This is a genomic window from Sphingomonas qomolangmaensis (genome assembly GCF_024496245.1).
GTDB classification, from domain to species: domain Bacteria; phylum Pseudomonadota; class Alphaproteobacteria; order Sphingomonadales; family Sphingomonadaceae; genus Sphingomonas; species Sphingomonas qomolangmaensis.
Genome location: NZ_CP101740.1, coordinates 1,860,700 through 1,911,991, shown reverse-complemented (window position 1 = coordinate 1,911,991; position 51,292 = coordinate 1,860,700). Strand labels below are relative to the sequence as shown.

General features: G+C 67.8%; 64 protein-coding genes, 2 tRNA genes and 1 pseudogene (2 of these 67 running past the window's edge). 26 read left to right on the top strand and 41 right to left on the bottom strand.

All coding sequences use genetic code 11. The features are described from left to right. Window positions 1-694, top strand: the 3' portion of a protein-coding gene (locus NMP03_RS09055; protein WP_256505037.1) for an NAD(P)/FAD-dependent oxidoreductase. 233 nt of this gene lie to the left of the window's left edge; 694 of the gene's 927 nt are visible here — the last part of the coding sequence; the start codon falls outside the window, past its left edge; it ends in the stop codon at window positions 692-694. Window positions 695-697: 3 nt separating this feature from the next. Here the strand turns inward: NMP03_RS09055 and NMP03_RS09050 are convergent. After that, window positions 698-773 (bottom strand) — tRNA-Ala (locus NMP03_RS09050). 202 nt (window positions 774-975) lie between these two features. Here NMP03_RS09050 and NMP03_RS09045 point away from each other — a divergent pair. The 5 genes from NMP03_RS09045 to NMP03_RS09025 all read left to right on the top strand — a co-directional run bounded on the left by NMP03_RS09045 (window position 976) and on the right by NMP03_RS09025 (window position 5,241). Next, window positions 976-2,007, top strand: a complete 1,032-nt coding sequence (locus NMP03_RS09045; RefSeq protein WP_256505036.1) for a DUF2171 domain-containing protein — start codon at window positions 976-978, stop codon at window positions 2,005-2,007. Window positions 2,008-2,113: 106 nt separating this feature from the next. Next, window positions 2,114-3,103 carry an NADP-dependent oxidoreductase gene (locus NMP03_RS09040; protein ID WP_256505035.1) on the top strand — a complete coding sequence of 330 codons (990 nt, stop codon included), beginning with the start codon at window positions 2,114-2,116 and terminating at the stop codon, window positions 3,101-3,103. A gap of 100 nt (window positions 3,104-3,203) precedes the next feature. Then, window positions 3,204-3,722, top strand: a complete 519-nt coding sequence (locus NMP03_RS09035) for a CBS domain-containing protein (RefSeq protein WP_256505034.1) — start codon at window positions 3,204-3,206, stop codon at window positions 3,720-3,722. A gap of 41 nt (window positions 3,723-3,763) precedes the next feature. Next, the gene (locus tag NMP03_RS09030; protein WP_256505033.1) at window positions 3,764-4,519 is read left to right on the top strand and encodes an NUDIX domain-containing protein; all 756 of its coding nucleotides are present in this window, start codon (window positions 3,764-3,766) and stop codon (window positions 4,517-4,519) included. Then, entirely contained in the window at window positions 4,516-5,241 is a 726-nt protein-coding gene (locus tag NMP03_RS09025) for an extensin-like domain-containing protein (RefSeq protein ID WP_256505032.1), read from the top strand. Before NMP03_RS09030 ends, NMP03_RS09025 begins: the two co-directional genes overlap by 4 nt. Before the next feature lie 33 nt (window positions 5,242-5,274). On the opposite strand, the gene NMP03_RS09020 is transcribed toward NMP03_RS09025, so the two are convergent. Beyond that, the gene (locus NMP03_RS09020; protein WP_455153293.1) at window positions 5,275-5,814 is read right to left on the bottom strand and encodes a hypothetical protein; all 540 of its coding nucleotides are present in this window, start codon (window positions 5,812-5,814) and stop codon (window positions 5,275-5,277) included. A 202-nt stretch (window positions 5,815-6,016) separates the two neighbouring features. Continuing rightward, window positions 6,017-6,469, bottom strand: a complete 453-nt coding sequence (locus tag NMP03_RS09015; RefSeq protein ID WP_256505029.1) for a hypothetical protein — start codon at window positions 6,467-6,469, stop codon at window positions 6,017-6,019. Between the two features lie 168 nt (window positions 6,470-6,637). On the opposite strand from NMP03_RS09015, the gene NMP03_RS09010 reads away from it, so the two are divergent. After that, a complete protein-coding gene (locus NMP03_RS09010; protein ID WP_256505028.1) occupies window positions 6,638-7,183 on the top strand; it encodes a CHAP domain-containing protein in 546 nt (181 codons plus the stop codon). Between the two features lie 252 nt (window positions 7,184-7,435). Here the strand turns inward: NMP03_RS09010 and msrB are convergent, their stop codons facing one another. The 4 genes from msrB to NMP03_RS08990 form a co-directional block, all read right to left on the bottom strand. Then, window positions 7,436-7,921 carry a peptide-methionine (R)-S-oxide reductase MsrB gene (gene msrB / locus NMP03_RS09005; RefSeq protein WP_256505027.1) on the bottom strand — a complete coding sequence of 162 codons (486 nt, stop codon included), beginning with the start codon at window positions 7,919-7,921 and terminating at the stop codon, window positions 7,436-7,438. Window positions 7,922-7,985: 64 nt separating this feature from the next. Beyond that, complete coding sequence (locus NMP03_RS09000) at window positions 7,986-9,221, bottom strand: cytochrome P450 (protein ID WP_256505026.1); 1,236 nt, start codon at window positions 9,219-9,221, stop codon at window positions 7,986-7,988. Between the two features lie 122 nt (window positions 9,222-9,343). Then, complete coding sequence (locus tag NMP03_RS08995) at window positions 9,344-10,570, bottom strand: ABC transporter permease (protein WP_256505025.1); 1,227 nt, start codon at window positions 10,568-10,570, stop codon at window positions 9,344-9,346. Beyond that, window positions 10,567-11,487 carry an ABC transporter ATP-binding protein gene (locus NMP03_RS08990; RefSeq protein WP_256505024.1) on the bottom strand — a complete coding sequence of 307 codons (921 nt, stop codon included), beginning with the start codon at window positions 11,485-11,487 and terminating at the stop codon, window positions 10,567-10,569. Before NMP03_RS08990 ends, NMP03_RS08995 begins: the two co-directional genes overlap by 4 nt. Window positions 11,488-11,602: 115 nt before the next feature. Here NMP03_RS08990 and queG point away from each other — a divergent pair, with 115 nt between their 5' ends. Beyond that, complete coding sequence (queG, locus tag NMP03_RS08985) at window positions 11,603-12,655, top strand: tRNA epoxyqueuosine(34) reductase QueG (RefSeq protein ID WP_256505023.1); 1,053 nt, start codon at window positions 11,603-11,605, stop codon at window positions 12,653-12,655. A 118-nt stretch (window positions 12,656-12,773) separates the two neighbouring features. Here queG and NMP03_RS08980 read toward each other — a convergent pair whose 3' ends face one another. From NMP03_RS08980 to NMP03_RS08970, 3 genes are read right to left on the bottom strand one after another with little or no spacing between them, the layout of a single operon-like run. Continuing rightward, complete coding sequence (locus NMP03_RS08980; RefSeq protein ID WP_256505022.1) at window positions 12,774-13,100, bottom strand: PilZ domain-containing protein; 327 nt, start codon at window positions 13,098-13,100, stop codon at window positions 12,774-12,776. A 57-nt stretch (window positions 13,101-13,157) separates the two neighbouring features. Then, entirely contained in the window at window positions 13,158-13,532 is a 375-nt protein-coding gene (locus NMP03_RS08975; RefSeq protein ID WP_256505021.1) for a hypothetical protein, read from the bottom strand. Further along, window positions 13,529-14,209, bottom strand: coding sequence for an EI24 domain-containing protein (locus tag NMP03_RS08970; RefSeq protein WP_256505020.1), 681 nt, complete (start codon window positions 14,207-14,209; stop codon window positions 13,529-13,531). Before NMP03_RS08970 ends, NMP03_RS08975 begins: the two co-directional genes overlap by 4 nt. Before the next feature lie 108 nt (window positions 14,210-14,317). Here NMP03_RS08970 and NMP03_RS08965 point away from each other — a divergent pair, with 108 nt between their 5' ends. Beyond that, window positions 14,318-15,316 carry an adenosine kinase gene (locus tag NMP03_RS08965; protein WP_256505019.1) on the top strand — a complete coding sequence of 333 codons (999 nt, stop codon included), beginning with the start codon at window positions 14,318-14,320 and terminating at the stop codon, window positions 15,314-15,316. 218 nt (window positions 15,317-15,534) lie between these two features. Here NMP03_RS08965 and NMP03_RS08960 read toward each other — a convergent pair whose 3' ends face one another. The 9 genes and pseudogenes from NMP03_RS08960 to hisB form a co-directional block, all read right to left on the bottom strand. Beyond that, on the bottom strand, window positions 15,535-17,091 hold the full coding sequence (locus NMP03_RS08960) for an amino acid permease (RefSeq protein ID WP_256505018.1): 1,557 nt from the start codon (window positions 17,089-17,091) through the stop codon (window positions 15,535-15,537). Between the two features lie 319 nt (window positions 17,092-17,410). Then, window positions 17,411-17,788 (bottom strand): histidine triad nucleotide-binding protein, encoded by a 378-nt coding sequence (locus tag NMP03_RS08955; protein ID WP_256505017.1) that lies wholly within the window; start codon window positions 17,786-17,788, stop codon window positions 17,411-17,413. A gap of 200 nt (window positions 17,789-17,988) precedes the next feature. Beyond that, window positions 17,989-18,309: pseudogene (locus tag NMP03_RS08950) on the bottom strand (phosphoribosyl-ATP diphosphatase); the annotation flags it as partial. A 32-nt stretch (window positions 18,310-18,341) separates the two neighbouring features. Beyond that, complete coding sequence (locus NMP03_RS08945; protein ID WP_256505016.1) at window positions 18,342-18,536, bottom strand: hypothetical protein; 195 nt, start codon at window positions 18,534-18,536, stop codon at window positions 18,342-18,344. A 21-nt stretch (window positions 18,537-18,557) separates the two neighbouring features. Further along, the gene (hisF, locus tag NMP03_RS08940) at window positions 18,558-19,334 is read right to left on the bottom strand and encodes an imidazole glycerol phosphate synthase subunit HisF (protein WP_256505015.1); all 777 of its coding nucleotides are present in this window, start codon (window positions 19,332-19,334) and stop codon (window positions 18,558-18,560) included. Between the two features lie 67 nt (window positions 19,335-19,401). Next, on the bottom strand, window positions 19,402-20,178 hold the full coding sequence (gene hisA / locus NMP03_RS08935) for a 1-(5-phosphoribosyl)-5-[(5-phosphoribosylamino)methylideneamino]imidazole-4-carboxamide isomerase (RefSeq protein WP_256505014.1): 777 nt from the start codon (window positions 20,176-20,178) through the stop codon (window positions 19,402-19,404). Next, complete coding sequence (gene hisH / locus NMP03_RS08930) at window positions 20,166-20,768, bottom strand: imidazole glycerol phosphate synthase subunit HisH (protein WP_256505013.1); 603 nt, start codon at window positions 20,766-20,768, stop codon at window positions 20,166-20,168. Before hisH ends, hisA begins: the two co-directional genes overlap by 13 nt. 37 nt (window positions 20,769-20,805) lie before the next feature. Continuing rightward, window positions 20,806-21,123 carry a YciI family protein gene (locus NMP03_RS08925; protein WP_256505012.1) on the bottom strand — a complete coding sequence of 106 codons (318 nt, stop codon included), beginning with the start codon at window positions 21,121-21,123 and terminating at the stop codon, window positions 20,806-20,808. Then, the gene (gene hisB, locus NMP03_RS08920; RefSeq protein WP_256505010.1) at window positions 21,120-21,707 is read right to left on the bottom strand and encodes an imidazoleglycerol-phosphate dehydratase HisB; all 588 of its coding nucleotides are present in this window, start codon (window positions 21,705-21,707) and stop codon (window positions 21,120-21,122) included. Before hisB ends, NMP03_RS08925 begins: the two co-directional genes overlap by 4 nt. A 94-nt stretch (window positions 21,708-21,801) precedes the next feature. Between hisB and NMP03_RS08915 the strand changes: the two genes are divergently transcribed. The 6 genes from NMP03_RS08915 (at window position 21,802) to gmk (ending at window position 25,449) form a co-directional block, all read left to right on the top strand. Then, window positions 21,802-22,284 carry an SspB family protein gene (locus tag NMP03_RS08915; protein WP_256505009.1) on the top strand — a complete coding sequence of 161 codons (483 nt, stop codon included), beginning with the start codon at window positions 21,802-21,804 and terminating at the stop codon, window positions 22,282-22,284. Further along, a complete protein-coding gene (locus NMP03_RS08910; protein WP_256505008.1) occupies window positions 22,281-22,706 on the top strand; it encodes a GNAT family N-acetyltransferase in 426 nt (141 codons plus the stop codon). The genes NMP03_RS08915 and NMP03_RS08910 overlap by 4 nt, the downstream gene beginning before the upstream one ends. Before the next feature lie 36 nt (window positions 22,707-22,742). Beyond that, on the top strand, window positions 22,743-24,134 hold the full coding sequence (fumC, locus tag NMP03_RS08905; RefSeq protein ID WP_256505007.1) for a class II fumarate hydratase: 1,392 nt from the start codon (window positions 22,743-22,745) through the stop codon (window positions 24,132-24,134). A gap of 198 nt (window positions 24,135-24,332) precedes the next feature. Next, window positions 24,333-24,548 (top strand): hypothetical protein, encoded by a 216-nt coding sequence (locus NMP03_RS08900; RefSeq protein WP_256505006.1) that lies wholly within the window; start codon window positions 24,333-24,335, stop codon window positions 24,546-24,548. Continuing rightward, window positions 24,545-24,745, top strand: coding sequence for a hypothetical protein (locus NMP03_RS08895; protein ID WP_256505005.1), 201 nt, complete (start codon window positions 24,545-24,547; stop codon window positions 24,743-24,745). The genes NMP03_RS08900 and NMP03_RS08895 overlap by 4 nt, the downstream gene beginning before the upstream one ends. Window positions 24,746-24,792: 47 nt before the next feature. Then, window positions 24,793-25,449: a guanylate kinase gene (gmk, locus tag NMP03_RS08890; protein WP_256505004.1), complete on the top strand. Its 657-nt coding sequence runs from the start codon at window positions 24,793-24,795 to the stop codon at window positions 25,447-25,449. Window positions 25,450-25,488: 39 nt separating this feature from the next. On the opposite strand, the gene NMP03_RS08885 is transcribed toward gmk, so the two are convergent. From NMP03_RS08885 to NMP03_RS08850, 8 genes are all read right to left on the bottom strand, one after another. Next, window positions 25,489-25,743 carry a hypothetical protein gene (locus NMP03_RS08885; RefSeq protein WP_052134923.1) on the bottom strand — a complete coding sequence of 85 codons (255 nt, stop codon included), beginning with the start codon at window positions 25,741-25,743 and terminating at the stop codon, window positions 25,489-25,491. After that, entirely contained in the window at window positions 25,743-25,934 is a 192-nt protein-coding gene (locus NMP03_RS08880; RefSeq protein WP_256505003.1) for a hypothetical protein, read from the bottom strand. Before NMP03_RS08880 ends, NMP03_RS08885 begins: the two co-directional genes overlap by 1 nt. A gap of 117 nt (window positions 25,935-26,051) precedes the next feature. Next, on the bottom strand, window positions 26,052-26,747 hold the full coding sequence (locus NMP03_RS08875; RefSeq protein WP_256505002.1) for an ATP12 family chaperone protein: 696 nt from the start codon (window positions 26,745-26,747) through the stop codon (window positions 26,052-26,054). After that, window positions 26,744-26,977: a hypothetical protein gene (locus NMP03_RS08870; RefSeq protein ID WP_256505001.1), complete on the bottom strand. Its 234-nt coding sequence runs from the start codon at window positions 26,975-26,977 to the stop codon at window positions 26,744-26,746. Before NMP03_RS08870 ends, NMP03_RS08875 begins: the two co-directional genes overlap by 4 nt. A 6-nt stretch (window positions 26,978-26,983) precedes the next feature. Then, window positions 26,984-27,646, bottom strand: coding sequence for an HAD-IA family hydrolase (locus tag NMP03_RS08865; RefSeq protein WP_256505000.1), 663 nt, complete (start codon window positions 27,644-27,646; stop codon window positions 26,984-26,986). Then, window positions 27,643-28,776, bottom strand: coding sequence for an RluA family pseudouridine synthase (locus NMP03_RS08860; RefSeq protein WP_256504999.1), 1,134 nt, complete (start codon window positions 28,774-28,776; stop codon window positions 27,643-27,645). Before NMP03_RS08860 ends, NMP03_RS08865 begins: the two co-directional genes overlap by 4 nt. Beyond that, window positions 28,773-29,147, bottom strand: coding sequence for a fluoride efflux transporter CrcB (gene crcB / locus NMP03_RS08855; RefSeq protein WP_256504997.1), 375 nt, complete (start codon window positions 29,145-29,147; stop codon window positions 28,773-28,775). The genes NMP03_RS08860 and crcB overlap by 4 nt, the downstream gene beginning before the upstream one ends. Before the next feature lie 45 nt (window positions 29,148-29,192). Continuing rightward, window positions 29,193-29,900, bottom strand: a complete 708-nt coding sequence (locus NMP03_RS08850) for a hypothetical protein (protein WP_256504996.1) — start codon at window positions 29,898-29,900, stop codon at window positions 29,193-29,195. A 154-nt stretch (window positions 29,901-30,054) separates the two neighbouring features. On the opposite strand from NMP03_RS08850, the gene NMP03_RS08845 reads away from it, so the two are divergent. Further along, window positions 30,055-30,648 carry an SOUL family heme-binding protein gene (locus NMP03_RS08845; RefSeq protein ID WP_256504995.1) on the top strand — a complete coding sequence of 198 codons (594 nt, stop codon included), beginning with the start codon at window positions 30,055-30,057 and terminating at the stop codon, window positions 30,646-30,648. 34 nt (window positions 30,649-30,682) lie between these two features. Next, window positions 30,683-30,904 carry a hypothetical protein gene (locus NMP03_RS08840; protein WP_256504994.1) on the top strand — a complete coding sequence of 74 codons (222 nt, stop codon included), beginning with the start codon at window positions 30,683-30,685 and terminating at the stop codon, window positions 30,902-30,904. Window positions 30,905-30,967: 63 nt separating this feature from the next. On the opposite strand, the gene NMP03_RS08835 is transcribed toward NMP03_RS08840, so the two are convergent. Then, window positions 30,968-31,528: a glycine zipper 2TM domain-containing protein gene (locus tag NMP03_RS08835; protein ID WP_256504993.1), complete on the bottom strand. Its 561-nt coding sequence runs from the start codon at window positions 31,526-31,528 to the stop codon at window positions 30,968-30,970. A 96-nt stretch (window positions 31,529-31,624) separates the two neighbouring features. Continuing rightward, complete coding sequence (locus NMP03_RS08830; protein ID WP_256504992.1) at window positions 31,625-32,449, bottom strand: pirin family protein; 825 nt, start codon at window positions 32,447-32,449, stop codon at window positions 31,625-31,627. Between the two features lie 127 nt (window positions 32,450-32,576). Between NMP03_RS08830 and NMP03_RS08825 the strand changes: the two genes are divergently transcribed. Continuing rightward, a complete protein-coding gene (locus NMP03_RS08825; protein WP_256504991.1) occupies window positions 32,577-33,416 on the top strand; it encodes an outer membrane protein assembly factor BamD in 840 nt (279 codons plus the stop codon). Between the two features lie 57 nt (window positions 33,417-33,473). Beyond that, a complete protein-coding gene (recN, locus tag NMP03_RS08820; protein WP_256504989.1) occupies window positions 33,474-35,132 on the top strand; it encodes a DNA repair protein RecN in 1,659 nt (552 codons plus the stop codon). A gap of 220 nt (window positions 35,133-35,352) precedes the next feature. Here the strand turns inward: recN and NMP03_RS08815 are convergent, their stop codons facing one another. Genes NMP03_RS08815 through NMP03_RS08805 form a run of 3 tightly spaced genes read right to left on the bottom strand, consistent with a single transcriptional unit; the run spans window position 35,353 to window position 37,645 of the window. Further along, a complete protein-coding gene (locus NMP03_RS08815; protein WP_256504988.1) occupies window positions 35,353-35,916 on the bottom strand; it encodes a class I SAM-dependent methyltransferase in 564 nt (187 codons plus the stop codon). After that, complete coding sequence (locus NMP03_RS08810; RefSeq protein WP_256504987.1) at window positions 35,913-37,355, bottom strand: APC family permease; 1,443 nt, start codon at window positions 37,353-37,355, stop codon at window positions 35,913-35,915. The genes NMP03_RS08815 and NMP03_RS08810 overlap by 4 nt, the downstream gene beginning before the upstream one ends. Further along, complete coding sequence (locus tag NMP03_RS08805; protein WP_256504986.1) at window positions 37,352-37,645, bottom strand: GCN5-related N-acetyltransferase; 294 nt, start codon at window positions 37,643-37,645, stop codon at window positions 37,352-37,354. Before NMP03_RS08805 ends, NMP03_RS08810 begins: the two co-directional genes overlap by 4 nt. A gap of 137 nt (window positions 37,646-37,782) precedes the next feature. On the opposite strand from NMP03_RS08805, the gene NMP03_RS08800 reads away from it, so the two are divergent. Then, window positions 37,783-38,112 carry a hypothetical protein gene (locus tag NMP03_RS08800; RefSeq protein WP_256504985.1) on the top strand — a complete coding sequence of 110 codons (330 nt, stop codon included), beginning with the start codon at window positions 37,783-37,785 and terminating at the stop codon, window positions 38,110-38,112. 42 nt (window positions 38,113-38,154) lie between these two features. Here NMP03_RS08800 and NMP03_RS08795 read toward each other — a convergent pair whose 3' ends face one another. Next, window positions 38,155-39,141 (bottom strand): cell wall hydrolase, encoded by a 987-nt coding sequence (locus NMP03_RS08795; RefSeq protein WP_256504984.1) that lies wholly within the window; start codon window positions 39,139-39,141, stop codon window positions 38,155-38,157. A gap of 303 nt (window positions 39,142-39,444) precedes the next feature. On the opposite strand from NMP03_RS08795, the gene NMP03_RS08790 reads away from it, so the two are divergent. Together NMP03_RS08790 and NMP03_RS08785 are read left to right on the top strand one after the other, a co-directional pair. Further along, entirely contained in the window at window positions 39,445-40,539 is a 1,095-nt protein-coding gene (locus NMP03_RS08790) for a DUF475 domain-containing protein (RefSeq protein WP_256504983.1), read from the top strand. A gap of 88 nt (window positions 40,540-40,627) precedes the next feature. Beyond that, window positions 40,628-41,623, top strand: a complete 996-nt coding sequence (locus NMP03_RS08785) for an SDR family oxidoreductase (RefSeq protein ID WP_256504982.1) — start codon at window positions 40,628-40,630, stop codon at window positions 41,621-41,623. A gap of 13 nt (window positions 41,624-41,636) precedes the next feature. Here NMP03_RS08785 and NMP03_RS08780 read toward each other — a convergent pair whose 3' ends face one another. The 8 genes from NMP03_RS08780 to NMP03_RS08745 all read right to left on the bottom strand — a co-directional run bounded on the left by NMP03_RS08780 (window position 41,637) and on the right by NMP03_RS08745 (window position 49,953). After that, a complete protein-coding gene (locus NMP03_RS08780; RefSeq protein ID WP_256504981.1) occupies window positions 41,637-42,050 on the bottom strand; it encodes a Na+/H+ antiporter subunit G in 414 nt (137 codons plus the stop codon). Continuing rightward, window positions 42,047-42,316, bottom strand: a complete 270-nt coding sequence (locus NMP03_RS08775; protein WP_256504980.1) for a K+/H+ antiporter subunit F — start codon at window positions 42,314-42,316, stop codon at window positions 42,047-42,049. Before NMP03_RS08775 ends, NMP03_RS08780 begins: the two co-directional genes overlap by 4 nt. After that, the gene (locus NMP03_RS08770; protein ID WP_256504979.1) at window positions 42,313-42,804 is read right to left on the bottom strand and encodes a Na+/H+ antiporter subunit E; all 492 of its coding nucleotides are present in this window, start codon (window positions 42,802-42,804) and stop codon (window positions 42,313-42,315) included. Before NMP03_RS08770 ends, NMP03_RS08775 begins: the two co-directional genes overlap by 4 nt. After that, complete coding sequence (locus tag NMP03_RS08765; protein ID WP_256504978.1) at window positions 42,801-44,324, bottom strand: monovalent cation/H+ antiporter subunit D; 1,524 nt, start codon at window positions 44,322-44,324, stop codon at window positions 42,801-42,803. Before NMP03_RS08765 ends, NMP03_RS08770 begins: the two co-directional genes overlap by 4 nt. Continuing rightward, window positions 44,321-44,677, bottom strand: coding sequence for a Na+/H+ antiporter subunit C (locus NMP03_RS08760; protein WP_256508076.1), 357 nt, complete (start codon window positions 44,675-44,677; stop codon window positions 44,321-44,323). The genes NMP03_RS08765 and NMP03_RS08760 overlap by 4 nt, the downstream gene beginning before the upstream one ends. Beyond that, entirely contained in the window at window positions 44,677-47,499 is a 2,823-nt protein-coding gene (locus NMP03_RS08755) for a monovalent cation/H+ antiporter subunit A (protein WP_256504977.1), read from the bottom strand. The genes NMP03_RS08760 and NMP03_RS08755 overlap by 1 nt, the downstream gene beginning before the upstream one ends. Before the next feature lie 111 nt (window positions 47,500-47,610). After that, window positions 47,611-47,694 (bottom strand) — tRNA-Leu (locus tag NMP03_RS08750). 750 nt (window positions 47,695-48,444) lie between these two features. Continuing rightward, complete coding sequence (locus tag NMP03_RS08745) at window positions 48,445-49,953, bottom strand: YifB family Mg chelatase-like AAA ATPase (protein ID WP_256508075.1); 1,509 nt, start codon at window positions 49,951-49,953, stop codon at window positions 48,445-48,447. 202 nt (window positions 49,954-50,155) lie between these two features. Between NMP03_RS08745 and rpmH the strand changes: the two genes are divergently transcribed. The 4 genes from rpmH to yidC form a co-directional block, all read left to right on the top strand. Further along, on the top strand, window positions 50,156-50,290 hold the full coding sequence (gene rpmH / locus NMP03_RS08740; RefSeq protein ID WP_256504976.1) for a 50S ribosomal protein L34: 135 nt from the start codon (window positions 50,156-50,158) through the stop codon (window positions 50,288-50,290). Window positions 50,291-50,295: 5 nt separating this feature from the next. After that, window positions 50,296-50,613 (top strand): ribonuclease P protein component, encoded by a 318-nt coding sequence (gene rnpA, locus NMP03_RS08735; RefSeq protein ID WP_265552430.1) that lies wholly within the window; start codon window positions 50,296-50,298, stop codon window positions 50,611-50,613. Window positions 50,614-50,758: 145 nt separating this feature from the next. Then, window positions 50,759-50,971 (top strand): membrane protein insertion efficiency factor YidD, encoded by a 213-nt coding sequence (yidD, locus tag NMP03_RS08730; protein ID WP_256504975.1) that lies wholly within the window; start codon window positions 50,759-50,761, stop codon window positions 50,969-50,971. 21 nt (window positions 50,972-50,992) lie between these two features. Then, window positions 50,993-51,292, top strand: partial view of a membrane protein insertase YidC gene (yidC, locus tag NMP03_RS08725; protein WP_256504974.1) — the start only. 1,404 nt of this gene lie beyond the right edge of the window; only the first 300 of its 1,704 coding nucleotides appear in the window; it begins with the start codon at window positions 50,993-50,995; the stop codon falls past the right edge of the window.

The window sequence follows — 51,292 nt, the reverse complement described above, 5'->3', positions numbered from 1 at the left end:
GATCGCCGCGCGCTGGCCCGCTGCCGGTGACGATGCCTGGGTCGGCACGCCGGGCATGAACGCGCCGGTGCGCGCGATGGCCGACACCCATGCGGTCGAGTGGGGCGCACGGATCGAAGCGCTGACGCGAACGCCCTCGGGCTGGCAGCTCGATACGCGTCCCGAACTCTATGGCGCTGTCGTGGTCGCGGTGCCTGCCGAACAGGTAGCCGCACTGGTCGCGCCGCACGCCCCCGACCTCGCCGAAGCAGCGGCGGCCACCGTATCCGAGCCGTGCTGGACGCTGATGGCGGCGTTCGACCGGCGGGTCGCGGTCGCCGACGACGTTATCCGCGGCGCGACCGGCGAGCCGCTCGGCTGGGCGGCGCGCGATGGCGCCAAGCCGGGGCGCTCTAGCGGCGAAACCTGGGTCGTGCAGGCCGGCGGCGCCTGGTCGACCAAGCATCTCGAGGAAACCGCCGAAGCGATCGTCCCGCACCTGCTCGCCGCGCTCGCCGCCCGCGCCGAAGCGCCGCTGCCCCCCACGCTGCACGCCGCCGCGCACCGCTGGCGCTACGCACGGACGACGGGGCGGGGCGCAGGCCCGGCATGGCGCACCGATATTGGCCTGGGCCTATGCGGCGACTGGCGCGAAGGCCCGCGCGTCGAAGCCGCTTGGGCTTCGGGGAGCAAGCTGGCGCGAATGATCGGCTAGGGCTGGTGGAGCTGAGGGGAATCGAACCCCTGACCTCTGCAGTGCGATTGCAGCGCTCTCCCATCTGAGCTACAGCCCCGCCGCCGATCGCTTTAGCTGCGGCCTACCCGCGACGCAACGATCCTTGCTCCTTTTCGCGGTGTTTTGCAGGTGCTTGCGCCGGGCTGCGGCTGGGGCGCGTCAGGGCGCGGGAACCGATACGGCGACGAAATCGTCTAGATCGCAGGACGCATGGCCAGCGCCATGGCTTCCCTTGACCGAAATCCCAGGAGGATCTTTCGATGGGCTATGAACGCGATTCACGCGGCAACGACCGCTTCGGCGGGTATCGAGACCGCGACGACGGCCAGCGCGGCGATTATCCGGCGCGCGACCGCGACCCTTATGGCAACCGCGATTATTATGGCGGCAACCGCGACGATCACCGCCCCGACGGCCGCTACACCCAGCAGGGTCAGGGACAGCAGGGCTATGGCCGGCCGCATTATGGCGCGCACCGCGACGAGGATCGCGGCCAACCGGGCTATGGTCGATCGACCCACAGCGCCGATCGCAATCGCTTCGCCGATCCCGAGCGTGGCAATTTCGACCGCCACCAGCCGCATGGCCGCGGCTTCTCCGGCCAGCCGCAGGGCTATGACTATGACGATCGCGGCTTCATCGATCGCGCGGGCGACGAGGTCCGCTCGTGGTTCGGCGACGACGAGGCCGAGCGCCGCCGCGAAATGGATCGCCGCCACGACGAGCGCTACGGCGCCGACCGCGGCTTTGGCCGCGACGAGCATTATGACGGGTGGCGCCGCAAGCAGGTCGCCGATCTCGACCGCGACTATGACGAATATCGCCGCGAGAACGCGCACAAGTTCGAAAGCGAATTCGCCAGCTTCCGCACCGAACGCCAGACGCAGCGCGCCGCGCTGTCGCAGGTCAAGGAGCATATGGAAGTCGTCGGGTCCGACGATGGCCATGTCGGCACCGTCGACAAGGTGCGTGGCGACCGCATCATCCTGACCAAGACCGATCAGGATGCCGGTGGGCGACACCATTCGATCCCGTCGCGCTGGATCGAAAGCATCGGTGACAAGCTGAAGATCCGCAAGACCGCCGACGAGGCGCAGGCGCAGTGGCGCGACGAAGAGGCCAACCAGGCATTCTTCAAGGACAATGACGGCGAGCGCCCGAACCGTGCATCCGAAACGCCGGCCCAGCCGGGCGCAGCCGATCGCTTCCCCAATGATCGCCTGTCGTCCGAACGCAGCCCGACCGACCGGGCGGGCGATACCAGCACCGGCAATCCGACCCGCGGCTACTGATCGCTGCGGCATCACGGTGAAAAGGCTCGGGCGGCGACGCCCGGGCCTTTTTCTTGCGCGGCATTTCCCGTAGCAAGGTGCAACTGATCACGACAAGGAGAGAGACATGGCCCGCGCCTGGCACCTGGAACGCCGCCCCGATGGCATGCCCACCGCCGACGATTTCGCGCTGCGCGACATCCCCGCCACCGCGCTCGCCGATGGCCAGGTGCGCGTGCGCAACCTCTGGTTGTCGGTCGATCCCTATATGCGCGGGCGGATGAACGACGCCAAAAGCTATGCCGCGCCCTTTGCGCTGGGCGAGCCGATGGGCGGCGGCGCGGTGGGCGAGGTGATCGAAAGCCGCAGCGACATGCTCGCGGTGGGCGACCGGGTGCTCCACATGGGCGGCTGGCGCGACGAGGCGGTGCTGCCCGCGCGCGAGGCGCAGAAATTGCCCGCGATCGACGCCCCGGCACAGGCGTTTCTCGGCCAACTCGGCATGCCCGGCATGACCGCCTATTTCGGCCTGCTCCACGTCGCCGAGGCCAAGCCCGGCGAGACGGTGTTCGTCTCCGCCGCAGCCGGCGCGGTCGGATCGACGGTGGTGCAGATCGCCAAGGCCAAGGGGATGACGGTGATCGGATCGGCGGGCGGTGCCGCCAAATGCGATTGGGTACGCTCACTCGGCGCCGATCAGGTCATCGACTACAAGGGTGAGGGCAGCGTGGCGCGCCAGCTGTCCGCCGCTGCGCCCGAGGGCATCGACGTCTATTTCGACAATGTCGGCGGCGACCATCTCGACGCCGCCTTCGCGACCGCGCGGCAGGGCGCGCGCTTCGCGATTTGCGGGATGATCGACATCTATAATTCGGGTGCGCCGACCCAGCTTCGCTACATCGCGCGGACGATCGCCGCGCGGATCCGCATGCAGGGGTTCCTGGTCAGCGACTGGATGGGCCAGGCGCCCGCCTTCTACGCCGACATGGCGACCTGGATGGCCGAGGGTAAGCTCCAGCGGCAAGAGACGGTGGTCGAAGGGCTCGAACACATGCCCGAGGCGTTCCTCGGCCTCTTCTCGGGCCGCAATACCGGCAAGATGCTCGTGAAGCTGTAGGCGCTGGCGGCGGACCGGGGGGCGAGCTTTGCCCCTTGGTCCGTATCGCGGTCGGTGGTCGCTGCGCGCAGGTTTCGAGTGAGCCCTGGGAGCCGCATCGATGAAGATCCGTGATCGCGCCGAATATGCCAGCAAGCCCCGGCCGCTGACCACCACGCCCGACCAGCTGGTGGTCGATGCGGCGCAGGCGATGTCGGCGAAGAATTACGGATCGATCATCGTCGTCGATCCCGACACGCGGGTGATCGGGATGATGACCGAGCGCGACATCCTGCGCCGCGTCGTCGCTGAACGCCGCGACCCCATGACGACTCGCGTCGGCGAGGTGATGACCACCGAATTGCGGTTGGCGCGCGCCGACGACGATCTGGTTGGCTGGCTGCGCATCATGTCGAACGAACGCTTTCGCCGGTTGCCGATCGTCGATGCCGATGATCGGCTGGTCGCGGTGATGACGCAGGGCGATTTTGTGTCCTATACCTGGCCCGAGCTGCTCGGGCAGGCCAAGAACATGGCCAAGGCGACCTTCGGCCCCGACCTCAGCATGGCGTTCATGGTGATCGGGCTGCTGATCTACACCGTCGCGATCATCGTCGCGGTCGCGATCTTCGCCACCTGATCGCGGCTTTGCCAGGGGGGGCGGATCGCCTAGACGAGGACATGGCTTCGCCCCCCGACAATGCCACCATCTGGCCCGCCGCGACTGTGGTCGTCATGCGCGATACCGGCGATGCGGCCCCCGAAATCCTGTTCGTCGAGCGCGCCAAGGCAATGACCTTCGCCGGCGGCGCGATCGTGTTCCCCGGCGGCCGCGTCGACGATGCCGATCGCGCCGCCGCGCTCGCGCTGGCGGCGGCCGATATCGACGAGGCGGCGGCACGGATCGCCGCGATCCGCGAGACGATCGAGGAAGCCGGGCTGGCAATCGGGCTGGCCGACCCGATCGACGTCGAATCGGCGCGCGCCAGGCTCTATGCCGGCGAGACGATGGGGCAGGTGATCGGGCTCGACCGCATCGACCTCGACGCGTTGGTGCCCTTCGCGCGCTGGCGGCCGCAGGGGGTGTCGCACAAGATCTTCGATACCCGCTTCTACCTCGCGCAAGCGCCCGCCGATGCGGTGCCCGCAGTGGTCGACGGCAACGAGAATAGCCGGCTGTTCTGGTCGAGCGCGCAGCACGTGCTCGACGAAACCGCGGCGGGGCGGATGCGGATCATCTTCCCCACCCGGCGCAACCTCGAACGGCTGGCGCTTTTTTCCAGCTTCGCCGCGGCGGTCGATCATGCGCGGCGGTATCCGGTGCGGACGATCGTCCCCTGGATCGAATGCCGCGGCGGGATCGACCAGCTCTGCATTCCCGAAGACCTCGGCTATCCGGTCACCCACGAAGCGCTCGACGGCGCGCTGCGCGCGTGATCGCGGTTCGGCGGATCATCGGGTCGGTGGCGATCGCCGCGATCCTGCTGGCGATCGCCTTCGCGCTGTTCGCCTTCGTCCGCAGCCGGCCGCAGGACATGCCCTGGACCGAGCTCGACCTCGGGCAGCCGGTGGGCATGTTCACCCGCGGCAAGCTGGTGGGGCTGCGCGAAGATTTCGCCACCTGCCGCGGGCTGCTCGATCGCGCGGGGATCGAATATACCGCGCTCGCCCCCGTGAGCGCCGGCCAATGCGGCTATAGCGACGGCATCCGCTTCACCGACGGCGGCGCGCGCCGGATCGAGTTCTCACCGTCGAACCTGGGGGTGTCGTGCCCCGTCGCCGCGGCGCTGGCGATGTGGGAATGGAATGTCGTCCAACCCGCCGCCCAGCGGCATTTCGGCAGCCGCGTGACGCGGATCGACCATCTCGGCAGCTATAATTGTCGCCGGCTCTATGGCCGCGACGAGGGCGATTTCAGCGAGCACGCCACCGCCAACGCGGTCGATATCGCAGGCTTCCGCACCGCCCAAGGCGACCGGATCAGCGTATTGAACGACTGGGACGACAGCGCAGCGAAAGGCGCCTTCCTGCGCGAGGTACGCGACGGCGGCTGCGATCTGTTCGCCACCGTCCTGTCCCCCGATTACAACGCCGCGCACCGCGACCATTTCCACTTCGACCAAGCCAATCGCGGCGCCGGCTGGGGCGCCTGCCGCTGATCCCCTCCCGCCTGCGCGGAAGGGGAGGGCGGCTCAGTTGGGCAATGCCGCGGTGTCGACCTTCTCGACCCAGGCGGGATAGAAACGCGGCTGGCGGTTCGACCAGCCCGACGCGGTCGCCGCGGCTTCGCTGATCGACTGGAGCAAGCGCCGCCGCAATTCGGGATGCAGCGTCGGTAGCGCCGCCGCGGCGCAGAATGCCGCGGGCAGCCAGGGCCGGACATCGGCACCGATCAACCGCTCATAGAGGAAGCGATAGGCTGCGAAGGTGGTCAGCCGACCCTGCGCTAGGTCGAACGCCGACACGCTCACCAGCGGTGCCATGAACGGCTCGACCGCTTCGAGCCCGCTATCGTCGGGCACCAAAGCCCGAACCTCGGGAAGCCGGTCATAGACCCGCGTCTGTGCGCGAATGCCCGCGGCCTCGACCACGTCGCGCGACCAGCGCGCCATCGCGTCCTGCCGATCGAGCCCGACATCGAGCGATCGCCGGACATAACGCTGGGTCGCCGCGCTGAAGCCAGCGAACTCTTTCATCTCCGCCAGCGCCATCGCGCCTTCGGCCGGTTTCATCTTCGAACCCATCGCCTACTCCCAACGCTCGTTTTGCACGGTTCACCGTAGAACAGTCAGGTTAACCAAAAGCTGAACCCTGCGTTGTCCCGTGTTCATACAGAGGACCATGGATGGTGGTGCAATGCAACAATCTATGCGATCGGCCGCACGCGCTGTACGCAAAAGAGGCAGAGCGTATTGTTTGTGCAACATTCGGGCATCAGCTACCCGATAGGCGCACCCCGTTGGCGATGACCCAGCCGCTGGTGCACGGTCCGTCATAGCCGCGTGCGCGCTCGATCCGGCCGCGTACGCCGCAATCGGCATCGGGCTGCGACAGCGGCGGCACGACGACGCCGAGCCAACGCTGGTCGAGCGTCCGCGTGCACACATACATGCCGATGCCGGGGCCCAGCCCCACGACGCTGTCGGCCTCGGCAAAGGGCGATTCGCGCAGCGTCAGCGTCGTCGCGCCGGGCTCGACATTGGTGACGGTGGCGCGCGATTGGCAGGCAGGAAAGCCGGGGCCGCCCTCGCCGATGCGCACCGGGCGCAGCCCGGGTTGGAGCGCGCTGGCGGTGGCAGTCGCCTCGGGCGTGACGGTATTGGTCTCGACCGTGGCGAAGTTGCATGCCGCCAGCGGCAGCGCGATGACGAGGGGAAATAAGCGCATAGCGCCGTGTAGAGGCTTATCGGCGGCAAAGCGAGCGCGCCAAAAATGGTTCCGGGCGTTCGTCGCTCCCGATCAACGCCTCGTCCGATCGACCGGCCAACGGGCTATCGCGCCACCTGAAGCCCTGCTTAACAGGCTTCACAAGTTCACAGGGCCTTGGGGGGCTTCATGCAAATCGGTCGTCTGGCAGCGCGTTTCGCGCTGACGCTAAGCTGTTGCCTGCTCACGGCTACCCCGGCATTTGCCCAGTTCTGGCAGTGCGTGCCCTATGCCCGCAAGGTTTCGGGCATCGAAATCCGCGGCAACGCGCACACCTGGTGGGACCAGGCCAAGGGCCGCTACGAACGCGGCACCACCCCCAAGGAAGGCGCCGTCCTGTCGATGGCCTCCACCCGCCGCATGCCGCTCGGCCATGTCGCCACCGTATCGCGCGTCGTCAGCGACCGCGAAGTCCTGCTCACCCACGCCAATTGGTCGCGCCGCGGCGGGATCGAAACCGATGTCCGCGCGATCGACGTGTCGGCAGCGGGCGACTGGAGCTCGGTCCGCGTCTGGTACGGCCCGATCGGCGGCCTTGGCACCAGCGCCAACCCCGCCAACGGCTTCATCTACCGCGACGGCGAACCCGCCGCCGCCCCGACCGCGATCGACGCCCCGGTGCTGATCGCGACCGCCGCGACGGTATCGATGGACAAGGCAGTAGCAGTAGACTGAGCGTTCTTCCCTCTCCCGTTGGCGGGAGTTCGGGGTAAACAGCACGGGGTGCTGTTTACCCCGAACTGGTTGCGCAGACTTGGTCTCGCTCCTTCAGCGAGGCCTAGTCGTAGCTTGGTGAGGGTGCCGCGCTTGCACTTGCAAGCGCGCGAGCCGGAGGCTCGCAACCACCCTTCATCCAACCTACGCTAGCCAGCAAGCTGGCAAGCTCCGCTATCCTTCTCCCGCCAGCGGGAGAAGGAGCTCCCCGCCTCAAACCGCGCTGAACACCATCGCATCGCCGTTCATACAGTAACGCTTCCCCGTCGGCGCCGGGCCGTCGTCGAACACATGCCCCAGATGCCCGCCGCAGCGCCGGCACACCACTTCGGTCCGCACCATCCCCAGCATCTTGTCGGTGCGCAGCGCGATCGCGTTCGGGCGCGGGGCATAGAAGCTCGGCCAGCCGGTGCCGCTCTCGAACTTGGTGCTCGACAGGAACAGCGGCAGCTTGCACCCCGCGCACGCATAGACGCCCTTGCGCTTCTCGGCGTTGAGCGGCGAGGAATAGGGCCGCTCGGTCCCCTGCTCGCGCAGGATTGCATATTGCGCCGGCGACAGCCGCTTCTTCCACTCGGCATCGCTCAGCGTCAGCGGATAGCGCTGCGCCGGTTCGGTCTGCGCGGGCGAACAGCCGAGCGTCACGGCGACGCTACCGACACCGGCAATTGTCAGGAATCGGCGGCGATCGGTCTGCATCGAAAATCCTCTGGCTTGGAACTCACGATGTAGGTTCGCGCGCGCGATCCGAAAGGTTGCACCCTCAATAGCGGCTGAGTTCGACCGGCAGGCGCCGATAGCCATGGACGAAGCAGCCCGCGATCCGCTCGGGCGCGCCTTGCACGTTCACGCGCAGCCGGCGCTTGGCCATTTCCTCGATCAGGATGCTGATCTGCAACTCGGCGAGCCGCGCGCCGACACAGCGATGGATGCCGTGGCCGAACGCCAAATGCCGTCGCGCATTGGACCGATCGACGCATATCGAATCGGCGTCCTCGAATACGCTCTCGTCGCGATTGGCCGAGACATACCAGAGCGCCAATTTGTCGCCCGCGCGGATTTTGTGGCCGCGCAATTCGGTATCGGCCTTGGCGGTGCGGCGCATATGGCTGAGCGGGGTCTGCCAGCGGATCAGCTCCTGGGTGGCGTTCGCCGCCAGGCCGGGATCGGCCTCGAGCTTGGCGCGCTCGTCGGGGAACTGGTCCAGCCCCCAGGCATAGGCGCTCATCGAATTGCGCGTTGTGTCGTTGCCGCCGACGATCAGCAGGATCAGATTGCCCAGATATTCATGCTGGCGCATCTCGGCCATCGCGTCCGAATGGATCATCATCGAAATCAGGTCGGGGGTCTTTTCCTTGCCCACCTTGGCATTCCACAAATCGGTGAAATAGCTCGCGCATTCGAACAAATGCACCAGCCGCTGCTGGCGAAGTTCGGGGGTCTTGATGCGCTCGATATCGCCCGCCCAATCGGACCAGAAGGTGAGCTTGCGCCGATCTTCCCACGGAAAGTCGAACAGGATCGCCAGCATCTGCGTCGATAGCTCGATCGACACCTTGTCGACCCAGTCGAAGCTTTCGCCCACAGGCATCGCGTCGAGCAGCTCGCCGGTCCGCTGGCGGACCGTCGCGTTCAGCCGCGCAATTTCGCTGGGGGTGAAGGCGGGCGCGACGGTGCGCCGCTGGCCGGTATGTTTGGGCCGGTCCATCGCGATGAACATCGGCATCTTGACGTCGACTCCCTCCTGGAAGTCGGCCAGCGTAATCCCGCCGGCGTGCGACGAATAGAGTTCGGGCAGCGATTCGACCTCGACCAGCGGCTTGTAGCTGGCGACCGACCAATAGGCGCCGAAATCCGAATGCTCGGTGTAGTGGATGCCGCCCTTGGCGCGCAGCTCGGCGAACGGCGCGTGCCAGCTGTCGTCGCGATAGAGCTCGGCGCGGCTGACGTCGAGCGGATCGACCGCGCGCGCGGGTGCCTCGGGTGCCAACGTCGCCATTCTCGCCTCTCCTTATGTGGGAGAAGAATGCCGCAACTAACATCAGTGTCAATATGCAACCATTTCTCCCCCGTCAGGGGGAGGGGGAGGGTACTCGCCCCAGCCGATACGCCCGCCCGGTGCTACCGCCCCACCAGCGACCCCCAGCGGAACTTCGGCCCCGCCGATTGCAGCACCCCGCGCCGGAAGAACCGCGCCCCCACCGACACCGTGATCGCCACCCACAGCAATTGCCACGCCACCGCCAGCACATGCGGCCATAATTCGGGCGAATTGGCCGCCTTGGCGCCCATCGCGAAGGGCGAACTGAAGGGGAAGACCTCGGCGAAGGTCGCAAGCACGCTGTCGGGCTTCGCGGCGGCGGCCTGCGACAGCGCGAACATCCCGACCTGGAAGATCGTGATCGGCAGCGACAGCATCTGGATTTCGCGCGGGGTCGATGCCTGCGCGCCGATACCCAGGAACACCGCGCCCAGCAGCATATACGCCATCGTGAAATAGACGATGAACAGCAGCACGAACGCCGGCATCCCCACCGCCGGCCCGGTGGCGGCGAAGGCGCGCGCGAATTCGGGCGGCAGCAGCGACCCGACGTTGAAGACGATCGTCCCCCAGAAGGCGAGGAACAGCAGCGCCACCCCGAACATCCCCAGCAGCTTGCCCAGGAACACGCTTTCGAGCGGCACCGCGGCGGCGAGGATCTCGATCACCTTGTTCGATCGCTCCTCGGCCATCGTCCCCACCGCCTGACCCGCGAGCAGCAGCGTCAGGAAGAACAGCCCGAACACCGTGAAGAACGCCGCCTGGCCCTGGCCACCGATCGAAATCGTCTCGCGCGTCACCTGGCGCTTGGTCGCGATGCTGCGCGGCGCGAGCGCATAGGCATCGGTACGCAGCGTCTGTTCGGCCAGCTCGGCCAGGTAGCTCGCGGTCCGCCCGCCCTGCGGCCCGTACACGATCGTCGGTCGGTCGAGCGAACCGTACAGCACCGCCGACACATCGACATCGCTCGAATCGAGTGCCGCGCGCGCCTGCGGGGCCAAGTCGCGCGCCGGAGTGTCGATCCGCAGCGGCGGCGGTGCGTCGCTTTCGCGGAACACCGTGCGCAGGCGCTTGTCGATCGCGGTCATCCGCGCGCCCGTTGCTGCATCGGCGATCGCGACGATCCGCACCGTCTTGTCGCGGCTTTCGGCCATCGTCGCCGCACCCAGCCCGCCGATCGCGCCGAAGCCCAGCATGATCAGCGGCGCGAGCAGGAACAGCAGGAAGGTGGGGGTGAACACCGTCGCGGTGAAATCGCGCCGCGCGACCGTCATCGTCTGACGGATCAGCCGTGCAGTGTTGCTCATATCAGCTGCTCCGCCGCTTCGCGTCCGACGATCTTGACGAAGGCGTCGTGCAGCCGTGGCCGCTCGATCGACAGCCCAGAAATGCCGTGCCCCGCATCGATCAGCCGCACCAACAGCGCCTCCATTCCTTCATCGGGAACGGTAAAGCGCCACCCGCCATCGGCGCGCTCGGCATCGGCGGGCAGCAGCGCGCGGACGCCGTCATGCTCGAAATGCGGCACATAATGCGCCTTCAGCGGCAGCAGCGCGCGGGCATCGGCGACGGTGCCCTCGAACCGCGCCTTGCCGCCGGCGATGATCGTCAGCCGGTCGCACAGCCGCTCGGCATGCGCCATGACGTGGGTCGAAAACAGGATCGTCGCGCCGCGATCGCGCTGCGCCAGGATCAGCGCCTCGAGCCGTTCCTGGTTGACCGGGTCGAGCCCCGAAAAGGGTTCGTCGAGCACCAGGAACTTGGGTTCGTGCACCACCGATCCCAGCAGCTGGACCAGCTGCGCCATCCCCTTCGACAATTTGCGGATCTTCTCGTCGGTCGCGTGACCGAGCCCCGCCGCTTCCATCAGCGTCACCGCGCGCCGCCGCCCCTCGGCCCAGTCGAGCCCGCGCAGCGCGCCCATGAAGGCGATGGCGTCCTTGGCGCGCATCCCGGGATACAGGCCACGTTCCTCGGGCAGATAGCCGACGAGGTCGCTCGCGTCGCGCGGGCGGTCATGCCCCATCAGCGTGCGCGTACCCTCATCGGGCTCGATGATCCCCAGCAGCATCCGCAGCGTCGTGGTCTTGCCCGCACCATTGGGGCCGAGCACGCCATAGATCGACCCCATCGGCACCGCGATGTCGATCCCGTCGACGACGCGCCGGTCGCCGAACCGCTTGACCAGCCCGCTGGCCGACAGCGCGAGTTGTTGTTGCTCCACCCCACACCCCAATCCGTTCGGTTCGAGCGAGGTCGAGAACCATCCCCGCGTCTCCCGCCCGCTTGCCAACGGGGAGGGGAGTGCCCTTGAACCCTTTGCGTGGTAGCGGGCGAGCGTGCCCGAACACAAGCCTCTCGAAAACCGTATCCGCGCCAAGGCCGCCGAGTTGGGCTTCGTTGCGTGCGGCATCGCAGCGGCCGACAGCGCACCGCGCACCGGCGAGCGGTTGCGGCAATGGCTGCACGACGGGATGCACGGCGACATGATCTGGATGGAGGCGCGCGCGCATCACCGCGAAAGCCCCGCCGGCCTGTGGCCCGAAGTACGCTCGGTGATCGCACTCGGCATGAGCTACGCCCCCGCCGCCGATCCGCTCGCGCTGGCCGACGCGCACGATGTCGGGCGCATCTCGGTCTACGCGCAAGGCGCCGACTATCACGACGTCGTCAAGCGCGCGCTCAAGGCGCTCGGCCGCTGGCTCGCGACCGAGGCGGGTTGCGACCTCAAGGTGTTCGTCGATACCGCGCCGGTGATGGAAAAGCCGCTGTCGGAGGCGGCGGGGCTCGGCTGGCAGGGCAAGCACACCAATCTGGTCAGCCGCGCGCATGGCAGCTGGCTGTTCCTCGGCGCGATCTACACCACGCTCGATCTCGCGCCCGACACCCCCGGTAGCGACGCTTGCGGATCGTGCGACGCCTGCCAGCGCGCCTGTCCCACCGACGCCTTCCCGCAGCCCTATCGGCTCGATGCGCGGCGCTGCATCTCGTATCTCACGATTGAACATGCCGGGCCGATCCCGCACGAATTCCGCAAGGGCATCGGCAACCGCATCTATGGCTGCGACGATTGCCTGGCGGTGTGCCCCTGGAACAAGTTCGCCGCGACCGCCGCGCGCAACCTCGCCTTCGCCCCGCGCGCCGAACTGACCGCCCCGATGCTATCCGACCTGCTGGCGCTCGACGATGCGGGCTTCCGCCAGGTGTTCGCGGGCTCGCCGATCAAGCGGATCGGCCGCAATCGGATGATACGAAACTGCCTGATCGCCGCGGGGAATAGCGGTAATGGGGCGTTGCTGCCGGCGGTGGGGGTGTTGCGCGACGACCCAGACCCGGTGGTCGCCGAAGCGGCAGGCTGGGCGCACGATCAACTAACCTTCTCCCCTCCCTGAAAGGGAGGGGCCGGGGGTGGGTCGAGTGTTCACGATACGACCGCCCAAGGCGCCGTCGGGTACCGTACCCCAGGACCCGACCCACCCCCAACCCCTCCCTTCCAGGGAGGGGAGCAATTCACCCCAGCGTCAGCGCGCGCGCGGTACTGCTCGCAAGCGGTTCGTCGAAGCGGCAGCCCATCACCCCCGCCTCGCACCACACCACCGTCGCCGCGACCGGCATCGCCCCGGTGAAGCGCAACCACAGCCGGTCACCCGGCGTCTGCGCGTCCTCGACCAGGATGCGGCAGCCATAGATCGACAGGTCCTTGAGCTCGGCATCGACGGCTTCCTCGCCGTGGCGGCGTACCGTCGCGCGGGTGACGACGACGCGGTGTCGTGGGGCGCTGCGCCCTTCGAACAGTGCGGGATCGACTTGCCGATATCTCGTCGCACGCGTTGCCATCTATTTTCCTTCCGCGTCAGCGATGGCGCAAAACACTGAAAAATCAATTAATCACTTCTATCGCCCGCCCGCGCGCCGGGTGAGCGCGGCGACACAGCTCGCGCGGTCGATCGCGCGGCCGTCGCGCTGGCGCGCATCGACATGCGCGACCACCGGCACCCCGCCGCCCTTGGCGGGGTAGAGATACGCATCGAGCACGCAGATGCTGCTCGCGAATTGCAGCTTGCGCCCGGTGCCTTCGGTCACCTCGGCGTTGGGCTGGCCCATCAGCCCGACCAGCGCATTCTCGTTCTGGCCGAGCACGCGCTCGAGCCCGACCGCCGAATATGTCGCGATCGCCGGCGGCGGTGCGGTGCCTGCGACCGGGGTGGGGATGGTGGCGCAGCCGCTGGCGAGCAACCCGCCCGCGACGATCGCCGATACTGCCCTCATGCGCGTTTCCTTTGGTGATACCAGTGCGTCGCCATCGCCGCCGCCACGACCGGCGCCAGGATGTTGGCGACCGGTACGACAAGCAGCCCGGTGCCGACCAGCCCCAGCACGAAGCGGCGGACGCCGGTGGTCGCACGCCAATCGCGCATCGCCGCTTTGGGCATGTGCCGCGCCGCGACCATGTCGCCAAGGTCGCGCCCGAGCAGCCAGCCATTGACGAGGAAGAACAGGATCGCCGGGCCGACCCCGGTCACCAGCAGCGCGAGATAGACGGGGAGCAGCACGAGATTGACCAGCACCGTCCGCGCTGCCGATCCCAATCCCATCGCCAGCCCGCGCGCGAACGGCACCGGCGTGGCGGTCGCCAACGCCTGCGGGTAATGCCGCCGCTCGACCGCCTCGACCACTTCGTCGGCGAACACGCCCACCGCCGCGATCGCCACCGCGCGGAACAACAGCCACGCCCCGCCGATCGCCAACAGCACCGCGACGAAGCCCGCCAATTGCTGCCACCCGGTCCCCGCGCCCAGCCAGTCCGCGCCACCGCGCGCCGCCGCCCAGAACCCCGCCGCCAGCGCGACGAACACGATCAGCGTTACCGCGAACGACTTCGCAAGCACGCGCAGCACCGGCGGGTCGGTCAGTTGCGCGATCGACAGGGTGAGGGCGCGGATCATCCGCCCTCCATAGCCGTATCGCGCGGCGCTTGCGAAGCGCCGTATCGGGGGTGGTCAATCAGGCGCTCGGGCGATACGCGCAGGACAACGCTTTTCCCGGAGACCCATGTGACCGAACCCACGCTAGACGTCGTCGCCATCGGCAACGCCATCGTCGACATTCTCAGCCAGGCCGACGACGCCTTCATCGCCGAACAGGGGATGACCAAGGGCTCGATGCAGCTGATGTTCTCGCCCGCCGAAGCCGATGCGCTGTATGCCAAGATGGGTCCGGGCCGCGAAGTCTCGGGTGGTTCGGCGGCGAACACCGTCGCGGGGATCGCGGCGCTGGGCGGTAAATGCGGCTTCATCGGCCAGGTCGCCGACGACCAGTTGGGCGAAGTCTTCGCGCACGACATCCGCGCCGCGGGCATCCGCTTCGACACCAGCGTCCGCGCGGGCGAGCCGACCACCGCGCGCTGCCTGATCTTCGTCACCCCCGATGGCCAGCGGACGATGAACACCTTCCTGGGTGCGTCGCAGTTCCTCCCCGAAGCCGCGCTCGACCGATCGCTGATCGAAGCCGGCGCGATCCTGTATCTGGAAGGCTATCTTTGGGATCCCGAAGAACCCCGCCAGGCGATGCTCGCCGGCATCGACATCGCACGCGCGGCGGGCCGCCGTGTCGCCTTCACGCTGTCCGACACCTTCTGCATCTCGCGCCACGGCGGCGATTTCCGCCAGCTGATGGCCGACGGGCTGATCGACATCCTGTTCGCCAACGAGAACGAGCTGCTCGCCTTGTGCGAGACCGAGGATTTCGAAGCCGCGGTCGCCAAGGCGGCGGCGCAGGTGTCGCTGCTGGTGGTGACGCGCAGCGAGCATGGCGCGATCGCGGTGAAGGACGGCGAGCGCTTCGCGGTCGCCGCCGAGCCGATCGCGCGCGTGGTCGACACCACCGGCGCCGGCGACCTGTTCGCCGCAGGCTTCCTGCGCGGCCAGGCGCAGGGCCGCGACGTCCAGACGTCGCTGCGGATGGGCGCGCTGTGCGCCGCCGAAATCATCTCGCATTACGGTGCCCGCCCCGAGGTCGATCTGCAGGCGATGATCGAAGCCAAGCTGGGGTGAGCGATAAATTCCGTTCGGCCTGAGTAGGGACTGAGCGAAGGCGAAGGCTCGTATCGAAGGACATTGCCCGAAGCTGACGGCTGCTTCGATACGCCGCTTCGACAAGCTCAGCGGCTACTCAGGACGAACGGTTCCGGCCAGTTCCGGCGCCGCCCACCAAATACAAATAAGGCCGGGGATCGCTCCCCGGCCTTTTTCGTGTCGTAAGCCCCGCGCCCTCAAGGATGCGGGATATGCGCCGGGTCGTTGTCGAGATCGACGACGGTCACGATCCCCTTGCCCAGATGGCTCGACTTATAGCCATACAGATAATAGATCACGAGCCCGATGCCGCCCCATGCCGGCAAGACGATCATCGCCTCGAACGGCAGGTTCAGGAACAGGAAGATACAGCCCGCGATCGTCGCCGGCCCCACCAGCCACAGCGCGGGCACGCGGAACTTGCGCTCGCGCGTAGGCTCCGACTTGCGCAGCATCATCACCGCCACCGCGACCATCGCGAAGGCATAGAGCGTCCCCGCATTGGCGATATCGGCGAGCTGCCCCACCGGCAGGAAAGCCGCGGCGAACGCCACGACCGCGCCGGTGATCGCCGTCACGATGTACGGCGTCTTCCACTTCGGGTGGATCTTCGACAGGCTCTCGGGCAGCAGGCCGTCGCGCGACATCACGAAGAAGATGCGCGTCTGGCCGAACAGCAGGATCAGGATCACCGACGGCAGCGCGACGAACGCCGCGATCCCCAGCAGGTTACCCACGGTCGAGAAGCCGATCATCCGCAGCACATGCGCCAGTGCTTCGTTCGAGCAGACCAGCATGTCGGCATATTGCGGCAGCGCGCATTGCTGCGCGAGCGCTTCCGATCCGGCGGGGAAGGGCACCCCGCCCGGACCCATGATCGGCTGGCCGCCGATCGTGCCGATCGCGCCGGCGGCGACCAGGATGTAGAAGACGGTGCAGAAGCCCAGCGACCCGATCAGGCCGATCGGCACGTTGCGCTGCGGGTCCTTGGTCTCTTCGGCCGCGGTCGACACCGCGTCGAAGCCGACATAGGCGAAGAAGATCGTCGCCGCGGCGCCGACCGCGCCGACGCCCGAACCGAAGCCGCCGAACACGCCTGCAGGCAGGAACGGGTTGAAATTGGCCATTTCGGACTGCGGAAGCGTCAGCACGATGAAGACGGTGAGCGCGGTGACCTTGATCGCCACCAGTACCGCGTTGACCTTGGCTGATTCATTGGTGCCGATCATCAGCAGCCAGGTCACCAGGCCCGCGATCACCACCGCGGGCAGGTTGATGAACCCGCCGGGGACGCCGCCCAGTGCCAGCGGGCCGCCCGCCAGCCATGCCGGCAATTCTATCCCGAAGAACTGGTTGAGGATGGTGCCCGAGAAATATCCCGACCACCCAACCGCGACCGCGCTGGCGGCGACGGCATATTCGAGCACCAGCGCCCAGCCGACCGTCCAGGCGAGCAATTCGCCCATCACCGAATAGGTATAGGTATAGGCCGATCCCGCGACCGGGATCATCGCCGCGATCTCGGCATAGCAAAGCGCCGCGACGATGCAGATCAGCCCAGCGATCGCGAAGGCGAGCATCAAGCCCGGCCCCGCCTTTTGCGCGCCCGCCGAGGTGAGCACGAAAATGCCCGTGCCGATGACGCAGCCGATGCCGAACAGCGTCAGCTGGAACCAGCCCAGTGTGGGCTCGAGCGATTTGGCTTTCGCCGTCGCCAGGATGGCGTCGAGTGGCTTTACGCGCCCAAACTTCATGAAGCTATTTCCCCCAAGGGTGACGACCGGCCCTTGCCGTATCGCCCGATCCAAGAAAGGCGCGAGCCTAGTGGCTAATACGCCCCGTGCAATCCCTCTTGTCGCCACAATGTCCCTCTCTCGCTCCTGGAGAGGGAGGGAGCCGCGCAGCGGCGGAAGGGTGAGGGCGTGTCGGGGGTATCGTCCGCCAGGACAGCCCCTCACCTTATCGGCGCCTCTGCGCCTCTTCCCTCTCCCGCCTGCGGGAGAGGGAGGGAGCCGCATAGCGGCGGAAGGGTGAGGGTCTGTAAGCCACGTGCCGCGAACGCGCGGAAGAAGCTCACCCCGCCAGCATCGGCCCCAATTTCCGCCCGGCGAAGATATGCACATGCAGATGCGGCACTTCCTGGTGCGCATCCTGCCCGACATTGGCGAGCAGCCGATATCCCGGCGCCACCAGCCCCGCCTCGCGCGCAACCAGCCCCACCGCGCGGACAAAGCCCGCAATCGCCGCGTCGTCGGCGGTCGCGCTGAAATCGTCCCACGAGACATAGCGCCCCTTGGGGATCACCAGCACATGATGCGGCGCCTGCGGGTTGATGTCGTGAAAGGCGAAGGCGTGTTCGTCCTCATACACCTTCTTGGCAGGGATCTCGCCGCGCAGGATCCGCGCGAAGATGTTGCCGTCGTCATAGGGCTGCGTCGCGTCGATCGGCATCAGAACCCCCCTCCCGCTTGCGGGAGGGGCCGGGGGAGGGCCTGTTCCCGATCGCCGGACTTGTTGATGTCGCGAATGGTCCCCGTGCTGCTTCCCCCCGACAGCGGAAGCGGCGACGACGCCGGTGCGGGGTCAGCCACGGGCGGTTCCACGACCGGCTTGGCGACTGACGCAGTCACCGGTTCCGCCTCCGCCGCAACCTTCGGCCGCGCAGCCTTCTCGACCAGCCCCGACACCCCCTCGCGCTTGGAAAGCTCGGCGCGCACATCGTCGAGCGTCAGCCCGGCGTCGACCAGCACCACCAGCAAATGGAACAGCACATCGGCGGCCTCGCCTACCAGCTCGGCGCGGTCGCCGCGCACCGCCGCGATCACCGCCTCGACCGCTTCCTCGCCCAGCTTCTGCGCGATCTTGGGGCGGCCCTTGGCGAACAGGGATGCGGTGTAGCTCGCGCCCGGATCGGTGCCGCGGCGGCTGCGGATGACGGCTTCGAGCGCGTCGAGGGGGTCGGTAAAGGCCATGGCCGACGGCTTCGCGCGCACCACGCAGGGTGTCAATCCTCGCGCACGTCGTCGGCCTTGCGATGGCGTCGCCGCATCGCGCGCTGCGCCAGCCACAGCCCGATGACGACGATTCCGAAGATCGCCGCGTCCGACAGCGAAAAGCCGTTGCGCCGTGTCACCCCGGTATGCGCGGCAAAGCCGGGGGCGGCGAACAAGATGAGGATGGCAAGGCGCAGCAGGTCCATGCCGCGCCCTACCACCCAGGTTCACACCAAAGCGTTAACCGGCCGCCGCACCGGAATGCCGGCGGAGGCCAGCGCCGCATGCGCGTCGGCGATGCTCGCCTCGCCGAAATGGAAGATCGAGGCGGCCAGCACCGCGCTGGCCCCGCCGTCACGGATGCCGGCGACCAGATCGTCGAGCCCGCCGACCCCGCCGCTCGCGACCACCGGCACCCGAACCCGCTGCGCGATCGCGCGGATCAGCGCGAGGTCATAGCCGCCGCGCGTGCCGTCGCGGTCCATCGAGGTGACGAGCAACTCGCCAGCGCCCAGCTCGGCGAGGCGAACCGCATGCTCGATCGCGTCGATCCCCGTCGCCTTGCGCCCGCCATGCGTGAACACCTCCCACCCATCGCCGCTGCGCCGCGCATCGACCGAAGCGACGACGCATTGGCTGCCGAAGCGCGCCGCGATGTCGGACACGACTTCGGGCCGCGACACCGCCGCCGAATTGACCGCGACCTTGTCGGCGCCGGCGAGCAGCAGCGCGCGCGCATCCTCGGCCGATCGCACCCCGCCGCCGACGGTGAGCGGCATGAAGCACACCTCGGCGGTGCGCCGCACCACGTCGAGGATCGTGCCGCGTGCCTCATGGCTGGCGGTAATGTCGAGGAAGCAGAGTTCGTCGGCGCCGGCGGCATCATAGGCACGCGCCTGCTCGACCGGGTCGCCGGCATCGCGCAGATCGACGAAATTGACGCCCTTGACGACCCGGCCATTGGCGACGTCGAGACAGGGAATGACGCGCGCGCGAACGGTCATGACAAAAGCCCTCTCCCCTCCGGGGAGAGGGTTGGGAGAGGGGCTGTGCGAAACCGCATGCGTTGGCTCACTGCCCCTCTCCCCGGCCCTCTCCCCGGGGGGGAGAGGGAGGCTGGCTGGCCATTGCAATCGCCGCGCTCAGATCGAGCCTGCCATCATACAGCGCCCGTCCGGTAATCACCCCTTCGACCCCGTCGCTGACATGCCCCACCAGCGCCGCAATATCCTCGATCCCCGCGACCCCGCCGCTGGCGATCACCGGAATCGCCACCGCGCGCGCCAGTGCAACCGTCGCCTCGACGTTGCAGCCTTTCAGCATCCCGTCGCGCCCGACATCGGTGAACAGCAATGCCGCCACCCCCGCATCTTCGAATCGCCGGGCCAGATCGACGACGGTGACGTCGGATACATCGGCCCAGCCCGCGGTCGCGACCATGCCGTCGCGCGCATCGACCGCGACGACAATCTGCCCCGGATGCGCCGCCGCCGCGGCTCGCACGAACTCGGGGTCCTTCAGCGCCGCAGTCCCGATCACCACCCGCGCAACGCCAAGCTTCAGCCAGCCCTCGACCGCCGCGATGTCGCGGATGCCGCCGCCCAATTGCACCCGCCCCGGAAACGCAGTGACCACGCCGCGTACCGCATCGCCATTCACCGAACCCCCGGCGAATGCGCCATCGAGATCGACGACATGCAGATGATCCGCCCCCGCATCGGCAAAGGCGCGTGCCTGCGCCGCCGGATCGTCGCCATACACCGTCGCACGGTCCATATCGCCCTCGGCCAGCCGGACGACCTGGCCAGCCTTGAGGTCGATCGCGGGGAAAATCGTCAGGGACGCCATGCAAGAAACCTCTCGAGCAGCGCGATGCCGTAGCGCTGGCTCTTTTCTGGGTGGAACTGGATACCGATCAGATTGTCGCGTCCGATCGCCGCGGTCACCGGCCCGCCATGCTGCGTGGTGGCGAGGACGTCGGCACCCTCAAAGGCATAGCTGTGCAGGAAATAGGCCTCGCCGGGTTCGATCAGCGGGTGCGCGTGCGTCGGCACCACGTCGTTCCAGCCCATATGCGGCACGCGCACCTCGGGCGAATCGGGCAGCAGCCGCACGCTCCCCTCGATCCAGCCAAGCCCGGCATGGACGCCCATTTCCTCGCCGGTGGTCGCCATCAATTGCATGCCGACGCAAATCCCCAGGAACGGCACCCCGCCGCGCAGCGCGCGCTCCTCGATCGCCTCGACCATCCCCGGCAGCGCGCGCAACCCATCGGCGCAGGCGGCGAACGCGCCAACACCGGGCAGCACGATCCGCTCGGCGCGCCGGACGATATCGGGATCGGCGGTAACCGCGATGTCGCGCGCGCCCGCGGCTTTCAGTGCGTTATGCACCGAATGCAGATTGCCCGCGCCGTAATCGATGAGGGCGACGCTCAATTCCCCCTCCCGCTCGCGGGAGGGGGGACTATGCCGCTCACGCGAACACTCCCGCCATCCCCGCCGCCGCCATGCTCGCGGTGAACGCCACCACCTCGAACGTCGCCACGCCCGAGGTGACGAACGGATCGGTCGCCGCCACCGCCTCGACCGCATCGGGCTCGCCGCGAAACAGCAGCACGCCGCCGGTGCGGGGCACGCGCCGCCCCGCGATCACCAGCACGCCCTGCTCGAACGCATCGGAAAGAAACGCCACATGCGCCGCCATCTGCGCATCGACCTCCTCGATCGGGCGCACATAGGTCAGCAGCACCAGGCACATCGGCGCGGCGGGGCGGATCATCGCGTCGCTCACAGCGTACCCTTGGTCGAGGGGATCGTATCGGCCTTGCGCGGGTCGATCTCGACCGCCTCGCGCAGCGCACGCGCCAGCCCCTTATACGCCGCCTCGATGATGTGGTGGTTGTTCTCGCCGTACAGCGTCTCGACGTGCAGCGTCAGCCCAGCGGTCTGCGCGAAGCTGTGGAACCAGTGCTGGAACAGCTCGGTATCCATCTCGCCCAGCCGCGTCTGGGTGAACGCAGTCTTCCACACCAGCCAGGGCCGGCCCGAAATATCGATCGCGACGCGCACCAGCGCCTCGTCCATCGGCGACAGCGCATCGGCATAGCGGCGAATGCCGCGCTTGTCGCCCAGCGCCTTGGCCACCGCCTCGCCCAGCGCCAGCGCCGAATCCTCGACCGTGTGGTGCTGGTCGATATGCAGGTCGCCCTTGGCGTGGAGTTCGATGTCGATCAGTGAGTGGCGCGAGAGCTGCTCGAGCATGTGATCGAAGAAGCCGACGCCGGTCGAGATGTCGTACACCCCGGTGCCGTCGAGGTTCACCGCGACGTCGATCGCGGTTTCGGAAGTGTTTCTTGAAATATGGGCGGTGCGCATGGATGGGCACATAGCGCGTCGTGCGCCCCATGCAATCACTGCCCCGGTGTCGCGCCCGCTTGACCCCCCGCCATTTCGCTCTAGCTAAGAGCCTATGACCGGCACCCTACCAGACAGCATGATTCCCTATGACGAAATCGTGCAGGAAGCGCTCCGCGCCGTGGTCGGCCGCGTGCTCGGATCGGTCGCCTCGTCGGGCGGGTTGCCCGGCGACCATCATTTCTACATCACCTTCAAGACCACCGCGCCCGGCGTCGACATCCCGCAGCGGCTGATCGAGCGTTTTCCCGACGAGATGACGATCGTCATCCAGCATCGCTATTGGGACCTGACGGTCGACGACAACCGCTTCTCGGTCGGCCTCAGCTTCGGGCAGGTGCCCTCGATGCTCGTCATTCCCTATTCGGCGATCACCGGCTTCCACGATCCCGCGGTCAATTTCGAGTTGCGCTTCCAGGCCGCCGAAGAGCCAGAGGGTCCCGAGCCGCACGAGCCCGCCGAAAACGACCCCGCCGACGCCAAGCCGATCGAAGACGGCTCGAACGTCGTCGCAGTGGATTTCAAGCGCAAGAAGTGACGCTGGCGTCGATCGAGGTTTCGGACGCGCCGAGCGATGGTGAGCGCGCGGCAATTCTCGCCGTGCTCAATGCCTATAACGACCAGGCCGGTCCACCGATCGAGCAGCGGCTGGTCGCGGTGACCGTGCGCGACGATGCAGGCGCGATCGTCGGCGGGCTGTGGGGCCGCATCGCCTATCGCTGGCTCTTCGTCCAATATCTCGCATTGCCGCCGATGATGCGCGGGCAGGGGGTCGGCAGCCGGCTGATGCGCGCAGCTGAGGACGAAGCGCTCGGCAGCGGCTGCGTCGGCGTCTGGCTCGATACCTTCAGCTTCCAGGCGCAGGGCTTCTACGAACGGCTGGGCTATGCACCCTTCGCGCGGATCGACGACTATCCCCCCGGCGAATCGCGCATCTTTCTGCGCAAGCGACTTGGCTGAAGCGCAACCCGATCGCGCGCGAGCGGTTGTCCGCGCATGACCCAGACCCGCCAAGAAACCGATTCGATCGGCGCGATCGCTGTTCCCGCCGACGCCTATTGGGGCGCGCAGACGCAGCGCTCGATCGAGAATTTCCCCTTCGGCGCGCAGGAACGGATGCCGCTCGGCATCGTCCATGCGATGGCGATGGTGAAGCACGCCGCTGCGCGGGTGAACCGCCACCACGGGCTCGACCGGCAAAAAGTTGAAGCAATCGAACAGGCTGCGACCGAGATCGTCGCGGGCACGCATGACGACCAGTTCCCGCTGGTCATCTGGCAGACCGGCAGCGGCACCCAGACCAACATGAACGTCAACGAAGTGATCGCCGGGCGCGCGAACGAGATCCTCACCGGCAATCGCGGCGGCAAGGCGCCGGTGCATCCCAATGACGACGTCAATCGCGGCCAGTCGTCGAACGACAGCTTCCCTACCGCGCTCCACGTCGCCGCCGCGCGCGCCGCCTATGACCATCTCTTCCCCGGGCTCGATCGGCTGACGGCGTCGATTACCGCCAAGGCGGCGGCGTGGGACGGCATCGTCAAGATCGGCCGCACCCATTTGCAGGATGCGACCCCGCTCACGTTGGGACAGGAATTTTCGGGCTATGCCGCGCAACTCAACGCCTGCCGCAACCGGATCGAGGAAGCCGTCGCGCATGGCGTGATGAAGCTCGCGCAGGGCGGCACCGCGGTCGGCACCGGGCTCAACGCGCCCAAGAAGTTCGACCAGTCGATGGCGAACGAACTGGCGGCGCTCACCGGGCTGCCCTTCGTCCCGGCGCCCAACAAGTTCGAGGCGCTGGCGTCGAACGACGCGCTGGTCCACCTCTCGGGCGCGCTCAACACGCTCGCGGTCGCGCTGACCAAGATCGCCAACGACATCCGCCTGCTCGGCAGCGGCCCGCGCTCGGGGCTGGGCGAGCTCGATCTGCCCGCCAACGAACCCGGCAGCTCGATCATGCCCGGCAAGGTCAACCCCACCCAGTGCGAGATGCTGACGATGGTCGCAGGCCAGGTGATCGGCAATCACATGGCGGTCACCGTCGGCGGGCTGCAGGGGCATCTCGAGCTCAACGTGTTCAAGCCGCTGATCGGCGCGGCGGTGCTGCGCTCGATCGACCTGCTGAGCGTCGGCATGGCGAGCTTCTCGCAGCGCTGCGTCGAGGGGCTCGAGGCGAATGAGGGCCGGATCGCCGAACTGGTCGACCGCTCGCTGATGCTGGTGACCGCGCTCGCGCCCGAGATCGGATACGACGCATCGGCGAAGATCGCCAAGCACGCGCACGAGGAGGGGCTGACGCTGAAGGCGGCGGGGCTGGCGCTGGGGCTGGTCGACGAAATGACCTTCGACCGGCTGGTACGGCCAGAGGATATGACGGGAAAATAAATCCTCCCCCGCCAGGGGGAGGGGGACCGCTCGCGAAGCGAGTGGTGGAGGGGGCGTGCGGCAAGGGAGTCGCTCGCGGCACGCCCCCTCCGTCAGCCCTTCGGGCTGCCACCTCCCCCTGAAGGGGGAGGAACATGACGATGGAACCCCGCGCCCCGATCGGGGTTCTTCCCCCACGAAACGCGGGGGATTATCACCATGGGTGCAACCACCATCGGCGCGCTGGTCGGCGCGGCTATCGACGGGATGAGCGGCGACGACGGTGTCGGTGACGGCGCGGTCATCGGCGCGATTGGTGCCAATGTCCTCAAGGTCGCGATCCCCATCGTTGCAACCTATGCGATCGGCTGGGCGGTGCTCTACGGTATCGGCCAGGCGTTCGACGCCATCACTGGTTCGGAGGAAAAAGCATGATTCGCAGCATCATCGGCGCATTGGTCGGGCGTGAAATCGATCGGCGTGACGGCTCGGGCGGCATGAAGGGCGCAGCGATCGGCATGGTCGCCGCCAGCGCGCTTCGCCGCATGGGGCCGCTCGGCATGGTCCTGGGCGGCGCCTATGTCGCCAAGAAGGCCTATGATCGTCGCAAGGGTCCGACGCGGCCGCTCTAACGCCCGCCCGACTTGACGCCGGCGCCATGCCCGTCCCAAAGGCGGGCATGGCGCACACGATCGAATCCGACCCGCATGGCTTCAAACGGCGCGGCGTATTGTTCGTCCTGTCCTCGCCCTCGGGCGCCGGCAAGTCGACCATCGCCCGCAAATTGCTCGCTGCCGACCCCGATCTTCGGATGTCGGTATCGGCCACCACCCGGCAGATTCGCCCGGGCGAGGTCGAAGGGCGCGACTATCAGTTCGTCGATCTCGAGCGCTTCCGCGAGATGGTCGCCGACCATGCGTTCCTCGAATGGGCGCATGTCTTCAATCACCGCTACGGCACGCCGCGCGCGCAGGTCGAGGAAATCCTCGCGTCGGGCCGCGATGTGTTGTTCGACATCGATTGGCAGGGCGCGCAGCAGCTCTTCCAGATCGCCGGCGGCGATGTGGTGCGCGTGTTCATCCTGCCGCCCTCGATGGAGGAGCTGCACCAGCGGCTGCTCAACCGCGCGACCGATCCGATCGAGGTGATCGACGCGCGCATGGCGCGCGCCGCGGGCGAGGTCAGCCATTGGGACGGCTATGACTATGTACTGGTCAACGACGATGTCGAAAAATGCTTCGAAAGCGTCCGCACGATCCTGGCGGCCGAGCGGCTGAAGCGATCGCGCCAGACCGGCCTGATCGGCTTCATCCGCCATATGCTCAAGACCGCCTGACCGTCCGGCGCCTCGGCGCCGAACGGGTAAGGTCTCAGATCAGGTCTGCAGCCAGCGCGTGCGCGTGACCGGGCCCGACAGCACTTTCTTGCCATAGGCCTTGCGGATCACTGCGGCGTCGTCGCCGTTCATCATCACGACGCGGGTGCCGCCCGATGCCAGGGCCTCGATCGCGCTGATCGTGCATTTGTGCTTGGCGCACATTGCGGTCACTTCGGCGCTGGTGACGCTGACGTGTAGCGCGCGCGAGGTGGGGAGGTCCTTGCTTTGATATTGGGTGCGTGTGGGATCCATCAGATATTGCCTTCTTCGTTGGTCGGAATAGCGGCCGCGTCGGGGGTGCCGTGGCGGTCGCTCAAGGATTGATATCGGCGCGCGAGCTTCGAATGCGCGATCCGCGCGCCGCTGTCGGTGGCGGCGGCGCTGGCCAGCCGCGATGCGATCGCGCGGCGGCCGAAATATCGGGCTTCGTCGGAAAAGGGCATGGCGGCTCCTCATCAAGCGGGAGCGCACGTCTCTCGGTCGCACCTGCGCTTGGGCTGGGTGGTGCGATGCAACCGATATAGACGCTCGCGACCGATTTTGCGAGCGTTTCGGTAAAGTCAGGCTTTCAGCAGCGCCAGGAACACGTTGGCGGCGGCATATTCGGCGCTGCGGACCGCGCGCGATTGCGTCGCCAGGCTGTCCTCGCCCCACATTTCGGCCTGCCAATCCTCGTCGATATTGGCCGCGGTCCAGACGGCGCCCGCATCGGCCGCGCCTTCGATCAGCGCGAGCGCCAGCACCAGCGATCCGGTGATCGTCACGACGACCGACAGCGGCGCGAGTTCGAAGGGCGAACGTGCTGCAATCGCGTCGCCCAGCCGATCGAGCGTGGCGGCGGGCTGGGTGACGGGCATCACCCCGATCGCGAGCGCGAAATGCACGTCGTAGCGCCCGCGCGCCCAATCGAGCACCGAATCCCACGCCGCGCGCTGGCGATCGGCGAGCGGGGCGGGAGCGTCGGCGCGGTAGCAGATCAGGTCGCTTGCGCCATAGGCGGCCAGCGCGCGCGCGAAGGCGGCGGGGTCGGGGGCGATCCGGTCGACCGCCGCGTTGGCGAGCCCGGTCAGCGGCATCGCGCGTGGATCGACATCGGTTTCGACCGCGCGCCATTCGGCGGCGATCGCCTCGATCAGCCCGGGGGTGGGCACCAGCAGGGGCACGCGCCCGGGGGTGCGCACCGGGCGTTCGTCCAGGCTGATCCCCCAACCACCCGCTTGTTCCTGAACCGCGACGTCCCGCCAGAATCTTTTCATGGTGCAGGGGGCGTCCGCCAGCGCCGCGCCAGTGCGCGCGGCAGCGTGGCCATCACGAAAATCGCAGCGAGCACGATCGCCATGCCCAGAATACGATCGGGCAGCGTGACCGCGCGGCCTAGCAGCACCAGCCCGAACAGCGCCCCCGCCACCGGCACGATCCGCGCCGCGACCATCAGGAAATAGCGGGTCATCGCCGGATCGTGGCCAGAATCGTCTTGATTGGTCATGACGCCCTAGTAGCGGTTCGCGAGATACGGGGCCAGATCGCGCGCATGGCCTGCAACATGCGCCGCACCGGCGTCGGCGAGTTCCTCGGGGGTGTGATAGCCCCAGCTCACCCCCAAAGGGTGTGCCGCCGCGGCGACCGCCATCTCCATGTCGAAGCTTGTATCGCCGATCATCACCGTCGTCTCAGGGACAGCGCCTGCCTCGGCGATCGCCGCGGCGGCCATTGCCGGGTGCGGCTTCGACGGGTGGCGATCGGCTGTCTGCAGCGTCACGAAGCGCTCGCTCAGCCCATGATGCGCCAGCAACAGGTTCAGCCCGCGATCCGACTTGCCCGTCGCGACGCCCAGCACCCAGCCCGCCGCGCTCAGCGTATCGATCGCCTCGACGATCCCCTCGAACAACGGCTCGGGCAGCAGCCCGCCGGTGCTGCGCAGCTTCTGGAAGCACAATTTATAATCATCGGCCATCGCGCGGTGGAGCGCCTCTTCGCCCTGCGGCAGCAGGATGCCGATCGCCTCGACCAGGCTCAGCCCCACGATCCGCCGGATCGCGTGGCGATCGGGCGGCGCCAGCGCATGGACATCGAAGCAATGCTCCATCGCCAGACAGATATTCGCCTGGCTGTCGACCAGCGTCCCGTCGCAGTCGAACAGCGCCAGCCGGTTCACTTGGTCTCGGCCCCGCGGCCCCGCCGCTCGCCGCGGCGTTCCTTGCGCAGATTCTTGGCGTGGGTGCGCGCCTTCTGCTTCTTTTCCTCGCGCGTCGCGGGCGGCGGGCCGGTGTCGATCAGCACGTCGCCCTTCGAAATGTCGAAGCCCAGCATGTCGATGCTCTCGGCGATATGCGTCGGCAGCGGGGCGGTGACGTCGAGCTTGCCGCCCTCGGGATGGTCGATCCGGATTCGCCGCGCGTGGAGGTGCATCTTGCGCGAGATGCCGCCGGTCAGGAACGCTTCCTGCCCGCCATATTTGCCGTCGCCGACGATCGGATGGCCGATCGCCGCCAGATGGACACGCAGCTGGTGCGTCCGCCCGGTATAGGGCTGCAGCTCCACCCAGGCGGCGCGATTGCCCGCGCGCTCGATCACGCGGTAGCGCGTCTTGGCGGGGGCGCCCTCTTCCTCGTCGACATGCATCTTCTCGCCGCCCGATCCCGGCTGCTTGGCCAGCGGCAGTTCGATCACGCCGTCATGGATTTCGGGCACCCCCACCACCAGCGCCCAGTAGATCTTCTTGGCGCTGCGGTTCGAGAAATTCTTGGCGAACAATGTCGCGGCGCGTGCCGTTCGTGCGATCAACAGCGCGCCCGAGGTATCCTTGTCGAGCCGGTGGACCAATTTGGGCCGGCCTTCATGTTCGTACCACAGCCCGTCGAGCAGCCGATCGACATGGTCATGGGTCTTGGTGCCGCCTTGCGTCGCCAGCCCCGGCGGCTTGTTGAGCACCAGCGCCTGTTCGTCCATGTGGATCACCAGGCTCTGCGCGAAGGCCGCCTCCTCTGGCGTCAGCGCGACCCGCTGCGGCGTCGCGCGCGGCGCTACCGGTCGCGCGGGATCGGCCGGCGGCACGCGGATCGCCTGGCCCGACAGCACCCGGTCGCCCGGCGTCGCGCGCGCGCCATCGACGCGCAGCTGCCCGGTACGCGCCCAGCGCGAGACGAGGTTGAAGCTGGTGTCGGGCAGATGCCGCTTGAACCAGCGATCGAGGCGGATGCCGTCGTCCTCGGCATGGACGATGAACTGGCGGACATTGGCCGATTCGGGGCTCTGCTCGGGGAGCATTTGGGGGGTATCGTTCATGCCGTCGCCCTCGCGATCGAGAGGCCCAGCGCCAGCGCCGCGATCGCTCCCGCGACCGACAGCATGACATAGCCGAGCGCGGGCACCAGCTCGCCGCGCTCGAGCATCAGCATCGTATCGAGCGAGAATGCCGAAAAGGTCGTGAACCCGCCGAGCACCCCGACGCCGACGAACAGCCGCACCTGTTCGCTACCCTCGCCGATCCGCGCGAGCAGGCCGAACAACAGCCCCATCGCGAGCCCGCCGAGCAGGTTCACCGCCAGCGTACCAAAGGGATAATTCGGACCGAACCAGGCGAGCGTGGCACGGCCGACCAGATGCCGCGCGGCGGCGCCGATCGCGCCGCCCGCCATGACGAGAAGATAAGACATGCAGGTCCGGTAGCGCGGATCGACGCTTAAGGAAATGGCAGCCGCTCAGGCGGCTCCGTCGCCGACGATCATCTCGACATCGGTCCCGCCATCGCCGCGATCGGTGAGATACAGCGCATAGCCCGCCGATCCGCGCGCGCCGGCCAGCATATGGACGCCCTCGTCGACTTCGTGCGTGGCCGAATAGCCCGCCCGCCGCGCGCGGGTATAATGCCAGTCGAGCATCGCCTGGATCGGCTGCGCGGCATAGAAGCCCACCGCGCGCAGCGAGCAGCCCTCGCCCTGCACGCCTGCCGCCTCGATCACCCGCGCATCGGGATGGAGCGGCAGCGCGGCGGGCAGGCGGTTCGCCCAGGTGGCCGAATAGCGAAGCCTCGCGGCGCAGCCCGGGCCGAACCGGCGCGCGGCGAGCGCCCCCAGCGTGATCGATTCGCGTGCCGCGGAATTGCGCCGATCGGTCGGGGCAGGGGTCGACAGCAGCTTCTCGCCGGCGGGGAGGCTGCTGCCGCTGGCGATCCCATCGGGCGGCAGCGCCCCCGAATAGGGGCGCGGCGGCGGGCGCACCGAATCGCTGTCGGCCTGCGCGGTCAGCATCGGATTGATCATGATCGGATCGTTGAGCGCCTCCATCACCACCGGGTCGATATCGTCGTCGCGCGCCGCGACCTGTGCATCGAGCGTGGCGGGCGCGTCGCCGCATCCGGCGAGCAGCGTGCAAGCGACCGACATTGCCCCCAAAACCCTGCCGCGCATCCCGCAAGCTCCCATCGGCGCCACCCATCGCGCACAACGGTTAAGGTGCGGCTACCATGTGCCGCGATACGGCGAATAAAGCGTTCACCACGCGGCGCCAGGAACTCGGCATCGCCGCCGACGTTCGCGTGGCAAGCATTCATATGAGGAGAAGATGATGGAACAGCGGACCAAATGGATCGGCGGCGCGGCCGTCGCCGCCGCAGCGATCGGCGGCGTGGCGTTGCTGCGCAAGCGCCCCGAAACCCCCGAATATACGCTCGTCCAGCGCGACGGCGCGATCGAGGTGCGCGACTATCCCGCGCTGCTGGTCGCGACCACCGTCCAGTCGGGGCTGCGCGAGACCGCGCTCAAGCAGGGCTTCAGGACGCTCGCCGACTATATCTTCGCCAAGTCGCGGCCCGGCAACAAGATCGCGATGACCGCGCCGGTGCTCGCCGACAATGGCGATGCCGATGGCTGGCGCACGCGCTTCGTGATGCCGTCGCGCTATGACCGCGACAGCCTGCCGACGCCTGCGAACGACGTCGCAATCGAAACCTTGCCCTCGCGCCGCGTCGCCGCGATCCGCTTCAATGGGTCGCCCAACGACGCAGCGCTCGCCGCACGCGAATCCGAACTGCGCGTGTGGATCGACGAGAATGGCCACAAGGGCGCCGGGATGGTCGAGCACGCCTTCTACGACGCACCCTTCGTGCCTGGCCCGCTTCGCCACAATGAAGTGCTGATCCCGATCGACGCCGGTTGAACCAGGTGTATTATCCACCTATAACGGAGGGGCTATGCTGAACTTCATCTCGATCCTCATCGGTCTGTCGACCATCCCCTTCATCCTCATCGGGGCGATCCCGTTCCTCGGCTGGTCGCTGTGGATCGTGCTGCTGTTCCTGGTGCTCGGCACGATCGTCGGTGCGATGTCGTCGAGCAACGGCGGGCGCAACTTCAACCTCGTGCTGATGCTGGTAGCCGGCTTCCGCCTGTTCCTGGGCGGCGGCATCTTTTGATCTCAAAGCAAAAGGCCCGGCGGTTCCCCGCCGGGCCTTTCTTTTCATCGCAAGACGCTAGGCTTAGCGGCAGGTAACCTGTCCGCGGTCGACCGAGCGACCGAGTACGCCGCCGCCGACGGCACCCAAGACGGTGCCCAGCAGTCCCGAATTACCCGGCGCGATCACGTTGCCGAGCACGCCACCCGCCAGACCGCCGACGATCAGGCCGGTGGTGCCGTCGTTGCGCCGGCAATAATAGCGGTTGTCCTGCCCGACATACACCCGGTCGTTGCGACCCAGCCGGCGCTGCTGGTAATTGCCCTCGCGATAATAGCGATCGGCATAATAACGCTGCTGGCCGCGGGGCAGGCGATTATAGTCGTAGTTGCGATACTGGCGCCAATCCTGGACGTCGCGGCGGCGCTCCTGCCGCGCTTCGCGAACGTCGCGGCGATATTCGCGGTTCGCCTGGTTCACGTCGCGGCGATCGTCGGCGCGGCGCAGGTCCTGATTGCGGTCGCGCTGGGCGTCGCGGATGTCGCGGTTATATTCGCGGTTCGCCTGCTGCGGTGTCTGCGCGATCGCGGGCATCGCCGGAATGGCGATCGCCGCGATCAGTGCTGCTAGAATCGGTGTACGCATGATTGCATCCTTACCCTGTGTCGTGCCGATAGAACGGCGCAGCACAGGGCAGGTTGCGTGAACGCGAAACTACACCGCGTTCATCGCCCGGCTATGTCACGCGCGCCGCGTGCCGGGATAGGCAAACAACAGATCGGCATCGGCCGAGGCCGATAATTGCCCGCTGCCCTCGATCGACACGCAGTCGCCCGCCTTCCACGCGACGCCGTCGACCGATCCTTCGCCGCGGATCGGCACCAGCCAGCCGGTCTCGCCGCCAGGGACGGTCACCGACCGGTCGCCGCCGGTCCAGCGCTCCATCACGAATTTGGGCCCCTCGACCAGCACTTCGCGGCCGGGTTCGACCTCACCGGGCGAGGCATAGGCCTCGTACGGCACCGGGTCGCTCACCGCGACGCCGTCTTCCAGATGGAGTTCGCGCGGGCGGCCATAATCGTACAGCCGATAGGTCGTCTCCGAATTCTGCTGCACCTCGATCAAGGTGATCCCCGCGCCGATCGCGTGGATCGTGTTCGATCCCGAATAGAAGAAGTCGCCCGCCTTCACCTTCTTCCAGTCGAGCAGATGCTCGATCGACCCGTCGAGCGATGCGCTGCGCAGCTGCTCGCGGCTCATCGGCTCGAGCGTCCCCAGCGCGATCGTCGAATCGGGTTCGGCGGCCAGGATCAGCCAGCATTCGTCCTTGCCGCGCGGCAGTCCGCGCGCCTGCGCCTGCTCGTCATTGGGATGGACCTGCACCGACAATTTCTCGCTGGTGAACAGATATTTGATCAGCAGGTCGGGGCTGGTGTCGCCCGGCTGCTGGAACCACACTTCACCCACAGGCTCACCATCAGGAGCAGGATCGGCAAAGCCCGGCCACAGCGTGTGGCGGCCCCAGGGCTTTTCGACGCGGTGGGTGGCAAGGAGCGTGGCGGGCATGGAAGTCTCCTGAATCGGGCACGGATCGCATACCGGTTTTGCCGGCAACAGGGGCATCGCGCTAGGCTTTGCGGGCGTTGAGCGAAAGCTATTGTTAGGGTGGCTTCCCCTCGGGTATGGAGACGCCATGCGTACACCCAAGTTCCGTCCGATCGCCGCGGTTGCCCTCACCGCCGCTGCCCTCGCCACCGCCGGTTGCGCGGGCGGTAACAAGGCCAATGTCGACACCGCCTATATCGCGCGCGATGTCGGCACGCTCTACAGCGCGGCCAAGACGCGGCTCGATCGCGGCCAGTACAAGCAGTCGGCGGCGTTGTTCGACGAGGTCGAGCGCCAGCATCCCTATTCGATTTGGGCACGCCGCGCGCAGCTGATGGGCGCCTTCGCTTATTATCTGAACAAGGATTACACCGAGTCGATCCAGTCGGCGCAGCGCTTCCTCCAGGTCCATCCGGGCAACCGCGACGCGCCTTATGCCTATTATCTGATCGCGCTGAGCTATTACGAGCAGATCACCGACGTCACGCGCGATCAGAAGATCACCCAGCAGGCGCTCGATTCGCTCGGCGAATTGTCGCGCCGCTATCCCAACACCCGCTACGCCGCCGATGCGCGGCTGAAGATGGACCTGGTGCGCGATCACCTGGCGGGCAAGGAAATGGAGATCGGTCGCTTCTATGGCCGGCGAGGCCAATGGCTGGCGGCGTCGATGCGCTATCGCAGCGTGGTCGACCAATATCAGATGACGACGCACACCCCCGAGGCGCTGATGCGGCTGACCGAGAGCTATCTCAACCTCGGCCTGCGCGACGAAGCCAAGAAGGCCGCGGCGGTGCTCGGCGCCAACTATCCCGGCACCGAATGGTATGAGCGCGCGTACAAGCTGGCGAACGAGAACGGCCCGGTTCCGGTACCGCCCGCTGCCGCCGCTGCGCCGGTCGAGACCGCCGCTGCGCCGACCAGCTAACGCCCGGCGTCGCAACGACGGCGCGCGCATGAACACGAGGGTTGGCGTGGTGATCCGATGCTGACCGCGCTTGCCATTCGCGACGTCGTGCTGATCGAAGCGCTCGATCTTGATTTCACCGCAGGACTCGGGGTGCTCACCGGCGAAACCGGCGCAGGCAAGTCGATCCTGCTCGACGCGCTCGGGCTGGCGCTTGGCGCGCGCGGCGATAGCGGGCTGGTGCGCCACGGCGCTACGCAGTCGGTGGTCACCGCGACTTTCGAGACGCCGCACGCCGACGGCCCGGTGGCGGCGCTGTTCGCCGAAAACGGCCTCGATCTCGAACCCGGCGAACCGTTGCTCATCCGCCGGATCGTCAAGGCCGATGGCGGCAGCCGCGCCTTTGTCAACGACCAGCCGGCATCGGCGGGACTGCTCCGCGAACTCGCCCAGCACCTCGTCGAAATCCATGGCCAGCACGACGATCGCGGTCTGCTGAATCCAAAAGGCCACCGCGCGCTGCTCGACGCCTTCGGGCGGATCGACACCGGCGAAGCCGCCGCCGCGCACCGCGAATGGCGCGCCGCCAACACCGCGCTGGCGCAGGCGCGCGAGCTGCAGGAAACCGCCGCGCGCGACCGCGAATGGCTCGAACACGCCGCGGGCGAACTCGCCGCGCTCGCCGCCGAACCTGGCGAGGAAGCGATCCTCGCCGACCGCCGCGCGACGATGCAGCGCGGCGAGCGGATCGCCGCCGACCTGTCGGGGCTCGCCGACCTGCTCGAAGGCTCGGACGGCGCGCTCGCGCGGCTGCGCCAGGCGGCGCGCATCCTCGAACGCGTGTCTGAAGATCACGAACAGCTCGCCGAGGCGCTGGCCTCGGTCGACCGCGCGATCGTCGAGGGCGCCGAGGCGCAGGAACAGGTCGATGCCGCCGCCGCCGCGCTGGCGTTCGACCCTAATGCGCTCGACGCCGACGAGACGCGGCTGTTCGAGCTGCGCGCGATGGCGCGCAAGCACCGCGTCCAACCCGACGATCTGGCCGCGCTCGCCGAGGAACTCGCGGGACGGCTGGCGCTGCTCGAAAGCGGCGAGGCGGGGATGGCGGGGCTCGAGCGCGCGGTGGCCAAGGCCGCCAAGCGCTACGAAGCCGCCGCCGATGCGCTGACCCAGGCGCGCCGGGCCGCCGCCGAGCGGCTCGACCGCGCGGTGGCGGGCGAACTCGCGCCATTGAAGCTCGACGCCGCGCGCTTCCGAACGCTGGTAGCATCGGCCGAAGGCTGGGCGCCCGAGGGCCGCGATCGCGTCGAGTTCGAGGTATCGACCAACCCCGGCGCGCCCTTTGCCCCGCTGATGAAGATCGCCAGCGGCGGCGAGCTCTCGCGCTTCGTCCTCGCGATGAAGGTCGCGCTGGCGCAGGAGGGCGGGGCCAACACCTTGGTGTTCGACGAGATCGACCGCGGAGTCGGCGGCGCGGTGGCCAGCGCGATAGGCGAGCGGCTGGCGCGGCTCGCGGCGCACACCCAGGTGCTGGTGGTGACGCACAGCCCGCAGGTCGCCGCGCGCGGGCGAAGGCATTACCAGATAGCCAAGCGCCACGACGGCATCGTCACCCGCACCGGCGTCACCCCGCTCGACGCAAACGAGCGCCGCGAGGAAATCGCAAGGATGCTGTCAGGCGCCGAGGTCACGCCCGAAGCCCGCGCCCAAGCCGAGCGCCTGCTGGAAACGGCCTGACGAAACAACCCTCTCCCGCAAGCGGGCGAGGGGGCGAGACTTGGGGCCGTACTTGCGGCCCCTAGTCGCAGCGGTGAGGGCCTTCTTTTTGGGAAGCGAAGGCAGAAGAAGAAGACCCTCACCAGCGTTGGGTGAATAGCACCCCGTGCTATTCAGGTCATGCTGGGAGCATTACCGACCCAACACTCCTCTCCCGCAAGCGGGAGAGGGCTTCAGAAAATCACCGCGCAGGCACCGTCCAGAAGAAAACCTGCCGCCCATCGATATCCGCGGTTTTCTGGGGCTTCCAATCGCCCATCGTGAAGGCGTGGCTCACGATCCGCGTCCCCGGCTTGAGCTGCAGCAGCCGCGGCATCAATTTCTCGTTGAGCGAATTCAGCAGGTACAGCGTCACCACGCTCGCGTCCGAAAAGTCGGTGGTGAAGATATCGTCGCGCTTGAAGGTCACCTTGCCCTCGACACCCTGCGCCTTGGCGTTCGCGCGCGCCTCGGCGATCCGTTCGGGGTCGATGTCGATGCCGGTCGCCTTCACCTTGGCGCGCTTGACCGCGGCGATCGGAATCCGCCCGTCGCCCGATCCGAGGTCGTACAGCACGTCGCCGTCCTTCAATTCGACCATGTCGAGCATCGCCGCGACCACTTCGGGCGGGGTCGGGACATAGATCACGTCGGGCAGCCGCTCGACCGGCGCGGTCTGGGCGAGGGCGGGGGAGGCGGGGGCGAGCGCGGCGAGCGCGCACGCGGCGGTCAGCATCCATCGGTTTTTCATGGGCCAAATCTTCATGGCAATGCCTCCATAGCTTCATCGGGGACGGGGGTGAGGAAGAGCAGAAACACGCCGCCCACCGCGAGCACGCCGATGCCAGCGAGCGCGCCCCAGCCGGTATAGGCGACGCTCGAATAGAGCAGGTACGCGGTGGTCGCGCAGAAGACCGCAGGCAGCAGCGGGTAGAAGGGCACGCGATAGGGCCGCGCGAGATCGGGCATGCGGCGCCGCAGCACGAATAGCGCCACGCCGGTGAGCAGCAGGAAGAACCAGAATACCGGCGCGGTATATTCGACGATCAGCCGGAACCCGTCGCGCGCGAAGGCGCCCGCGAGCACCAGCACCAGCGCCACCGCCGCCTGCGCGATCATCGCATTGCCCGGCGTGTCGCGCCGCTCGTCCCAGCGCCCCAGCCACGACAGCGCGGGGAAGCGCCGCCCGATCGCGCAGGTCGTCCGCGCGCCGGTGATCGCGGTCGCATTCGCCGAGGTGAGCGCGGCGATCGCCACCGCCAGCGCGATCACCGCCGCGCCGCCATCGCCCAGCGCCAGCCGCGCGACCTCAGCCGCCACCGCATCGCTCTCGGCCATCCCCGCCAGCCCCAGCGCATTCAGGAACGACAGGTTCGCCAATACATACAGCAATGTCACCAGCGCCAGCCCCGCCGCCATGATCGGCGCCATCCGCCGCGGCGCGTCCTTCATCTCGGCCGAGACGTACACCGCCTCGCTCCACCCGCCATAGGTTAGCAGCACGAACACCAGCATCAGCCCCAATGCGCTGTCGTCGGTCACCGGCGCGGGGCGGGCCTCGGCGGGCGACACCAGGAAGCCCGCGACGATCAGCAGCGCCAGCCCCGCGACCTCAGCGATCGTCAGCCAGCGCTGCGCCGCCGCGCCTTCGCGCACCCCCGCGCGGTTGAGCGCGCTGATCAGGATCACCGCGAGCGCCGCCCAGATCGTCGAGCCTAGTGCCCCCAGCGGCACGATCGCCTGCAGATAATCACCGCAGACATAGGCGAGCAGCGCGAGCGACCCGGTCTGGATCACCGACAGCCGCGCCCAGGCGTACAGAAACGCCAGCCGCTCGCCATAGGCCCGCCCGAGGAAATGATAATCGCCCCCGACATTGGGAAACGCCGCCGCCAATTCGGCATAGCAAAGCGCGCCGACGATCGAGAGCAGCCCGCCCGCCACCCACACCGCGATCAGCATCTCGGCGCTGCCCGCGACCCCGGCGACCAGCGCAGGCGTGCGGAAGATACCTGCGCCGATGACGATCCCGACGGTCAGCGCCAGCACGTCGAAATTGCCGAGCGTCCGGCGCGGCGCGCCCAGCGGCTGGTGGAATTGCGGTCGGTCGGTCACGAAAGCATCGGCATCGTTGCCCCCGGACATGGCGGTCTTGGCATCCCCGACGAACGGGTCGCCGCCGGGCGGTTTCGCGCGAGCGGTCACCGCTTGCCGCGCCAGCGAAGCGACTGGAGGTTCAGCGCGGCCACATCCTCGCTACCGGCTAGCACCGCCCGCCCCAAGCCGATTGCGCCGGCGAGCATTTCGGGCGCGGCGTGGCGATAGGCGGGGCGACCGGGGATCGCATCATACCAGCATCCCCCCGTCGCGGCATCGAGCAGCACGCGCTGGAAGCAATGGTCGCGCGCGATCGGCCAGCCGCGCGCCGCCGCCGCCTGTGGCAGCGTCTCGCGCGTCAGCGTCAGCCATTCCGCCTCGAGTTCTTCGCGCCTCATCGCATTCCCTGAACCATCCGCTCGCTCTTGCCACAATTCGCGACACAAAACCGCCTTTCGTGCCAATCGGGCGCGACAAAGGGCGACCATATGTTGGTTCGACCCCGCAAGGGGCGCCACCCAAGGAGTGAAGCGTGATGAAGAAAATTGCCCTCATGATCGCCGGCCTCGGCATCGCCGTTTCCGCGCTGCCCGCCACCGCAAGCGCCCAGCAGTGGCAGAACATCAATTCGCGCCAGGCGAATATCGAACAGCGGCTCAACACCGGCATCCGCAACGGCGCGCTCACCCGCCCCGAAGCCACGCGGCTGCGCACCCAGTTCCGCAACCTGAATGGACTCGAGCAGCAATATCGTCGTTCGGGCGGTGGGCTAACCCAGGCCGAGCGTCGCGACCTCGATCGCCGCTTCGACGCCCTGTCGCAGCGGGTTCGCACCCAGAAGAACGACCGCCAGGGTCGCCGCTGATCGTGGCTCCGGCCCCCTCCCCGATTCGGGAGGGGGATCGGGTCAGCGGATCGGCTGGCCCGAATCCTTCCACCGGTCGAGGATCTGCGAGTCGGCGGCGGCGACCACGGTGCCACTCTCGGCATAGGTCGGCTGGATCTGCGTTGCTGTCGCGGCCGCCGCGGCCTTGATCGCCACCGGCGCAACCACCGGGGCCACCTGCGCCATCACCGGCGCCGCCGCGGCAAGCTTGCGCAGCGGTCCCGGCGTCGGCTCGCCGCCGAAATACCGGTCGCGAAACGCCGCCGGCGTCCCCCAATAGCCCTTCCAGCGATGGAAGAAATGCGCGCCCTCGACCCCGGTCATTACCAGGCTGCGGTTCCACGACGGCGTCACCGCATAGGTGTGGTAATGCGTCGCCATCCCCACCGGCGCGAACACCGATCCGTTGAGCGCCGACGCTGCGACACGCTGCGCACGGTCCCATGCGACGCGCGCCGGCACCCGCGCCATCGCCCCGTCGCACGCGAAGCTGAACTGACAGACGCGCTTGTCCGACCCCTGGAACACCACGCCGCACACTGTCGAAGGGAAGACGGGATGGCGCACGCGGTTGAGCACCACCTGCGCGACGGCGCGCTGCCCGGCATCGGGCTCGCTGGCGGCTTCATAATAGATCGCGGTCGTCAGGCATTGCAGCGCACGCGACTGGTCGGCGCCCGATCCGCGCAGTCGGAAGGGCGGGGCGGCGGGGATCGTCGCGCCAGCGGTGGTAGTTGCGTTGGCGGGCACCGGCCGGTCAGGCAGCGCGATCGTGCCCGTGGTGCCGGCGGCGGGCGCGGCATCGTCGTCGAGCGCGGTCAGCAGCGCGGCCCCCGGAAAATGCTCGCCCGCGTCATCTTCAAGTCCCGGCGCCGGCGGCAGCGCCGCCGCCTCGATCTGCTCGATGCTGGCGATCGCCGCATGCGCGGTAAACCCCGCCAGCGCGAGCACCAGCGTACCGGCAGCAATCGCCTTGCGCATCCGGCGGGAGTGAATCGACCAAAGCATGCAGTCGGCATAGCCGAAAATGGATCGGCCTTCGCGCCCCGAAACTACCCCGTCCCAACACGACACGCTTAACGGTTAACGCAACAGAAGGTCATCCCCTGCCAGGGGGAGGGGACGAAAGCGCGGAGTCGATCCACGGCGATCGCGCCCCAATCCAGCCCATCAAGCGGCTTGCGATCTTCATCGACATCCACGAAGGCGTCTTTTGACCTAGCGGAACGTTGCATCACCGCGCCGACACCCGGCAACCCCTTGGGGGTGCGGCTGCACTCGACCGCCGGATGCAAGGATTAGACACCACCGATGTTCCACTACTTCAAAGGTTCGCTGCTGTTTACCGCGATTTGCGTCGCGCTGGGGGCGTGGCTCGGCTGGGGCATGACCGGCACCGTCGTCGGCACGCTTGGCGTGCTCTGGATCGTCGTGGTGCTCGGCGTGCTCGAAGTGTCGCTGTCGTTCGACAATGCGGTCGTCAACGCCTCGGTCCTCAAGGACATGGACGAGATCTGGCGGCGGCGCTTCCTGACCTGGGGCATCCTCATCGCGGTGTTCGGCATGCGGATCGTCTTCCCGGTCGCGATCGTCGCGATCGCGGCGTCGCTCGGGCCGATCGAGGCGATTCGGCTGGCGGCGAGCGATCCCGATCAATATCAGCGGATCATCACCGATGCGCATATCGGCATCGCCGGCTTCGGCGGCGCTTTCCTGGGCATGGTCGGGCTGAACTTCTTCTTCGACAGCAACAAGGAAGTCCACTGGATCGAGGTGATTGAGCGCCAACTTATCAAGCTGGCATCGATCGACGCGGTGGCGATCGCGATCCTCCTGATGGCGCTGTACGGCATCTCGACGCTGCTCGAGCCCGCCGATGGGTTTTCGTTCATCGTCGCCGGCATCTTCGGGTTGCTCGCCTATATCGCGGTCGAAGCGGTCAACTCGTTGCTCGAAGCCCCCGAAGCGGTCGACTCCGCAGGGAATGTCACCGGGGTGGTGGCGCGCTCGGGCTTTGCGAGCTTCCTGTACCTCGAATTGCTCGATTCGTCCTTCTCGTTCGACGGCGTGATCGGTGCGTTCGCGCTGACCAACAACATCTTCATCATCGCGCTCGGCCTGGGCATCGGTGCGATGTTCGTGCGATCGATGACGATCATGCTCGTCGAAAAGGGCACGCTGGCGCAATATCGCTATCTCGAGCACGGCGCGTTCTGGGCGATCCTCGCGCTGGCGGCGATCATGCTGCTGTCGGCGCGCTATCATATCCCCGAGACGATCACCGGGCTGATCGGCGCGGTGCTGATCGTCACCGCGCTGTGGCGCTCGGTGCGCTGGAACCGGGCGAACCCCGGCCAGGATGCGCAGGCACCGGTAGGATCGGACGGCAGCGCGCTGAAGGTTTGAGGCAAAGCTTAACCGGGATCAGTGCATTAGGTAGGAACTCGCATTGTCCCGGGCGGTTGAGTTGGCATCCTCGATCGCAAAGGTTATCATGTCAGACATCGACACTTCGCGCCGCACCTTCGTGGTCGGCGCAGGACTCGCCACGGCTGCTGCCGGCGCTTCGCCAGCGCTTGCACAGGAAGCCGCGAACGCTGTCGGCGCGCCGACGACGCCCGCCGCGGCCGCCTATCCCAAGCCGCCTTTCCCGCCGCAGCGCCAGCCCTGGCCCGGGCTCGCGTCGAAGATGACGCCGCGCCCCGATCATGGCGAGACGAGCTACAAGGGATCGGGCAAGCTCACCGGCAAGCGCGCGCTGATCACCGGTGGTGACAGCGGCATCGGTCGTGCGGCGGCGATCGCCTATGCGCGTGAAGGCGCCGACGTCGCGATCAACTATCTGCCCGCCGAAGAGCCCGATGCACGCGAAGTGATCGCGCTGATCCGCGCCGAGGGCCGCCGCGCGGTGGCGATCCCCGGCGACCTTCGCGACGAAGGCTTTTGCCGCAAGCTGGTCGAGCAGGCGGCGCGCGAGCTTGGCGGGCTCGACATCCTGGTCAACAACGCCGCGCGGCAGCAGACCAAGCCCGCGATCGCCGACATCAGCAGCGCCGATTTCGACGCGACGATGAAGACCAACGTCTATGCGCCGTTCTGGCTCACCAAGGCGGCGGTGGCGCGGATGACCGCAGGCGCGGTGATCGTCAACACTTCTTCCGAACAGGCGTCGGACCCGTCGGAGGATCTGGTCGATTATGCGCTTACCCGCGCGGCGGTGCTGAACTTCACCAAGTCGATGGCCAAGCAATTGGTGTCGAAGGGCATCCGCGTCAACGCGGTGGCGCCGGGGCCGTTCTGGACCCCGCTGCAGGTGAGCGGCGGCGCGACGCAGGAAAAGCTGCAGGCGTTCGGATCGACCAGCCCGATGGGACGTCCCGGCCAGCCCGCCGAAATCGCGGCGCTGTTCGTGGCGGCAGCGGATCCGTCGCTCAGCTATTCGACCGGCCAGGTGTTCGGATCGACCGGCGGCGGCGGCCAGCCCGCCTGATCGCAGGATGGCGTCAGGTGTTGGCGGTCGAGGCCTGGGTCTTTTGCTCGGGTGCCTCGTACGTCGCCCAGGCGCCGTCCTCGCCCGGGCGCGGCGGCGGGCCGGCGATGCTGTCGGGCTCGGTGATCGCGCCGATCCGCAACCGGTGGAGATGGACCTTGGCGATCATGTTCGCCGAGATCGGCGCGGTGATGAACAGGAACAGCGAGATCAGCACTTCGTGCACCGACCATATGCCGAGCTTCGCCTGGAAATAGAGCATCGACGCCAGCAGCAGCGCGCCGAGCCCGAGCGTCGTCGCCTTGGTCGGCCCGTGCAGCCGCTCCATCGTCGAGGGGAGGCGCACCAGCCCCCAACTGCCGATCAGCACGAAGCCGCCGCCGAGCAGGATCAGCGCCGCGATCGCGATGTCCATCACGCCGTTCATTCGATGATGTCCCCGCGGAGAAGGAACTTGCAATAGGCGATGGTGCTGACGAACCCGACCATCGCCAGCAGCAGCGCCGCCTCGAAATAGGTCGCGGTGTCGCCCATCATGCCGATCAGTACGATCACCGCAATGACGTTGATCACCATCGTGTCGAGCGCGACGATCCGGTCGCCGAGCGCGGGTCCCTTCAGCAGCCGATAGCCGTTGAAGAGCAACGACAGCGCGACCGCGCCCGCGGCGACCTGGAGCGCGATGGCGATCATGCGAAAATCCTTCGCAGTGGGGCTTCGTAGCGCGTCTTGATCCGCGCGATCTCGGCCTCGGGATCGGGTGCGTCGAGCGCATGGACCAGCAGATAGCCGCCATCGGCGGACACGTCGGCGCTGACGGTGCCGGGGGTGAGGCTGATCGTCGCCGCGAGCACGGTGATCGCCTCGGGGGTGGTGAGGTCGACCGGAATGACCAGCCATCGTGACCGAAGATCGCGGTTGCGGCGGAACAGGATCAGCCGCGCGACGTGGAAATTGGCGACGACAATGTCGTAGAGCACGATCACCAGATACCCCAGCAGCGCGCGGCCGAAGCGAACGCGCGGACGATCGGGCCAGAAGGGCTCGGTGAATTTAGGCAGCACCAGCGCCAACAATGCCCCCAGCACGATACCGCCGACGCTGACCCTGTTGGCCATCAGCAGCCAGACGACCAGCAGCATCGCCGACAGCGCGGGGTGCGGCAGGATGCGTTTCATCATCGTGGCCCCCCTGCCAGCACCGCGGCGATATAGCGATCGGGCGCGAACACCTGCGCGGCGATCGCCTGCGATTGCGCGGTGGCCCAGCCGGCGCCGATCGTGAGCAGCGCGAGCAATGCCACCAGCATGGCGGGCGCGACGAACTCGGCGCGCGCGCGCGGGGGGCAGGCGATCGGATCGCCATCGGGTGCGGCCTTCCAGAAGATCGCGCTGCCGCTGCGTGCGAAGCCGATCACGCCGATCAAGGTGGTGCCGAGCACCGTTGCCCAGATCAGCTGCCACGGCGCGGTATCGAAGGTCGTCTGCAGGATGAAGAGCTTGGCGACGAAGCCCGACAGCGGCGGCAGGCCGACCGCGGCGATGGTGGCAGCCAGAAACAACAGCCCCGCCGCCTGCTGGCCGGCGAAGCGCGGGCTGGCGACGGTGGCATCGCCATATTGGCCGCGCCGGCGAAGCGTCACGTCGGCGACCAGGAACAACGCCGCGCCCGCCAGCACCGCATGGACGAGGTAATAGACCGCGGCGGCGGTGGTCGCCTGGGTCCAGCACGACAGCGCCAGCAGCAGCGTCCCGGTCGACCCCAGGATCGCGAACGCCGCCTGTTCGCGCATCGCGCGGGCCGCCAGCACCCCGGCGAAGCCGACGATCGCGGTGAGGACCGCGGCGGGCAGCAGCCAGGGCGCGGGCACCCAGGCGGCGGCGCCGGCGTCGTCGCCGAAGATCAGCGGGACGACTCGGATCATCGCATAGACCCCGACCTTGGTCATGATCGCGAACAGCGCCGCGACGACGGGAGTCGTCGCGGCATAGGTGCGCGGCAGCCACAGATGGAGCGGCGCGATCGCGGCTTTCAGCGCGAACACCGCGACCAGCAGCAGCCCCGCCATCCGCAGCAGCCCCTGATCCTCGGGCCCGAGCGCGGCGACGCTGCGCGCGAGATCGGCCATGTTGAGCGTGCCCGTCAGGCCATAGAGCAGCCCGAGCGCGATCAGGAACAGCGCCGATCCGACGATGTTGACGACCACATAGGCGACGCCCGCCTTCAGCCGCGCGGCGCCCATGCCGTGGAGCATCAGCCCGTAGGAGGCGATCAGCAGCACTTCGAAGAATACGAACAGGTTGAACAGGTCGCCGGTGAGGAACGCGCCGTTGAGCCCGAGCAGCTGGAAATGGAACATCGGGTGGAAATGCCACCCCTTCCGATCGACCGCGGTGACGATCGCGTGGATCATCACGATCAGCGCCAGCGCGGCAGCGAGCACCAGCATCGTCGCCGCCAGCCGATCGAGCACCAGCACGATCCCGAACGGCGCGGGCCAGTCCCCCAGCGGATAGGCGCGGATCGCGTCGTCTTGGACGATCCCGAATAATGCGAGCGCCGCGACCAGCATCGCGATGCAGCCCGCGAGCGACAGCGCGACGCCGATCCGCCGCCGCCGTCGCATCGCGAGCAAAGTCAGCGGCGCGACGATCGCGGGGATGACGACCGGCGCGATCACCAGATGGTCGAGCAGGTTCATGGGCGCATCTCGTCGGCCGGGCGATCGGCGACGCCGTCGACCTGGTCCGATCCGCTTTCGAGGAAGCTGCGCAGCGACAGGATGACGACCAGCGCGGTCATCCCGAAGGTGATGACGATCGCGGTCAGCACCAATGCCTGCGGCAGCGAATCGGCATGCTCGGTGACCCCCTTGGCGTAGAGCGGCGGGCGATCGACCACCAACCGCCCGACCGCGAACAGGAACAGGTTCACCGCGTAGGACAGCAAGGTCAGCCCGAGCACGACCTGAAAGGTGCGGCCGCGCAGCGCCAGGTAGATGCCGCCCGCGACCAGCACCGCGATCGCGCTGGCGACCAGGAATTCGAGGCTCATCATGCCGCCTCGTCTCCGGCCATGTCTTCGTGGCGCGCGGCGCGCTGCGCGACATGGCTGAGCTGCGCCAGCGCCATCATCACCGCGCCGACCACGACCGCGAGCACGCCTAGGTCGAACAGCGACGCGGTGGCGAGCTCGAACTCGCCGATCAGCGGCAGCGTGAAATAGCCGAAGCTGCTGGTGAGGAACGGTGCGCCGAACACCAGCGAGCCGAGCCCGGTGGCAATAGCGATCAGCACGCCGAACGCGATCAGCGGATGCTCGCCGATCTTGCGCCGGTCGTCGGTCCAGTCGAAGCCCGACGCCAGATATTGCAGCAGGATCGCGATCGAGACGACCAATGCGGCGATGAACCCGCCGCCGGGCTGGTTGTGCCCGCGCAGGAAGATGTAGATGCCCACGAGCATCGCCAGCGGTAGCAGCAGCCGCGTCGCCATCACGAACATCATCGGATGCCGCTCGGGCGAATATTGCATGTCCTGCCGCCACGACCGCAGCCGCCGCCCGGCGACGCCGCGCGCGGCGGGTTCGAGCAGCGCGTAGATCGCCAGGCCCGCGATCCCGAGCACGATGATCTCGCCCAGCGTGTCGAACGCGCGGAAATCGACGAGCGTGACGTTGACGACATTGGTGCCGCCGCCGCCCGAATAGCTGTTCGCCCAATGGAAGGACGATACCGAATCGCGGATGTCGCGGGTCATCAGCGCCCAGGCCGCCCAGCCAGCGCCCGCGCCGGCAACGATCCCGAGCGCGGCATCGCGCGCCCGCCGCACGCCGCTCGACAGCCGCGGCGGTATCTTGGGCATCAGATGGAGCGCGAGCAGCAGCAGCAGGATCGTCACCACCTCGACCGAAATCTGGGTGAGCGCGAGGTCGGGCGCCGAGAGCCGGACGAACGCCAGCGCCATGACGAGGCCGATGACGCTGATGAAGACGAGCGCGAGGTAGCGCTGGCGCTGCGCGACGACAACCGCGACGGTGGCGGCGACCAGCGCGAACCAGGCGACGATCGCGATCACCGAGGCGGGCTGGGTTGCGCGGCTGCCCGCGCCGATGCCGCCGGGGGTGAGCAGCGCGTCGATCCCGAAGCCGACCGCGACGGCGAACAGCGCGAACAGATAACGCTGCAGCGAGGCGGCATGGATCGCGAGCGAGGCGCTGCGGGTGGTGTCGACCACCGCCTCGATCGCGGCGTCGAACATCGCTTTGGCATCGGGGGCGCGGCTGCGTGATGCCCATGCCGCGACCGGTTCGCGCCGCCACAGCAGCAGCGCGCCGATCACGACCGCGGCGATACTCAGCGCAAGCGCGGTGTTGACGCCGTGCCACAGCGCGAGATCGAGCGCGGGCGGGGCGGCGCCGATCACTGCGCCGGTTGCGGCGATCACCAGCGGCCCGGCGATCGTCATCGGCAACAGCCCGAAGGCGATCGCGAGCAGCACCAGCGCCACCGACGGACCGATCATCGCCGCGCCCGGATCATGCGGCGCCGCGACCTCGCCGGTGCGGCGCGCGCCGAAGAACAGGCCGTGCGCATAGCGAAGCGAATAGGCGACCGACAAGGTCGCCGCGATCGTCGCGAGCAGCGGCACCAGCACCGATCGGCCGGCGAAAGCGGTATGCACGCTTTCCTCGAGCATCATCTCCTTCGAGATGAACCCGCCGAGCGGGGGGATGCCTGCCATCGCGGCGGCGGCAAGCGTGCCTAATGTCGCGGTGAGCGGCATCAGCGCGGCGAGCCCGCCCAGCCGGGTGATGTCGCGCGTGCCGGTCTCGTGATCGACGATGCCGGCGTTCATGAACAACGCCGCCTTGAACGCGGCGTGGTTGAGGATGTGGAACACCGCCGCCGCGGCTGCTGCGGGCGTTCCGAAGCCGAGCAGCATCACCATCAGCCCCAATTGGCTGATCGTCGAATAGGCAAGGATCGCCTTGAGATCGTTGCGGAACAGCGCGACGCCAGCGCCGAACAACATCGTCGCCAGCCCGGTCGTGGCGACCAGGTAGAACCACCAGTCGGTCCCCGCCAGCACCGGCCAAAGCCGCGCAAGCAGGAACACCCCCGCCTTCACCATCGTCGCCGAATGGAGGTAGGCGCTGACCGGCGTCGGCGCGGCCATCGCGTGCGGCAGCCAGAAATGGAACGGGAATTGCGCCGATTTGGTGAAGGCGCCGAGCAGCACCAGGACCAGGATCGCGGGGTAGAGCGGCGAGGCCTGTACCGCATCGGCACGCGCCAGGATCGTCGCGAGCTCGTACGAACCCGCAGCCTGCCCCAGCAGCAGCAGCCCGGCGATCAGCGCGAGCCCGCCACCGCCGGTCGCCGTAAGCGCCATCCGCGCGCCCTGCCGCGCATCGGCGCGGTCGCGCCAGAAGCCGATCAGCAGGAAAGACGACAGGCTGGTCAGCTCCCAGAACACCAGCATCAGCAGCATATTGTTCGACAGCGCGATCCCCACCATCGCGCCCTGGAAGAGCATCAGGAACGCCAGGAAGCGCCCCGTCGGCTCGTCCCGGGCGAGATAGCCCTGGGCATAGATCGCGACGAGCAGCCCGATGCCGAGGATCAGTCCGGCGAAGAGCAACCCCAGCGGATCGAGCCACAGGCTGAGATCGAGTCCGAGCGCCGGGATCCAGCCGATCCGCGCGGTGAGCGGCTCCCCCGCCAGCACCGCGGGCGCCGCCGACAGCAGCAGCACGAACCCGACCGCGCTCGCCCCGATCGCTACGCCCATGTGCACGCCGCGGCTGGCGCGGGCGAGGAGCGCGAGCAGGATCGCGGCAACGAACGGCAATGCAGTCAGGGCAAGCAGGAGCATCAGGCGAATTCTTTCGGCAGCCTGAACGCGTTACCGACCGCAAGCCGCGATGGGTACCGTCAATCGACCTCGCGCCGCGATTATGCCGCTCGTGCGGCGGTGCTCGAAAGATGGTGCCCCTGGCCGGACTCGAACCAGCACGCCTTGCGGCACTCGATTTTGAGTCGAGCGCGTCTACCATTTCACCACAGGGGCAGCGCGCCGTCGCTAACCGATGCGGCGGGCGGGGGCAAGATGCCGTGGCGGGGCGGGGTGGTTTGGGGAAGGGTGGGGGCTAGTCGCGCTGGCCGAAGGCTCGGAAGGCTACAACAGCTACGCTACGTACCCCTCGGATACGCCTGTCCCACCAAACGATACGCGATGCGGAGGGAGAAGAGAGGTACGTGATCATGCGGCATGCGTATCAAAGCGGGGGCTTGTAGGACAGCGGGGTTTGGTTTGGCCGTCCGCTCTTGATGGCCAGCCGACGTGAGGGGAATGCGAGCGCTTCAACGATCGCGGACGGCCACCCAGTTGAAGAGGAAAGAACGATGCTCCGCCCATGTCTGGCCTTCGACGTTCTCGCCGCGCAGACAGGCGCTCGTATGGTAAGGTCCGGCTCCGTCGGTCGTCCGAAAGCTAACACACGTCCTTCCACGATCAGTCTTCCATCGCCCGCCTTGGATTACGCTATCGTAGAAGTTGCCGCTCACGCTGCCATCGGCGCCAAGTGTCAGAACCATTGGCTTGGTGTACGGCTTCGCCGGATCAGTCGCCAAATCGACCGTCCAGCTCCCTGCCAATCCGGGTGCCTCTTGCGCGGGTGATGCAGCTGGTGTCGCCCACAGCATAGCCATTGCTAATAGAAGCCGCATCGGTCGTCTCCCGCCGCAGGGTAGGTCTCGGCAACGTAGCAGACGTGCCAACGTCTGCAATCGGCGATACCCGCCATCCGATTCTTCCCCCTCAGTTCAGCGGCCCCCGCCGTCGATAGCTCAGCGCCTCGGCGATGTGCAGGCGGCCCACCGTCTCGACCCCTGCCAGATCGGCGATGGTGCGCGCGACGCGCAGGACGCGAGTGTAGCCGCGGGCCGACATCCGCATCGATTCGGCGGCTTGGGCGAGCAGCTTGCGGCCGGCTTCGTCGGGGGTAGCGACGGCTTCGAGTGCGCGGCCCTCGACTTCGGCATTGGTGCGCGTCGGGGTGCCGGCGTAGCGCGCCGCCTGTACCGCACGGGCGGCGACGACGCGGGCGGCGACTTGCGCCGATCCTTCGGCGGGGGGCGGCAGGATCAGGTCGGCGGCGGTGACCGCGGAGACTTCGACGTGCAAATCGATCCGGTCGAGCAGCGGGCCCGATACCTTGGCCTGGTAATCGGCGGCGCATTTGGGCGCGCGCGCGCAGGCGAGCGCCGGGTCGCCGAGATGGCCGCAGCGGCAGGGGTTCATTGCCGCGACGAGCTGGACGCGCGCGGGGAAGGTGACATGGGCGTTGGCGCGCGCCACGCTGACGGTGCCGGTCTCTAACGGCTGGCGCAGCGAATCGAGCACCGCGCGTTGGAATTCGGGGAGTTCGTCGAGGAACAGGATGCCCAAATGCGCGAGGCTGACCTCGCCGGGCTTCACCTTCAAGCCGCCGCCGGTGAGCGCCGCCATCGACGCCGAATGGTGCGGGCTGCGGAAGGGGCGGTTGCGGGTGAGCTTGCCGTTGGTGAGCGTGCCCGCGACCGATTGGACCATCGAGACTTCGAGCGCTTCGGCGGCGTCGAGCGGCGGTAGGATGCCGGGCAGGCACGCCGCCATCAGCGACTTGCCCGCGCCGGGCGGGCCGATCATCAGCAGGTTGTGGCCACCCGCGGCAGTAATCTCGAGCGCGCGCTTGGCGGTTTCCTGGCCCTTTACCTGCGCGAGGTCGGGGCCGATGACCGGATCGTCGATCTCGCCGGGGCGCGGGGCGGGGAGCAACTGGTTGCCCTTGAAGTGATTGAGCAGGCCGATCAGGTCGGTGGCGGCGACCACCTCGATCGATCCGGCCCAGGCGGCTTCGGACCCTTGGGCGGCGGGGCACACCAGCCCCTTGCCGGTTTCGGAGGCGTGCAGCGCCGCGAGCATGACGCCGGGGGAGGGGGCGATACGCCCGTCAAGGCCGAGCTCGCCGACGACGACATAATCGGCGAGCGTCTCGGCATCGATCACCCCCATCGCGCCGAGCAGCGCGAGCGCGACGGGCAGGTCGTAATGCGATCCTTCCTTGGGCAGATCGGCGGGCGAGAGGTTCACGGTGATTCGCTTGGGCGGCAGCGCCAGCCCGATCGCGGCGATCGCGCCGCGCACGCGCTCGCGGCTTTCGCCCACCGCCTTGTCGGCGAGGCCGACGACGATGAAGGCGGGGAGTCCGGCGACGAGGTTGCACTGCACCTCGACAGCGCGCGCTTCGAGCCCCAGATAGGCCACCGTCGATACGATCGCGACCATGCGTGCCATCCCCCTTAACCATAAGGCATAGCGGGTTTCGGAAGCGATGGAACCGGGCGCTGCGCACATGGCCGACGTTGACTTGAAACCGTCACCGGCGTATGGCGCGCCTCACAAGGCCGTCCGCGTGGCGGCCATTTTACGTTTTAGACGCGGCCATATCGGTACGCGGTCTAGCTTACAGATGCCAAGGGAATGACCGATGAAGCGGACCTTTCAGCCGAGCAACCTGGTGCGGACGCGCCGGCACGGCTTCTTTGCACGGATGGCAACGGCAGCGGGCCGCAAGATCGTCCGCTCGCGCCGGGCGCGCGGCCGCAAGAAGCTGACGGCCTGACACGCATGACCCTGCGCCGCGAGTATCTCGCGGCGAATCAGGGGAAACGCGCGCCGATGCCGGGCTTCGTGCTGCTGGTGCGCGCGCGTGGCGATGCCGATCCGGCGAAACGGATCGGTATTACCGTATCGAAGAAGGTAGGAAACGCCGTCATCCGCAACCGGATGAAACGGCGTTTTCGTATGCTTGCGCGCGACGTGCTGCCCGAGCATGGGGTGGCGGGCGCCGATCATGTGTTGATCGGGCGGCATTCGGGGATCGAGCGGCCCTATGCCGATCTGGTGCGTGAGTTGGCCAAGGCTTGCGCCAAGGTGCGGCGGTGAGGCTCGCTATACCCGTCACCCCAGCGAAAGCTGGGGTCTCTTGCCCCAAGCGCGTCGTTTCGATCGCGAGAGACCCCAGCTTTCGCTGGGGTGACGATTGGTTTCGCTCGGGTGACGATCGTCTGGCGGCGACGGCGCGCGTAGCGTGATCGCGCGCGTCCTCATCCTGATCGCGCGTGGGTGGCAGATCGGGCCTTCGCGTATCCTGCCGCCGACGTGTCGCTACGCGCCCAGCTGTTCGGCCTATGCAATCGAGGCGCTTGGCCGCTATGGCGCAATCAAAGGCGGCTGGTTGGCCGCACGGCGCATCGCGCGCTGTCATCCATGGGGCGGGCACGGATATGATCCGGTTCCCTGACGCTCCGAACGGGGAAGTTTCGTGAAGGAAGAGCAGAAGAATTTCGTGATCTTCGCGGTGCTCGCGGCGTTCATCCTGTTCGGGTTTCCGCTGGTGTCGGGATATTTCTTTCCGACCGCCAATCCGCCGGTGACCAAGATCGAAGGCGGCAAGACCACCGTCCTGCCCAAGCCGCAGGCCGACCCCGCCGCCGATACCGGCGCCGCGGTGCGCAATCGCAGCGAAGTGATCGCCGAATCGCCGCGGGTGCGGATCGACACGCCGACGCTGTCGGGCTCGATCAACCTGAAGGGCGCGCGGATCGATGATCTGGTGCTCAAG

What these genes read in the sequence shown, in the direction of transcription:
- NMP03_RS09045 (WP_256505036.1), top strand. Translation starts at nt 976, where the DNA reads ATGGGCTATGAACGCGATTCACGCGGCAACGACCGCTTCGGCGGGTAT.
- NMP03_RS09040 (WP_256505035.1), top strand. Translation starts at nt 2,114, where the DNA reads ATGGCCCGCGCCTGGCACCTGGAACGCCGCCCCGATGGCATGCCCACC.
- NMP03_RS09035 (WP_256505034.1), top strand. Translation starts at nt 3,204, where the DNA reads ATGAAGATCCGTGATCGCGCCGAATATGCCAGCAAGCCCCGGCCGCTG.
- NMP03_RS09030 (WP_256505033.1), top strand. Translation starts at nt 3,764, where the DNA reads ATGGCTTCGCCCCCCGACAATGCCACCATCTGGCCCGCCGCGACTGTG.
- NMP03_RS09020 (WP_455153293.1), bottom strand. Translation starts at nt 5,814, where the DNA reads ATGAAACCGGCCGAAGGCGCGATGGCGCTGGCGGAGATGAAAGAGTTC.
- NMP03_RS09015 (WP_256505029.1), bottom strand. Translation starts at nt 6,469, where the DNA reads ATGCGCTTATTTCCCCTCGTCATCGCGCTGCCGCTGGCGGCATGCAAC.
- NMP03_RS09010 (WP_256505028.1), top strand. Translation starts at nt 6,638, where the DNA reads ATGCAAATCGGTCGTCTGGCAGCGCGTTTCGCGCTGACGCTAAGCTGT.
- msrB (WP_256505027.1), bottom strand. Translation starts at nt 7,921, where the DNA reads ATGCAGACCGATCGCCGCCGATTCCTGACAATTGCCGGTGTCGGTAGC.
- NMP03_RS09000 (WP_256505026.1), bottom strand. Translation starts at nt 9,221, where the DNA reads ATGGCGACGTTGGCACCCGAGGCACCCGCGCGCGCGGTCGATCCGCTC.
- NMP03_RS08995 (WP_256505025.1), bottom strand. Translation starts at nt 10,570, where the DNA reads ATGAGCAACACTGCACGGCTGATCCGTCAGACGATGACGGTCGCGCGG.
- NMP03_RS08980 (WP_256505022.1), bottom strand. Translation starts at nt 13,100, where the DNA reads ATGGCAACGCGTGCGACGAGATATCGGCAAGTCGATCCCGCACTGTTC.
- NMP03_RS08975 (WP_256505021.1), bottom strand. Translation starts at nt 13,532, where the DNA reads ATGAGGGCAGTATCGGCGATCGTCGCGGGCGGGTTGCTCGCCAGCGGC.
- NMP03_RS08970 (WP_256505020.1), bottom strand. Translation starts at nt 14,209, where the DNA reads ATGATCCGCGCCCTCACCCTGTCGATCGCGCAACTGACCGACCCGCCG.
- NMP03_RS08960 (WP_256505018.1), bottom strand. Translation starts at nt 17,091, where the DNA reads ATGAAGTTTGGGCGCGTAAAGCCACTCGACGCCATCCTGGCGACGGCG.
- NMP03_RS08955 (WP_256505017.1), bottom strand. Translation starts at nt 17,788, where the DNA reads ATGCCGATCGACGCGACGCAGCCCTATGACGACGGCAACATCTTCGCG.
- NMP03_RS08945 (WP_256505016.1), bottom strand. Translation starts at nt 18,536, where the DNA reads ATGGACCTGCTGCGCCTTGCCATCCTCATCTTGTTCGCCGCCCCCGGC.
- hisF (WP_256505015.1), bottom strand. Translation starts at nt 19,334, where the DNA reads ATGACCGTTCGCGCGCGCGTCATTCCCTGTCTCGACGTCGCCAATGGC.
- hisA (WP_256505014.1), bottom strand. Translation starts at nt 20,178, where the DNA reads ATGGCGTCCCTGACGATTTTCCCCGCGATCGACCTCAAGGCTGGCCAG.
- hisB (WP_256505010.1), bottom strand. Translation starts at nt 21,707, where the DNA reads ATGCGCACCGCCCATATTTCAAGAAACACTTCCGAAACCGCGATCGAC.
- NMP03_RS08915 (WP_256505009.1), top strand. Translation starts at nt 21,802, where the DNA reads ATGACCGGCACCCTACCAGACAGCATGATTCCCTATGACGAAATCGTG.
- fumC (WP_256505007.1), top strand. Translation starts at nt 22,743, where the DNA reads ATGACCCAGACCCGCCAAGAAACCGATTCGATCGGCGCGATCGCTGTT.
- NMP03_RS08900 (WP_256505006.1), top strand. Translation starts at nt 24,333, where the DNA reads ATGGGTGCAACCACCATCGGCGCGCTGGTCGGCGCGGCTATCGACGGG.
- NMP03_RS08895 (WP_256505005.1), top strand. Translation starts at nt 24,545, where the DNA reads ATGATTCGCAGCATCATCGGCGCATTGGTCGGGCGTGAAATCGATCGG.
- gmk (WP_256505004.1), top strand. Translation starts at nt 24,793, where the DNA reads ATGGCGCACACGATCGAATCCGACCCGCATGGCTTCAAACGGCGCGGC.
- NMP03_RS08885 (WP_052134923.1), bottom strand. Translation starts at nt 25,743, where the DNA reads ATGGATCCCACACGCACCCAATATCAAAGCAAGGACCTCCCCACCTCG.
- NMP03_RS08880 (WP_256505003.1), bottom strand. Translation starts at nt 25,934, where the DNA reads ATGCCCTTTTCCGACGAAGCCCGATATTTCGGCCGCCGCGCGATCGCA.
- NMP03_RS08875 (WP_256505002.1), bottom strand. Translation starts at nt 26,747, where the DNA reads ATGAAAAGATTCTGGCGGGACGTCGCGGTTCAGGAACAAGCGGGTGGT.
- NMP03_RS08870 (WP_256505001.1), bottom strand. Translation starts at nt 26,977, where the DNA reads ATGACCAATCAAGACGATTCTGGCCACGATCCGGCGATGACCCGCTAT.
- NMP03_RS08860 (WP_256504999.1), bottom strand. Translation starts at nt 28,776, where the DNA reads ATGAACGATACCCCCCAAATGCTCCCCGAGCAGAGCCCCGAATCGGCC.
- crcB (WP_256504997.1), bottom strand. Translation starts at nt 29,147, where the DNA reads ATGTCTTATCTTCTCGTCATGGCGGGCGGCGCGATCGGCGCCGCCGCG.
- NMP03_RS08850 (WP_256504996.1), bottom strand. Translation starts at nt 29,900, where the DNA reads ATGCGCGGCAGGGTTTTGGGGGCAATGTCGGTCGCTTGCACGCTGCTC.
- NMP03_RS08845 (WP_256504995.1), top strand. Translation starts at nt 30,055, where the DNA reads ATGATGGAACAGCGGACCAAATGGATCGGCGGCGCGGCCGTCGCCGCC.
- NMP03_RS08840 (WP_256504994.1), top strand. Translation starts at nt 30,683, where the DNA reads ATGCTGAACTTCATCTCGATCCTCATCGGTCTGTCGACCATCCCCTTC.
- NMP03_RS08835 (WP_256504993.1), bottom strand. Translation starts at nt 31,528, where the DNA reads ATGCGTACACCGATTCTAGCAGCACTGATCGCGGCGATCGCCATTCCG.
- NMP03_RS08830 (WP_256504992.1), bottom strand. Translation starts at nt 32,449, where the DNA reads ATGCCCGCCACGCTCCTTGCCACCCACCGCGTCGAAAAGCCCTGGGGC.
- NMP03_RS08825 (WP_256504991.1), top strand. Translation starts at nt 32,577, where the DNA reads ATGCGTACACCCAAGTTCCGTCCGATCGCCGCGGTTGCCCTCACCGCC.
- recN (WP_256504989.1), top strand. Translation starts at nt 33,474, where the DNA reads ATGCTGACCGCGCTTGCCATTCGCGACGTCGTGCTGATCGAAGCGCTC.
- NMP03_RS08815 (WP_256504988.1), bottom strand. Translation starts at nt 35,916, where the DNA reads ATGAAGATTTGGCCCATGAAAAACCGATGGATGCTGACCGCCGCGTGC.
- NMP03_RS08805 (WP_256504986.1), bottom strand. Translation starts at nt 37,645, where the DNA reads ATGAGGCGCGAAGAACTCGAGGCGGAATGGCTGACGCTGACGCGCGAG.
- NMP03_RS08800 (WP_256504985.1), top strand. Translation starts at nt 37,783, where the DNA reads ATGAAGAAAATTGCCCTCATGATCGCCGGCCTCGGCATCGCCGTTTCC.
- NMP03_RS08795 (WP_256504984.1), bottom strand. Translation starts at nt 39,141, where the DNA reads ATGCTTTGGTCGATTCACTCCCGCCGGATGCGCAAGGCGATTGCTGCC.
- NMP03_RS08790 (WP_256504983.1), top strand. Translation starts at nt 39,445, where the DNA reads ATGTTCCACTACTTCAAAGGTTCGCTGCTGTTTACCGCGATTTGCGTC.
- NMP03_RS08785 (WP_256504982.1), top strand. Translation starts at nt 40,628, where the DNA reads ATGTCAGACATCGACACTTCGCGCCGCACCTTCGTGGTCGGCGCAGGA.
- NMP03_RS08780 (WP_256504981.1), bottom strand. Translation starts at nt 42,050, where the DNA reads ATGAACGGCGTGATGGACATCGCGATCGCGGCGCTGATCCTGCTCGGC.
- NMP03_RS08775 (WP_256504980.1), bottom strand. Translation starts at nt 42,316, where the DNA reads ATGATCGCCATCGCGCTCCAGGTCGCCGCGGGCGCGGTCGCGCTGTCG.
- NMP03_RS08770 (WP_256504979.1), bottom strand. Translation starts at nt 42,804, where the DNA reads ATGATGAAACGCATCCTGCCGCACCCCGCGCTGTCGGCGATGCTGCTG.
- NMP03_RS08765 (WP_256504978.1), bottom strand. Translation starts at nt 44,324, where the DNA reads ATGAACCTGCTCGACCATCTGGTGATCGCGCCGGTCGTCATCCCCGCG.
- NMP03_RS08760 (WP_256508076.1), bottom strand. Translation starts at nt 44,677, where the DNA reads ATGAGCCTCGAATTCCTGGTCGCCAGCGCGATCGCGGTGCTGGTCGCG.
- NMP03_RS08755 (WP_256504977.1), bottom strand. Translation starts at nt 47,499, where the DNA reads ATGCTCCTGCTTGCCCTGACTGCATTGCCGTTCGTTGCCGCGATCCTG.
- NMP03_RS08745 (WP_256508075.1), bottom strand. Translation starts at nt 49,953, where the DNA reads ATGGTCGCGATCGTATCGACGGTGGCCTATCTGGGGCTCGAAGCGCGC.
- rpmH (WP_256504976.1), top strand. Translation starts at nt 50,156, where the DNA reads ATGAAGCGGACCTTTCAGCCGAGCAACCTGGTGCGGACGCGCCGGCAC.
- rnpA (WP_265552430.1), top strand. Translation starts at nt 50,296, where the DNA reads ATGACCCTGCGCCGCGAGTATCTCGCGGCGAATCAGGGGAAACGCGCG.